This window comes from Streptomyces sp. NPDC048606 (assembly GCF_040650855.1).
Taxonomy (GTDB): Bacteria; Actinomycetota; Actinomycetes; order Streptomycetales; family Streptomycetaceae; genus Streptomyces.
Map to the genome: position 1 here is coordinate 1 of NZ_JBEZIB010000008.1, position 56,570 is coordinate 56,570.

Consider the following 56,570-nt stretch of genomic DNA (forward strand, 5'->3'; position numbering starts at 1 on the left):
GGGGTCGCGGAAGAACCACAGCATGCCCGCGGCGAGCGCGGTGGCGGGCACGGCCGCCGCGGCCCAGCGCCCGGACTTGCGCGCCCGGGTGAGGCTGAGCGCCGCGGTGGCGACGGTCGGCAGAAGCCACGGCGATGCTCCGCGCGCGAGGCGTACGCCAAGGAGGCTGTCGCGAGGTGCAGAGGTTTGGCTGTGGGGCATGGATGACCTTCGTAGCGGGTGATTGCCGCGCCGCAAACGGGGGGACGGGACGGCGGCTTTACTGGAATGCTATCGGTTGCGCGCAACAACTGGGCAAGCCAGAAGCCGAGTCGATGACCGCCGGCCAGTGACTGGCAGTGACTCTTCCGCGGTGGATCGCTGGGCGATCCACCGCAAAAGGGACTTTCAGCCCTGGAGTCGGTACTCCTCGAGCAGGCGTCGCCCGATGATCATTTTCTGGATCTCGGCGGTACCTTCACCGATCAGCAGCATGGGGGCCTCCCGGTAGAGACGCTCGATCTCGTACTCCTTCGAGAAGCCGTACCCGCCGTGGATGCGGAAGGCGTCCTCCACGACCTCCTTGCAGTATTCCGAGGCGAGGTACTTCGCCATCCCCGCTTCGAGGTCGTTTCGTTCCCCTGAGTCCTTTTTGCGTGCTGCATTGACCATCATCGCATGGGCGGCTTCGACCTTGGTAGCCATCTCGGCCAGCTTGAACTGGATGGCCTGGTGTTCCGCGATCGCCTTGCCGAAAGTGTGACGTTGTTGGGCATAGGAGACGCCCAGCTCGAACGCACGCTGAGCGACGCCGCAGCCACGGGCCGCCACGTTGACGCGGCCGACCTCGACCCCGTCCATCATTTGGTAAAACCCTCGGCCGGTCTGACCGCCGAGGACACGATTGGCCGGAATGCGCAGTCCGTCCATGATGAGCTCGGTCGTGTCGACGCCCTTGTAGCCCATTTTGTCGATCTTGCCCGGGATGGTCAGGCCCGGACGGACCTCTCCGAAGCCCGGCTCCTTCTCCACGAGGAAGGTCGTCATCGACTTGTGGGGGGCCGTGCCCTCGGGGTGTCCTTCGTCACTTCGGACGAGGACGGCCACCAGCGTCGAGCTGCCGCCGTTCGTCAGCCACATCTTCTGGCCGTTCAGGACGTACTCGTCGCCGTCCTTCACCGCCTTGGAGGTGATGGCCGACACATCGGAGCCCAGGCCCGGCTCCGACATGGAGAACGCGCCGCGGACCTCGCCCAGCGCCATCCGGGGCAGGAAGTGGTCCTTCTGCTCCTGCGTGCCGTGCTGCTTGAGCATGTACGCCACGATGAAGTGCGTGTTGATGATGCCCGAGACGGACATCCACCCCCGCGCTATCTCCTCGACGCACAGCGCGTACGTGAGGAGGGACTCGCCCAGACCGCCGTACTCCTCGGGGATCATCAGGCCGAAGAGGCCGAGTTCCTTGAGGCCGTCGACGATCTGCTGCGGGTACTCGTCACGGTGCTCCAGCTCGGTCGCGACCGGGATGATCTCCTTGTCCACGAACTCGCGGACGGTCTTCAGGATCTCCCGCTGGACGTCGGTCAGGCCGGCGGTCTGGGCGAGTCGGGCCATGGCTACTTCCCCTGTTCCTTCAGCTGGGGCCGGCCGGGCTGCTCGCCGCCGCGCTCCTTGATGTACGTCTCGGTCGGGACCATCACCTTGCGCCGGAAGACGCAGACGAGGGTGCCGTCCTGCTTGTAGCCCTTGGTCTCCACGTACACGATGCCCCGGTCGTTCTTCGACTTCGACGGGGTCTTGTCGAGGACCGTGGTCTCGCCGTAGATCGTGTCGCCGTGGAAGGTCGGCGCCACGTGCCGCAGGGACTCGATCTCCAGGTTGGCGATGGCCTTCCCGGAGACGTCCGGCACGGACATGCCGAGCAGCAGCGAGTAGATGTAGTTGCCCACGACGACGTTCTTGCCGAAGTCGGTCGTGTTCTCGGCGTAGTTGCTGTCCATGTGCAGCGGGTGGTGGTTCATGGTCAGCAGACAGAAGAGGTGGTCGTCGTACTCCGTGACCGTCTTCCCGGGCCAGTGCTTGTAGACCGCCCCGACCTCGAATTCCTCGTAGGTGCGTCCGAACTGCATCGCGTCCAGGGCCTTTCTAGTTTTCGGGGATCTCGAACTTGGTGGTGCGCTCCATGCCGGCGGCGCGTCCCTTGCCCGCGATGACCAGGGCCATCTTGCGGCTGGCCTCGTCGATCATCTCGTCGCCGAGCATCGCGGAGCCCTTCTTGCCGCCCGCCTCGGAGGTGCACCAGTCGTAGGCGTCGAGGATCAGCTCGGCGTGGTCGTAGTCCTCCTGGGAGGGGGAGAAGACCTCGTTGGCCGCGTCGACCTGGCCCGGGTGCAGGACCCACTTGCCGTCGAAGCCCAGGGCCGCCGCCCGGCCGGCCACCTCGCGGTACGCGTCCACGTCGCGGATCTGGAGGAAGGGGCCGTCGATGGCCTGGAGGTTGTGCGTACGGGCGGCCATCAGGATCCGCATGAGGATGTAGTGGTAGGCGTCCGCCGGGTAGCCGGGCGGCTGCATGCCCACGACCAGGGACTTCATGTTGATCGAGGCCATGAAGTCGGCGGGGCCGAAGATGATCGTCTCCAGCCGGGGCGAGGCGGCGGCGATCTCGTCGACGTTGACCAGGCCCTTGGCGTTCTCGATCTGCGCCTCGATGCCGATCTTGCCGACCTCGAAGCCCATGGTCTTCTCGATCTGGGTCAGCAGGAGGTCGAGGGCGATGACCTGCTGGGCGTCCTGGACCTTCGGCAGCATGATGCAGTCGAGGTTCTGACCGGCGCCCTCGACGACGGTGATCACGTCGCGGTACGTCCAGTGGGTGGTCCAGTCGTTCACGCGCACGACCCGGGTCTTGCCCGTCCAGTCGCCGTTGTTCAGCGCGTCCACGATGGTGTGGCGGGCGCCTTCCTTGGCGAGCGGCGCGCAGGCGTCCTCCAGGTCGAGGAAGACCTGGTCGGCCGGCAGGCCCTGGGCCTTCTCCAGGAAGCGCGGGTTCGAACCCGGTACCGCGAGGCAGGAGCGACGCGGGCGAAGGCGGTTCACCGGGTGGACTGGCGTGGTCATGCGGGGACCTCCGTGCTTGCAGCGATGTCGATCGGGTCGAGCTTGTTGGCCTTGCGGATCTCGTCGACGATACGGCCGATGATCTCCGTGATGCCGAAGTCCTTCGGGGTGAACACGGCGGCCACCCCCGCCGCCTTGAGGGTGACGGCGTCGGCGTTCGGAATGATGCCCCCGACGATGACCGGGATGTCACCCGCCCCCGCCGTGCGCAGGCGTTCCAGCACGTCGGGGACGAGGGCGCTGTGCGAGCCCGACAGGATGGACAGTCCCACGCAGTGGACGTCCTCGGCCAGCGCCGCCGAGGAGATCTCCTCGGGTGTCAGCCGGATGCCCTGGTAGACCACCTCGAAGCCGGCGTCGCGGGCCCGGACGGCGATCTGCTCGGCGCCGTTGGAGTGCCCGTCCAGGCCGGGCTTGCCGACCAGCAGGCGCAGGCGTCCGGAGCCCAGCTCGTCGGCGGTGCGGGCGACCTTCTCGCGGACCAGGGCGAGCGGGGTGCCCTCCTCGGCGGTGACGGCCACCGGGGCCGAGGAGACCCCGGTCGGCGCGCGGAACTCGCCGAAGACCTCGCGCAGCGCGCTCGCCCACTCGCCGGTGGTGACGCCGGCCCGGGCGCACTCCAGGGTGGCCTCCATCAGGTTCTCGGTCCCGGCGGCGGCCTCCTTCAGCCGGTCCAGGGCCTGCCCGACGGTCGGGAAGACGAACGGGTCGCCGTTGCCCTGCCGGTCCGAGGACTCCTGCCGCTCGGCGCGCCAGCGGCCGATGCGCTCGACGGTGAGGGCCTCCACGGCCGCGTCCACGGTCATGATCGCGCCGTCCAGGTCGGCGGTGAGCGGGTTCTCCTCGGTCTGCTGGAAGCAGTTCACTCCGACGATCTTGTCCTCGCCGGCCTCGATCCGGGCGCGGCGCTCGGCGTGCGAGGAGACCAGTCGGGACTTCAGGTAGCCGGACTCGACGGCGGCCATGGCGCCGCCCATCTCCTGGATCCGGTCGATCTCGGCCAGGCAGTCGGCGACGAGGGAGTCGACCTTGGCTTCGATGACGTGGGAGCCGGCGAAGATGTCCTCGTACTCCAGCAGGTCGCTCTCGTGGGCCAGGACCTGCTGGATGCGCAGCGACCACTGCTGGTCCCAGGGGCGGGGCAGGCCCAGTGCCTCGTTCCAGGCCGGCAGCTGCACGGCGCGGGCGCGGGCGTCCTTGGAGAGGGTGACGGCCAGCATCTCCAGGACGATGCGCTGCACGTTGTTCTCGGGCTGGGCCTCGGTCAGGCCGAGGGAGTTGACCTGGACGCCGTAGCGGAACCGGCGCTGCTTGGCGTTCTCGATGCCGTAGCGCTCCAGGGTGACCTTGTCCCAGATGCGGCCGAAGGCGCGCATCTTGCACATCTCCTCGATGAAGCGGACGCCCGCGTTCACGAAGAAGGAGATGCGGGCGACGACCTCGCCGAACCGCTCCTCGGGCACCTGGCCCGAGTCGCGGACGGAGTCGAGGACGGCGATCGCGGTGGACATCGCGTACGAGATCTCCTGGACGGGGGTGGCCCCCGCCTCCTGGAGGTGGTACGAGCAGATGTTGATCGGGTTCCACTTCGGGATGTGGTTGACCGTGTACGCGATCATGTCCGTCGTCAGGCGGAGCGAGGGTCCCGGCGGGAAGACGTGCGTCCCGCGCGAGAGGTACTCCTTGACGATGTCGTTCTGGGTGGTGCCCTGGAGCAGGGCGATGTCCGCGCCCTGCTCCTCGGCGGCCACCTGGTAGAGCGCCAGCAGCCACATGGCGGTGGCGTTGATCGTCATCGAGGTGTTCATCTGTTCCAGGGGGATGTCCTGGAACAGCCGGCGCATGTCGCCCAGGTGCGAGACCGGGACCCCGACCCGGCCGACCTCGCCGCGGGCGAGGATGTGGTCGGGGTCGTAGCCCGTCTGCGTCGGGAGGTCGAACGCGACGGACAGGCCGGTCTGGCCCTTGGCGAGGTTGCGGCGGTACAGCTCGTTGGACGCCTCGGCCGTGGAGTGGCCGGCGTACGTCCGCATGAGCCACGGACGGTCTTTCTGGCGCTCTGTCATCTCAGGCGATCCTTATGGCCTTTGAGCCGACTCAGATGTTCCGGAAGCGGTTGATCGCGTCGAGGTGCGTGGCGCGCAGCTCGTGGTCGCGCACGCCCAGGCCCTCTTCCGGGGCGAGCGCGAGGACGCCGACCTTGCCCTGGTGGAGGTTGCGGTGGACGTCGTAGGCGGCCTGGCCGGTCTCCTCCAGGGAGTAGACCTTGGAGAGGGTGGGGTGGATCTTGCCCTTGGCGATCAGGCGGTTGGCCTCCCAGGCCTCGCGGTAGTTCGCGAAGTGGGAGCCGATGATGCGCTTGAGGGACATCCACAGGTAGCGGTTGTCGTACTCGTGCATGTAGCCCGAGGTCGAGGCGCAGGTGGTGATGGTGCCGCCCTTGCGGGTGACGTAGACGCTGGCGCCGAAGGTCTCGCGGCCGGGGTGCTCGAAGACGATGTCGATGTCCTCGCCGCCGGTCAGCTCGCGGATGCGCTTGCCGAAGCGCTTCCACTCCTTCGGGTCCTGGGTGTGCTCGTCCTTCCAGAAGCGGTAGCCCTCGGCGTTGCGGTCGATGACCGACGTCGCGCCCATGGCCCGGCAGATGTCGGCCTTCTCGGGGGAGGAGACCACGCAGATCGGGTTGGCGCCGCCGGCCAGCGCGAACTGGGTGGCGTAGGAGCCGAGGCCGCCGCTGGCGCCCCAGATGAGGACGTTGTCGCCCTGCTTCATGCCGGCGCCGTTGCGGGAGACCAGCTGGCGGTAGGCGGTGGAGTTGACCAGGCCGGGGGAGGCGGCCTCCTCCCAGCTCAGGTGGGCGGGCTTGGGCATCAGCTGGTTGGACTTGACGAGGGCGATCTCGGCGAGGCCGCCGAAGTTGGTCTCGAAGCCCCAGATGCGCTGCTCGGGGTCGAGCATCGTGTCGTTGTGGCCGTCCGAGGACTCCAGCTCGACCGACAGGCAGTGCGCGACGACCTCGTCGCCGGGGTTCCAGGCGTTGACGCCGGGGCCGGTGCGCAGCACGACGCCCGCGAGGTCGGAGCCGATGACGTGGTAGGGGAGGTCGTGGCGCTTGGTGAGCTCCGAGAGGCGCCCGTAGCGCTCCAGGAAGCTGAAGGTGGACACCGGCTCGAAGATCGAGGTCCACACGGAGTTGTAGTTGACGGAGGAGGCCATGACGGCCACCAGTGCCTCGCCGGGGCCCAGTTCGGGGACGGGGACCTGGTCGAGGTGCAGGGACTTGCGGGGGTCCTTCTCGCGGGTGGTGAGCCCGGCGAACATCTCCACCTCGTCCTTGTGCACGGTGATCGCGCGGTAGGAGTCGGGGAGCGGCAGGGCCGCGAAGTCGGCGGCGGTGGCGGACTGCGACTGAATCGCGTCCAGGATGTCCTTCACGGTATTGCCTCCGGCTGAGCGCTGATGAGGGTGCGCCGAATGGATACGCGGTGCGTGCGTGGGAGCGTGTGGGTGGTGCTGCGAGGTGCTGCGAAGTGCCGTCGGTCCGGCGGTGCGGTGGTGCGGGCACACCCGTGGTGAGGTGTGCGGGAGCCTGGTGACGCAGGCATCCGGGGCGCGTTCCGTGCCGAGTGGGCGTGGGTCGCGGGGACGTCCGGACGAGATTCAACGTATGGCACCCCGTGTCACTCGACAAGGCACCGGGTGCCAAAACTTTCTCTCATTTGCCGATTGACCTGCGCAGATGAGCGATAATCGATCAGAGTTACCCGCGAGTAGGGGTAATTTGGACAAACAAGAGGGCCGCCCCCGATACGGGGGCGGCCCGGTGTGACGCGTGTGACGTCGAGCGTCTACCGCTTGTTCTTGAGCGCCTCTTCGATCGTGCGCATGACCTCGTCCAGCGGAGCGTCCGTACGCGCCACCGCGACGAGCACCTCGCCCTCGGTCCGCACCGCCGCCGGCTCCGGCGTCGGCGCCGGCGCGCCCTGCGTACGGCCCGCTCCGATGCCCGATCCGAAGGTCTTGCGGACGATGGAGAAGGCGTGGTCCAGCTGCGCCTCCACGTCCCCCTGGCCGCCCGCGCGCAGCCAGCGCCGCAGCACGTGGTTGTGGGCGGTCACCACCGCGGAGGCGGCCACCTCCGCCAGCAGCGGGTCGTCGTTGCCGTCGTGGTGCTCGGTCTCGTCGAAGTGGGCCAGCAGGTAGCGGGTGAACAGCCGCTCGTACCGGGCCACCGAGGCGATCTCCCGCTCGCGCAGCGCCGGCACCTCGCGGGTCAGCCGGTAGCGCTCCACGGACACCGCCGGGGAGGCGGCGTACATCTTCATGACCTCCTTGATCCCCCGGCACACCGTGTCGAGCGGGTGCTCGTGCGCCGGCGCCACGTCCAGGACGGCCTCGGCGCGGGTCAGGGTGTCGTCGTGGTCCGGGAAGATCGCCTCTTCCTTGGACCGGAAGTGCCGGAAGAAGGTCCTGCGCGCCACCCCGGCCGTCGCCGCGATCTCGTCGACCGTCGTGGCCTCGTACCCCTTGGTCGCGAACAGCTCCATGGCCGCGGCGGCGAGCTCACGGCGCATCTTGAGCCGCTGAGCGGCCGCCCGCGTGCCGGCGGCGCTCTCCGGGACGTCGGAGGGCGCGGAGGCGCGGGGCGAGGTCTTGGCGGGCTGGGACATAGAGCGAAAGTACTTCATTCGCGCAGGGGAGCGCGCCTGAGGGGGGTGGGACGGGGGTGGATGCGGGGGAGAGCCCGCACTGGGCTCGGAAGGGTTCGTCCGCCGTGAGGGTCCGGCGGACCCGAGCAGCCCTCCCCACGCATCCTGCTCGGGGCCCGCCTGGTTACCGGCGGGCGTACTCACGGAATCCGCGGCCGGTCTTCCGGCCCAGGCATCCCGCCGCCACCAGGTGCTCCAGCAGCGGGGAGGGCGCCAGGCCCGGGTCGCGGAACTCCTGGTGGAGGACCTTCTCGATGGCCAGCGACACGTCCAGGCCGACCACGTCGAGGAGCTCGAAGGGGCCCATCGGGTAGCCGCCGCCCAGCTTCATCGCGGCGTCGATGTCGTCGAGGGTCGCGTAGTGCTGCTCGACCATCTTGATCGCGTTGTTGAGGTACGGGAACAGCAGCGCGTTCACGATGAAGCCGGCCCGGTCCCCGCAGTCCACCGGGTGCTTGCGCACCTTCAGGCAGACCTCGCGGACGGTGGCGTGCACGTCGTCCGCCGTCAGGACCGTGCGGACCACCTCGACCAGCTTCATCGCCGGCGCCGGGTTGAAGAAGTGCATCCCGATCACGTCCTGCGGACGCGACGTCGCCCGCGCGACGGCGATCACCGGCAGCGAGGAGGTCGTGGTGGCCAGCACCGCGCCCGGCCGACAGACCTTGTCCAGGTTCGCGAACAGCTCCTGCTTGACCGCCAGGTCCTCGGCGACGGCCTCCACCGCGAGGTCCACCTCCGAGAAGGCCTCCAGCGAACCCGCCGGTGTGATCCGCCCCAGCGTCAGCTCCGCGGCCTCCGCGGTCAGCCGGCCCTTGGACACCGCACGGCCCAAGGACTTGCCGATCGCGGCCTTCGCGGCCTCCGCCTTCTCCTGGCCGCGCGCGGCCAGCACCACGTCGTAGCCGGCCTGCGCGAAGACCTGGGCGATCCCGCTCGCCATCGTCCCCGAGCCGGCCACGCCGACCGAGGAGACCGGCCGGCCGGTCCCCAGCAGGGACCCGTCGGGCGGCGTCTGGAGGTCGCGGACCGCCACGGAGCTGCCCGGAGCCTCGTACGTGTAGAAGCCCCGGCCGGACTTCTGCCCGGTCAGGCCCGCCTCGGCGAGGTGCCCCAGGATGGGGGCCGGGGCGTGCAGCCGGTCCCCGGAGGAGGCGTACATGGCCTCCAGCACCGTACGGGCGGTGTCCACGCCGATCAGGTCGAGCAGCGCCAACGGGCCCATCGGCAGCCCGCAGCCGAGCCGCATCGCGGCGTCGATGTCCTCGCGGGAGGCGTACTTGGCCTCGTACATCGCGGCGGCCTGGTTGAGGTAGCCGAACAGCAGGCCGTCCGCGACGAAACCGGGCCGGTCGCCCACCGCGACGGGCTGCTTGCCCAGCTCCGAGGCCAGGGCCGTGACCGCCTCGACGGCGGGCGGCGCGGTGAGCACGCAGGAGACGATCTCGACCAGCTTCATCGCCGGCGCCGGGTTGAAGAAGTGCAGGCCCAGCACCCGCTCGGGGCGCAGCGACTCGGCGGCCAGCCGGGTCACCGACAGGGCGTTGGTGCCCGTCGCCAGGATCGTGTCCGGCCGGACGATCGCGTCGAGCTCGCGGAAGACCCGCTGCTTGAGCTCGTACTCCTCCGGCACCACCTCGATGACCAGGTCCGCGTCGGCGGCGGCCGCGAGGTCGGTGAAGGTGCGGAAACGGGCGAGGACGGCCTCGCGCTCCTGCTCGGTGAGCCGCTCCTTGGCCACGGAGCGGGCGGTCGAGGCGGCGAGCGCGGCGCCGGCGCGCCGGGCGGCGGCCTCGCTCACGTCGATGCCGATGACCTCGCGGCCGGCGCGGGCGAGCACCTCGGCGATGCCGGAGCCCATCGTGCCGAGACCGACGACGGCGATGGTGGCGAGGGCGGGACGGGCGGAAGCGGACTGACCGGACGTGGACTGACCGGACGTGGACGGAAGGTCCATCGCGGACTCCAGTGGAAGAGGGTGACGACTTCTGTGGTCCGGCGCGCGGCGCACGTGCGCGGCCGGTGGGAGCGCGCGCGGCCGCGGGTACGCCGCCGGGGGCGCGCGGGCGCGGTCCCGTGTGCGGCGCGAACGCGGAAGAGGAACGCGGTGCGCGTGAACCCGAGGACGCGGCCCGAGGGAGACGGCCGCGCGAAGACCCCGAGGGGAAGGGGAACGGCGGACCCCGTCCCGGGGCCGCGCCGCGTGGAAACACGGTGCGAGGCGCCGCAGCGAGCTCCGCGAACGGAGACCCGTACGGGCCGCAGTACCTGCGGTACCGAACCGACTGGCACGGGGCGGCTGCGTCACCAGGCCTGCCCCGTACGTGTTGAAGGGAGAGTAACTCGTCGGTAACTGCTTGGCCAGAGCAGGGGAGATACCGCCGGATGTGACGTACGCCGCCCCCGCCCGCCCTAGGGCCTGACGTCAAACTCCTGCCTGCCCCGCGACGCCCGGCACGCGCTCTCGCCGCACCGGGCGAAAGACCGAGTACGACCGGTACACGTGCTTCCGCCCGGCACGCCGAGAGCACGCACCGGACGCCGCGGGGCCGCCCTCCGGGCGACGACAGGAGTTTGACGACAGGCCCTAGGGTGGGCGCGTGAACGACGTCTTGGAGCGCCTACGACTGGAAGCGGACGGGTCCCCGGAGTACGGGAGGCTGCTCGCGGCGGACCCCGACGCGCTCGCCGCGTCCCTCTCCTCGGCCGGGCGCCCCCTGTGGTCCCGCGAACTGGCCGCCTACCGGCTGGGGCTGGCGGGGGACCGCCGGGCCTTCGAACCCCTGGTGCTGCTCCTCAACCACCGGGACCCGGAGCGCTGCGAGGCCGCCGCCCAGGCCCTCGCCGTCCTCGGCGACCCGCGCACGGCCCGGGCCGCCGCCGCGCTGGCCACCAACACCCTGCGCACCGCCTACGCCCTGCACCCGGTGCGGTTGTTGGCCGCGCTGCGGGCGCCGGAGTCGGTCCCGGCCCTGGTCGCCACCCTGGACCGGCTGCTCGCGCCGCACGACCCGTACTGGCGGGTGGCGCTGGCCTGCGTGGAGGGGCTCGGCGCCCTCGGCGACGCACGGGCCCGCGGGGTCCTGGTGCGGGCGCAGTCGCACCCCCGGCTGGCGGTGGCGGCCACCGCCGGCCTCGGCCGACTGGCGGCCGGCCACCCCGACGCCTGATACCCGGCGACCGGGTTCGACGGTCGGGGTTCGACGGCCCGGGGGAGGGGCGGGCGGGCGGCGGCTCAGGCGCGGGTCGGCTCCGGGACGATCGCGAAGGCGTCGATCTCCACGAGGAGTTCCGGCCGGACCAGGGCGGCGACCTGCACCGCGGAGGAGGCCGGCACGCGGTCCGCCGCGATCACCTCGGCGCGGGCCGCCCGTACCGCCGGGAGGTGTGCGACGTCCGTGACGAAGTACGTCAGCTTCACCACGTCGTCGAACGTGGCACCCGCCGCCGCCAGGCACCGGCGCAGGTTCTCGAAGACCTGACGGGCCTGGGCGGCGGGATCGCCCTCGCCGACCAGCTCGCCCGCCTCGTCGAAGGAACACTGCCCCGAGATCGCCACGAAGCGGCCCGTGCCCCACACCACGTGGCTGTAGCCGGCGCCGCCGCTGACGCCCTCGGGGGCCGCGACCCGGGTGAGGTGACCGCCCTCGGCGGAGCCGGACGGGTTCGGGGTCGCGGCCGGGGAGCCGGACGCGGATATCGATGTCGTCATGCGGACGATCTTGTCAGAGGCGGGCCGGAAGCGATCAGCCGCGGAAGCCCAGCAGCCCGTGCAGGGCCGCCCCGCCCGCCGACGCGGGCACCGCGCGGGTCGCGGTGGTCGGCTTCGGCGCGCTCTGCGCGGGGCAGGTGGCATCGCTCGCGGCGCCCGTGCGCAGGTAGGCGGCGAGCTTGTCGTCGAGGCACTTGTTGCCGCTCAGCGCGATCCCGTGGTTGCCGCCGCCCTGCTCCACCACCAGGTGCGAGCCCGCCAGCTTCTCGCGCATGCTCACCGCGCCCTCGTACGGCGTCGCGGCGTCCTCGGTCGCCTGGAACAGCAGGGCCGGCGGAAGGGCGTCGTTGGTCACGTCCGGGGCCTGGAGCTGCTCACCGGGCCAGAACGCGCAGGGCGCGTTGTACCAGGCGTTGTTCCAGGTCATGAAGGGCGCCTTGGCGTGCGTGCTCCACATGTCGGCCCGCCACCGGTTCCAGTCCCGGGGCCAGGCCGAGTCACGGCACTGCACCGCCGTGTAGACGCTGTAGCTGTTGCCGGCCGAGGGCTCCACCGCGCCGAACCGCTCGTACGCGGCCACCAGGGGCTTGACGTCGCCCTCGCGCGCGTACGCGGCGAAGGCCTCGGCGAGCGCGGGCCAGTAGCCGTTGAAGTAGCCGCCCGGCATGTAGGTGTCCTCCAGCTCGGCCGGACCCACCTTGCCGCCCGCCGCCTGCTGCCGCAGGCTCTCGCGCATCCCGTACCAGCGGGCCTCGACGCGGGCCGGGTCGTCGCCGAGGCGGTAGGTGGCGTCGTGCTCGGCCACCCAGGCCAGGAACGCCTTGTGGCGGGCGTCGAAGGCCACGTCCTGGGCGAGGTTGTCCTGGTACCAGACGCCGGCCGGGTCCACCACGGAGTCCAGCACGAGGCGGTGCACCCGGTCCGGGTGCAGCTTCGCGTACACCGCGCCCAGGTAGGTCCCGTAGGAGTAGCCGAAGTAGCTCAGTCGGGGCGCCCCGAGCGCGACGCGCAGCACCTCCAGGTCACGGGCGGCGGAGACGGTGCCGATGTGCGGGAGCACGTCCGCGTGCCGGGCCTGGCAGGACTCGGCGAAGGCGCGGACCCGGTCGAGGTTGGCGCGCTCCACGGCCGGGTCCAGGGGGACGGAGTCCGGTCGTACGGGCTTGAAGTGGTTGCCGCCGCAGTCCAGGGCGGGCTCGCTGCGGCCCACGCCCCGGGGGTCGAAGCCGATGACGTCGTACTGGGCGGCCACGTCCTTGGGCAGGGCGGAGGCCACGAAGCCGGCCAGCGCCCGACCGCTGCCGCCCGGCCCGCCGGGGTTGACCAGCAGCGGCCCCTGGGACCGGGCGGCGGTGTGCGGGACGCGGGTCAGGGCCAGGGAGATCTGCCGTCCGGCGGGGGCGTCGTGGTCGAGGGGGACCTTGAGGGAGGCGCACTGGAGCGTCGGGTGCCGGGGGGTCGCGCAGCCGGTCCAGGTCAGCGCGGCGACGGCGGACCGGTCCACGGGCGCGGGCGCGGCCGGCGCGGCGGTGACGGGGCCCGCGAGGGCGGCGACGACGGTGGACACGGACAGCATGACGGCGGCGCGCTTCTTCAGGGGGTGGAGCATGGGGCCTCCCAGCCGAGGGTTCTGGCCGGAATCGTCCCGGAAACCGTGCCCCCGAAACGGGATCGGCCCGCGGATTGGCCCGATGTGATGACCCGTCGGCCGGCGACCGGAGGCACCTCGCCCCGCACGCCCCCGGCCGCCGGGGGCGTGCGGGGCGGGGTGAGGGTCGAGGGAGTGGCGCCGCCCGCCGGGGGGTTCCGCCCGGGAGGGGGCGCCGGAGTTCGAGGGGGCGGGTGGGCGGGAGGGGGTGGATTTGGGTCGTACGGCCGGAGGTGGTTGGCTTGCCGCGACGAGCGAACACGACTGCTGGAGGAACAGGTATGGCGCAGGTCGAGGCCACCACGGAGCGCATCATCGGGGCCGACGCGGAGACCGTCTTCGACGCGCTGGCCGACTACACCGGCACCCGCCACAAGCTGCTCCCCGAGCACTTCAGCGAGTACGAGGTGCGCGAGGGCGGCGACGGCGAGGGCACCCTCGTCCACTGGAAGCTCCAGGCCACCAGCAAGCGCGTCCGCGACTGCCTGCTGGAGGTCAGCGAGCCCACCGACGGGCAGCTCGTGGAGAAGGACCGCAACTCCTCCATGGTCACCACCTGGACCGTGACCCCCGCCGGCGAGGGCAAGTCGAAGGCCGTCGTCAGCACCGTCTGGAACGGCGCCGGCGGCATCGGCGGCTTCTTCGAGCGCACCTTCGCCCCCAAGGGCCTCGGCCGCATCTACGACTCGGTCCTCGCCAAGCTGGCGGAGGAAGTCGAGGCCTGATCAAGGCCCTTGTCCCGGGGCCGCCCCGCGGCGCGCCCCGGGCGGCTCACCGGTTCGGGTGGATTTCCCCGGCCCCGGCGCCCGGCCCGGGCCCGGCCCGACGCCCGGCCCGGGGCGCCCCGCCGCGCGCCCCGACGCGGCGCGCGGCCGGCCGGCGTGGCCCCCGGGCCGGCGCGGCCGCGGAGGGCTAGGGTGGGGGACTCCGCGACCCGACCCACCGGGGGGCCCGATGAAGATCCTCGTCTCGGCCGACATGGAAGGCGCCACCGGCGTCACCTGGCCCCAGGACGTGCTGCCCGGCACCCCCCAGTGGGAGCGCTGCCGGGGCATGTTCACCTCCGACGTGAACGCCGCCGTCCTCGGGTTCTACGACGGGGGCGCCGACCAGGTCGTCATCAACGAGGCCCACTGGACGATGCGCAACCTGCTGCTGGAGCGGCTCGACGCCCGCGCCGAGATGCTCACCGGCCGCCACAAGTCGCTCTCCATGGTCGAGGGCGTCCAGCACGGCGACGTCGACGGGGTCGCCTTCGTCGGCTACCACACCGGCGCCGGCACGGAGGGCGTCCTCGCCCACACCTACCTCGCCAACTCCATCACCGGCGTCTGGCTGAACGGCCGGCGCGCGAGCGAGGGACTGCTCAACGCCGCCGTGGCCGCCGAGTACGGGGTCCCCGTCATCCTCGTCACCGGCGACGACCTCACCTGCCACGACGCCGCCGACTACGCCCCCGACGCCCGTACCGTCGCCGTCAAGGACCACGTCTCGCGCTACGCGGCCGTCTGCCGCACCCCCGCCCGCACCGCCGCCGACATCCGGGCCGCCGCCACCGAGGCCACGAAGCTCGCCGTCCGCCACGAACCCGTCCGCGGCGGCCCCTTCACGGTGGAGGTCGAATTCGACGCCGAACACCTGGCGATGGCCGCCACCGTCGTTCCCGGCGTCGCACGGTGCGGCGAACGCAGGATCGCGTACACCAGCCCGACCATGTACGAGGGGATCCGGACCTTCAAGGCGGTCACGACGGTCGTCTCCTCGGCGGTGGAGGAGCAGTATGGATGACATGAACGTGCTGGACGCCACCGCGGAGCGCGACGTCGACGCGACGGCCCTCGACGAGGTCGTCGAGTTCACCTCCGGGCTGATCCGCATCGACACGAGCAACCGCGGCGGCGGCGACTGCCGCGAACGCCCCGCCGCCGAGTACGTCGCCGAACGGCTGGCCGCCGTCGGCCTGGAACCGACCCTGCTGGAACGCACCCCCGGCCGCACCAACGTCGTCGCCAGGATCGAGGGGACCGACCCCCGCGCCGACGCCCTCCTGGTCCACGGCCACCTCGACGTGGTTCCCGCCGAGGCCGCCGACTGGAGCGTCGACCCCTTCTCCGGCGAGGTCCGCGACGGGGTGGTCTGGGGCCGCGGGGCCGTCGACATGAAGAACATGGACGCCATGGTGCTGGCCGTCGTCCGCGCCTGGGCCCGCGCCGGGGTGCGCCCGCGCCGCGACATCGTCCTCGCCTTCACCGCCGACGAGGAGGACAGCGCGGTCGACGGATCCGGCTTCCTCGCCGACCACCACCCGCACCTGTTCGAAGGCTGTACGGAGGGCCTGTCCGAATCCGGGGCCTTCACCGTCCACCCCCGCCCCGGCCAGGCCCTCTACCCCATCGCCGCCGGCGAACGCGGCACGGGCTGGCTGAAGTTGACCGCCCACGGCACGACCGGACACGGATCCAAGCCCAACCGGGCCAACGCCGTCAGCCGGCTCGCCGCGGCCGTCGCCCGGATCGGCGCGCACGAGTGGCCGGTCCGGCTCACCGACACCGTCGTCGCCTGCATCACCGAACTCGCCGCCCTCCAGGGCCTGTCCGTCGACCCCCGGGCACCCGGCTTCGACCTCGACGCCGTCCTCGAAAAGCTCGGACCGGCCGCCGCCCTCGTGGAGGCCACCGTCCGCAACAGCGCCAACCCCACCATGTTCAGCGCCGGTTACAAGGTCAACGTCATCCCCGGACACGCCACCGCCTACGTGGACGGCCGCACCGTACCCGGCGGCGAGGAGGAGTTCCGCGCCACCCTCGACGAACTCACCGGCCCCGAAGTGCGGTGGGAGTTCCACCACCGGGAGGTCGCCCTCGAAGCCCCCGTCGACGGACGCACGTACGCGATCCTGCGCGACTGCGTGCGGCACTTCGACCCCGACGGGCACGTGGTGCCCTTCTGCATGGCCGGCGGCACCGACGCCAAGCAGTTCTCCCGGCTCGGCATCACCGGCTACGGCTACTCCCCGCTCAAGCTGCCGCCCGGCTTCGACTACTGGGCCCTCTTCCACGGCGTCGACGAGCGCGTCCCCGTCGACGCCCTCCACTTCGGCGTCCGCGTCCTCGACCGCGCGCTGCGGACCCTGTGAGCGGCCCCGCGCACCCGCCGCCCCCCGGCGAGGCCCCCTACGGCAGCTGGCCCTCGCCGATCGACGCCGCGCTCGCCGCCTCCCACGACGGCCGCCCCGAGTACGTGGGCACCATCGGCGCCGAGGTCTGGTGGACCGAGCCGCGCCCCACCGAGGCCGGCCGCCGCACCCTGGTGCGCCGTCCGGCCGACGGCCGCGCCGCCCGCGACGTCCTGCCGGCGCCCTGGAACGTGCGCAGCCGGCTCACCGAGTACGGGGGCCTGCCCTGGGCCGGCGTCGAACGCCCCGGCGCGGGCCCACTGGTGGTCTTCGTCCACCACGCCGACCAGCGGCTCTACGCCTGGGAGCCGGACGCGCCCGACGGCGGCGGGCCGCGCCCGCTGACCCCGCTGTCCCCGGTCGGCGGCGGTCTGCGGTGGGCGGACCCGGTCGTGCGCGCGGGCGCCGGTGACGACGCCGGCGACGGGGAGGTGTGGTGCGTGCTGGAGGAGTTCACCGGCCCGGCCCCCACCGACGTACGACGCGTGGCGGCGGCCGTCCCGCTGGACGGTTCGGCCGCCGAGGACCGCCGCGCCGTACGGGAGTTGACCGACGACCGGCACCGCTTCCGGACGGGACCGAAGCCCTCCCCCGACGGGCGGCGCGCCGCCTGGCTGGTGTGGGACCACCCCCGCATGCCGTGGGACGGCACCGAGCTCCAGGTGGCCGACGTGGCCGCCGACGGCACCCTCGCGGAGCCCCGCACGCTCCTCGGCGGGCCGACCGAGGCGGTGGCGCAGGCGGTGTGGGCGCCCGACGGGAGCCTGCTGGCGGTCAGCGACCGCGAGGGCTGGTGGAACCCGTACCGGGTGGACCCGGACGGCGGCGGCGCCGTCAACCTGTGTCCCCGGGAGGAGGAGTTCGGCGGCGCGCTGTGGAAGCCGGGGCTGAGCTGGCTCGCACCCCTGCCCGACCGGCTCCTCGCCGTCCTGCACGGGCAGGGCACGGCCCGGCTCGGCGTACTGGACGCGGACGGCGGCGAACTCGTCGACGCGGCCGGCCCCTGGACCGCCTGGCAACCGACCCTCGCCGTCAGCGGCACCCGCGTCTACGGGGTCGCGGCCAGCCCGCGCAGCGCGTACGAGGTCGTCGAACTCGACACCGCGACGGGACACACCCGGGTGGTCGGAGCCCACGCCACCGACCCCGTGGACCCGGCCCACTACCCGGAACCGCAGACCCGCACCTTCGCCGGACCCGGCGGCCGCGAGGTCCACGCCCACGTGTACCCGCCGCACCACCCCGCCCGGTGGGGCCCCGCCGCCGAGCTGCCCCCGTACGTGGTGTGGGCCCACGGCGGCCCCACCGACCACGTGCCGCCCGTGCTCGACCTGCACATCGCGTACTTCACCTCGCGCGGCATCGGCGTCGTCGAGGTGAACTACGGCGGCTCGACCGGCTACGGCCGCGCCTACCGCGAGCGGCTGCGCGAGCAGTGGGGCGTGGTCGACGTGGAGGACTGCGCGGCCGTGGCCCGCGCCCTGGCGGCCGAGGGCACCGCCGACCCCGACCGGCTTGCCATCCGGGGCGGCAGCGCGGGCGGCTGGACGGCGGCGGCCTCCCTGGCCGCCGGCGACCTGTACGCCTGCGCGGCGATCATCTACCCGGTCCTCGACCTGCGCGGCTTCGCCGCCGAGACCCACGACCTGGAGTCCCGCTACGTCGACGGCCTGGCCGGCCCGCCCGAGGCCCTGGCGGTGCGGTGCCGCGAACGCTCGCCGGTGGCCCGCGCCGACCGGATCACCGCGCCCTTCGTCCTCCTCCAGGGCCTCGACGACCCCGTCTGCCCGCCCGCCCAGGCCGAACGGCTGCTCGCCGCGCTGCGCGGTCGGCCGGTGCCGCACGCGTACGTCACCTTCGAGGGCGAGGGCCACGGCTTCCGGCGGGCGGAGACGATGGTGCGGGCCCTGGAGGCCGAGCTGTCGCTGTACGCCCAGGTCTTCGGGATCGACCGCGGGGACGTCCCCCGTTTGGCCCTGCACAGCTGACCACCGCCCCCGGCGCGGGCCGACGATGGGCCCATGACCCCCCACACCGCCAAGGGCGGCCCACAGCGCCGAGGGGCGATCACCCCGGGCCGCGTCGGCATCGCCGCCCTCGTGGTCGTCACCCTGGTCTTCATCTTCGAGAACCGCCGGCAGACCGAGATCCGCCTGCTGGTCCCGCTGGTGACGATGCCGCTCTGGGTGGCCCTGCTGATCTCCGCCGTCCTGGGCGGGATCTGCGGCGCCTACGTGATGGGCCGCAGGTCCCGCCGCAGGTAGCCGCAGGTGGCCGCGCGCGGGTGGACGGGCGGGACGTCGCCCGCCTACGCGGTGTGCAGCCAGACGCGCAGCCGACCGAGCGGGGCGAAGCCCGCGCGCAGGGCCGCGGCGAGGTCGTCCCCGGCCTCGTAGCCGACGACCGGGAGGGCCGGCCACCGGGCGTCGGCGGCGGCCAGGACGGCGGCCCACGTCTCGTCGGTGTCGGCGTCGTCCGCGGCGAACAGGTTGGACACCCCCACGACCCCGCCGCCCGCGCTCGCCACCGCGCCCGCGACGACGCGCCCCGCGGCCCGGCCCGCCAGGAAGACGAGGTCCTGATCGAGCAGGGCCGGACGGAACAGCCCGCCGGCCCCCTCGCCGGACCAGGCAGCCTCCCAGGCGTCGAGCTCCCCGGCCGTCGCGACCTCGGACCACTCCAGTCGCCGCCCGGGGGCCGGGAGCGCCGAGCCCCGGGCGCGGTGGATCCACGAGGCCTCGAAGAGCACCTCGAAGCCGGCCGGGGCCAGGTCCAGGGCCGCGAAGCTGTCCTTGACCGAACAGCCCGGAACGGCGGTGTCGATCCCGGCCCGCACCGCCTCGACCGTGCTCGTCGGCGCCAGGGTCACGGCGTCGGGGTACAGGGGAGGCGTGCGCGCCGAGCTGGTCCAGGCCTCGGCGGAGAACGAGGGGCGCAGCCCGTGCGTCCGGCAGACCGCGTCGCACCAGAGGGCGTTGTTGCGGGCCGCGGCGCGCAGGAGTTCCCCGGAGGGGTCGTCGTTGATCACGGCGGTGATGGTGGCACACCACCTAGCCTGGGCACATGTCATATTCCCGCTACCTGGTGCGGGGCGCCCGGGTCGGGCTGCGCCCGTTCCGCGTCGCCGACGGCCCCGAGTTCACCGCCCGCGTCCGCGAGAGCCGCGACCTGCACCGGCCCTGGCTCTTCCCGCCCGCCACCCTGGAGGATTTCGAGCCCTACGCGGCCCGCCTGGGCGAGGGCGAGGCGCGCGCCGGGTTCCTCGTCTGCGAACCCGTCACCGGGGCGATCGCCGGCTTCGTCAACGTCAACAACATCGTCCGGGGAGCCTTCCGGTGCGGGGCGCTGGGCTACGGGGCGTTCGCGCACTCCGTCGGCCGGGGCCTGCTCGGCGAGGGTCTCGACCTGCTGCTGGACCACGCCTTCGCCCCCGCCGCGGAGGGCGGCCTCGACCTGCACCGTCTGGAGGCGAACGTGCGGCCGGGCAACACCGCCTCGATCGCCCTGGTCCGCGGGCGGGGCTTTCGACTGGAGGGGCTCTCCCCGGACTTCCTCCACGTGGACGGGGCCTGGCGCGACCACGAACGCTGGGCGATCACCGCGGACATGCCCCGCCCGCACACCGCGCACGTGCCGGTGTGAGCCGTCGCAGCCCCGTCGCAGCCGTTCGGGCCGTCGGGGCCGTCGGGGCCGTCGGGGCCGTCGGAGTCAACCGGGCGGTCTTTGCCCAACCCTGACCGGTGGTCGTGCGCGGAACCCCTGTGCAGCCGCCGCGCCGCCGTGTTCCATTTCCCCATGGCCACCACCGTCAGACGCGATCGGCTGATTCTTCCCTCCGCCCCGCTGGGCCCCGACAACCCGCTGCCCGCGCTGTGCGCCCCCGACGGCGTCCACGACCTGGACGAGCGCGCCCGCCGGGAGCTGCCGCGCGACATGGCCCGCCAGATCGGCTACGAGCCGCTGCGGTCCGTGCTGCCGACGCGCCTGCGCGACGGGTACGGCAGGGAGCGCGTCGAGCGAGGGGTCGAGGCGATCGTCCTGGAGAACGAACGCCTGCGGGTCACCGTGCTGCCCGGCCTCGGCGGCCGGATCCACTCGCTCGTCCACCTGCCGTCCGGCCGCGAACTGCTCTACCGCAACCCGGTGTTCCAGCCCGCCAACTTCGCCCTCAACGGCGCCTGGTACTCCGGCGGCATCGAGTGGAACATCGGCGCCACCGGCCACACCACCCTCTCCTGCGCCCCCCTGCACGCCGCGCTCGTCCCCGCCCCGGACGGCGGCGAGATGGTCCGGCTGTGGGAGTGGGAGCGGCTGCGCGACCTGCCCTTCCAGGTGGACCTGTGGCTGCCCGGGGACTCGGAGTTCCTCTACGTCGGCGTCCGCGTGCGCAACCCGCACGAGCGGCCCGCGCCCGTCTACTGGTGGTCCAACACGGCCGTCCCCGAGGACGCCGGCACCCGCGTCCTGGCCCCCGCCGACGAGGCCTGGCACTACGGCTACGAGCGCGACCTGCGCCGCGTCCCCGTCCCGGACTGGCGGGACGCGGACCGCACGTACCCGTTGGGCAGCGACCACCCCGCCGACTACTTCTACGAGGTCCAGGAGCGGCGGCGGCCCTGGATCGCCGCCCTCGACGCCGAGGGGCGCGGCCTGGCCCAGGCCTCCACCGCGCGGCTGTGCGGCCGCAAGCTCTTCGTGTGGGGCGCGGGGCCCGGCGGGCGCCGCTGGCAGGAGTGGCTGGCCGCGCCCGGCGCGGGGGGCTACGCGGAGATCCAGGCCGGACTGGCCCGGACCCAGCTGGAGCACGTACGGCTGGAGGCCGGCGCGGAGTTCAGCTGGCTGGAGGCGTACGGGCCGCTCGCGGCGGACCCGGCGGCCGTGCACGGGGCCGACTGGGCGGCGGCCCGCGCGGCCGGCGCGGCGGCCCTGGACGAGGCCCTGCCCGCCGAGGTGCTGGACGCCGCCCACCGAAGCTGGCGGGCCGTCGCCGACACCGCACCGGGGGAGCGGCTGGCGACCGGCTCCGGCTGGGGCGCGCTGGAGGTGCTGTGCGGGGGCCACACCCTGCCGGGCACCCCCTTCGAGGAGTCGACCCTCGGGGAGGAACAGGAGCCCTGGCTGCGGCTGTGGCGCACCGGAGCGCTGCCCGCCCCGAGCGGGGCGGTTCCGCCGGGGCCCGCGCTGGTCGCCCCGCACTGGCGGGACATGCTGGAGACCGCCCCCGCCGACCCGCTCACCGAGTACCACCTGGGCGTGGCCCAGTGGCACGCCGGCGACGTGGCCCAGGCCGTCCGCAGCTGGGAGCGCGGGCTCGCGCTCGCCCCCGCTCGGTGGCCGCTGCTGCGCTGCCTGGCGGTGGCCGACACCCTGGCCGGGGCCCCCGAGCGGGCCGCCGACCGCTACGCCGAGGCCTTCGACGACCTGCTGCGGGAGGGCGGGAGCGAGGGCGGGGAGGCGTGGTGCGCCGCCGAGTCCGCGCTGGGCCGGGAGGCGTTGGCCGCGCTGCTCGCCGTCGGCCGGCTGGGCGCGGCCCGTGCCGTGTGGGACCGGCTGCGGCCCGCCCTGCGCGAGCGGGGGCGCTTCCGGCTGCTGGCCGCCCGCCTGCTGGCCGCCGAGGGGCACGTCGGCGCGGCCCGCCGGGTCTTCGAGGAGGGTTTCGAGATCCCCGACCTGCGGGAGGGGGAGGAGACCCTCTCGGAGGTGTGGGCCGGCCTCACCGACCGCCCGCTGCCGGCGGCCTACGACTTCCGGATGCGCCCGCCGGGGTGAGGCGGGGCGGACCGGGCCGCGGCCGGGGCGGGCGGCGGGCGCCGGTCGTCAGGCCCGGCACAGCAGTTCGCCGTTCAGCACCGAGAACCAGGCGTCGGGCGCGGTGGCCCACGCCCGCCAGGCCTCGGCCGCGGCGGTCAGGTCGGCCGGCGCGGCGTGTCCGCCGGCGACGGCGACGGAGGCGTACGAGGAGGCCGTCGTACGGTCGGCCCACAGCGAGGACCACCAGGCGACCTCCTCGGGCGTGGCGTAGCACCAGGCGGTCGCGGTGGCCCGGACGTCCGTGAAGCCCGCCGCGCGCGCCCACGACAGCAGTCGGCGTCCGGCGTCCGGCTCGCCGCCGTTCGCGCGGGCCACCCGCCGGTACAGGTCCAGCCAGTCGTCCAGGCCGGGGGAGGCCGGGTACCAGGTCATGGCCGCGTAGTCGGCGTCGCGGACCGCGACGATCCCGCCCGGGCGGCAGACCCGGCGCATCTCGCGCAGTGCCCGTACCGGGTCGCCGACGTGTTGCAGCACCTGGTGGGCGTGGACCACGTCGAAGGTGTCGTCCGCGAAGTCCAGGGCGTGGACGTCCGCCGTGGCGAAGTCGACGGCTTCGGACAGCCCGCTCTCGTGCGCGTGGGCGCGCGCCCGCTCCAGGACGTCCTCGGCGGCGTCGACGGCCGTGACGTGTCCGCCGGGGGAGACCAGCCGGGCCAGGTCGGCCGTGATGGTGCCCGGTCCGCAGCCCACGTCCAGCACCCGCAGGCCGGGGCGCAGCTCGCCGATCAGGTACGCGGCCGAGTTGGCGGCGGTGCGCCAGCGGTGCGAGCGCAGGACGGACTCGTGGTGGCCGTGGGTGTAGACGGCGGTCTCGTGGGCGGTCTCGTGGGCCGTCCCGTGCGTGGTGTCCTGCGCGGCGTCGCGCGGGGCGTCGTGCGTGTCTCCCATGGCGGGGCTCCTCGTCCTCGAAGGTGATGATCACGTTAAGGGATTCGCTCGCTTTGTGAGACCGGTGTTTTGACATGTGGACACACCCCCGTGTGGGCAAGGCTTGTCGGTCGGCCGGTGGCGGCGTGTGTCGCCGGCGAGGACAGTGGGCCACGAGGGCCCGGCGCCCCGTCGGCGCCCTCGGCGAAGGCGGTGGGCACCGTGTCCGAGACCCTGCTCGAACAACACGCCGCGGCGCTGCGGCTCTTCGGTGAGCGCGTACGGGCGGTCGCGGACGACGGCTGGGGCGCGCCGACCCCGTGCACCGAATGGACCGTCCGGGACCTGGTCAACCACGTCACCGGCGAGATGCTGTGGGTCCCGCCCCTGGTCTCCGGGGGCCGCACCGTCGAGGACGTGGGCGAGGAGCTCTCCGGCGACCTGCTCGGCGCGGACCCGGTCGCCGCCTGGGAGCGGGCCGCGGCGGGCGCCCGGGACGCCCTGGCCGAGCCGGGGGCGTTGGAGCGGACCGTGAACCTCTCCTACGGGCCGACGCGCGGGGCGGCGTACTGCTCCGAGCTGACCGCCGACTGCGTGGTGCACGCCTGGGACCTCTCGCGGGCCATCGGCGCGTCGGACCGGCTGCCGGTGGGGCTCGTGGAGTTCGCCCTCAAGGAGGTCATGCCCTACGCCGACGGCCTCGCCGCGAGCGGGATGTTCGCCGAGCCGCTGGACATCCCGGCCGGGGCGGACGCCCAGACCCGACTGCTCGCCCTGGTCGGCAGGCGAGGCTGACGGGCATCACGGGGCAAACAATCGTATAAAGGGCACGATGGTGGGCGGCAGCGGTAAGCGGCGGCGGGAAGGTGAGGCACCGTGACGGGCATGGCCGAGGGCATGGCCGAGGGGACGGCCGACGGCGGTGCGGACGGTCCGGCGGCGCCCGCGCCGACGGCCGGTGAGCGGCGCCGCCGGGCCCCCGAGGGGCGCGGCCCGGTCCGCTACGGTCCCCCCGCCCCGCAACCCGGACTGCCGGTCCTGCCCGAGCTGACCGCGGTGCTGGCCGAGGCCGCGGACCGGGCCGCGCCCGAACCCCCGGGCGGCGGGGAAGCCGTGCGGGAGGCCGCCTGCCGCTACTGGGCCCGCCGCGGGCTGCCCACCGACCCCGAGAACGTCGCCGCCGGACCGGGCGCCCCCGCCCTGCTCCTGGCGCTCCTCGGCGCCCACGGCGGCGACGTCCTGCTGCCCCGGCCGTGTCCCGCCTGGTGGACCCCCCAGGTCCGGCTGCTGGGACGCCGGGCCTACCACGTGCCCACCCCGGCGGAATGCGGCGGCGTACCCGACCCGTACGCCCTGCTGGAGACCGTCCGACGGGTCCGCGCCGAGGGCGGCGACCCGCGCGTCCTGCTGCTGTCCGTCGCCGACGACCCCACGGCGACCGTGCCGCCGCCCGAACTGCTGCTGGAGGCCTGCGAGGCGGCGCAGTCCGCCGGCCTCTTCGTGATCAGCGACGAGAGCTGGCGCGACACCGTGCACCGGCCCCACGACACCCTCGTCCTCAGCCCGGCCGAGATGCTCCCGGACCGGGCCGCCGTCCTCGTCGACCTCGCCGGGGCCCAACTGCCCGCAGGCTGGCCCGCCGCCGTCCTGCGCTTCCCCGACACCCCGCGCGGCACCTGGCTCAGGGCCCGGACCCTCGACGTCCTCACCGCGACCGGGGCCTTCGTCGCGGGCCCCGTCGCCGGGGCCGCCGCGTACGCGCTCGACGAGCCGGACGCCGTCGCCGGCCGGGCCTACGCCGCCGCCGCCCTGCACGGCGCGGTGGCCGCCGCCGCGCACCGGGAACTGCTCGCCGTCGGAGCCCTGGCCCGGCCTCCGCAGGCCGGCCGGCACCTGTACGTCGACCTGACCCCGCTGCGCGCGGAACTGGCCCGCCAGGGCGTCGGCGACGCGATGGAACTGGAGGACTGGCTCGGCGCCCGGCTGGGCGCGGCGACCCCCGGCGGACAGCGCTTCGCCGACGACCTGGGCGCCCTGCGCGTCCGGTTGTCCACCGGCCCGCTGCTCGGCGCCACCCCGCAACAGCGGCTCGCCGCGCTCACCGCCCGCGACCCGCTCGCCCTGCCGCACGTCCGGGGCGCCCTCGACCTGCTCGGGTCGGTCCTGGCCGGGCCCGCCGACCGACGGCGTACGGAGACCACCTGATGCGGGACCAGCCGGACGCCCCCACGACCGACCGCGCGGCCCCGGGCGCCGAGCCCCGCACCGCCCCCCACGCCCCACCCCCGACCACCGCCGCACCCGCCCCGGCCGTGGCGCCTGTCGCCGAACCGGTCCCCGCCGTCGCGCCCGTCCTCGGCGGCGGCCCCACCGCCCCGCCCGGGCGGCGCCGCCGGTGGCCGCGCTCGTTCGCCGACCGGCTGACCACTCCGCTCCCCGGCATCCGGGCCTTCGCCCGCCTGGCCCGGGAGGGCGCCTTCCGACCCGGGCCCGAGGGCCTGCGCGGCATCCCCGACCTGCCCTACGCGCCCGCCCCGCTGCCGGCCACCGCCCCCGGGGAGCTCTCCGTCACCTGGGCCGGACACGCCAGTTGGGTGCTGCGGACCGGCGGCCTGACGGTCCTCACCGACCCCGTCTGGTCCCGCCGGATCCTCGGCACCCCGGCCCGGATGACCCCCGTGGGCGTGCCCTGGGAGGACCTGCCCGCCGTGGACGCCGTGGTGATCAGCCACAACCACTACGACCACCTCGACGCCCCGACCCTCAGGCGGCTGCCCCGCCGCACCCCCCTCTTCGTCCCCGCCGGCCTCGCCCGCTGGTGCCGCCGTCGGGGCTTCACCCGGATCACCGAACTCGACTGGTGGGAGTCCGCCGAACTGGGCGGCGTACGCTTCGACTTCGTGCCCGCGCACCACTGGTCCCGACGCTTCCTCCTCGACACCTGCCGGACCCTGTGGGGCGGCTGGGTGCTCACGGACACGGCCACCGGCCGCAAGGTCCACTTCGCCGGGGACACCGGCTACGGGCACTGGTTCGGCGAGATCGGCCGCCGCCACCCCGGCCTCGACCTCGCCCTCCTGCCGATCGGCGCCTACGCCCCCCGCTGGTGGCTCCGCGACGTCCACACCGACCCCGAGGAGGCCGTACGGGCCTGCGTGGACCTCGGCGCGCGGAGGATGGCCCCGATGCACTGGGGCACCTTCGTCCTCTCGGCGGAGCCCGTCACGGAACCCCTGCACCGGGTCCGCGCGGCCTGGTCGCGGGCCGGTCTGGCGCGCGAGCACCTCTGGGACCTCCCCATCGGCGCCTCCCGCACCCTGCCGGCCCCCTGACGCGCGCACCCCCCGCTCAGTGGTGCCAGGCCCGCCCGCCGGTGTTGTGGATGAAGCGCTGGAGCACCTTCAGGGTGGCGACGTACTCCTCGTCCGGGATGCCGGCGTGCCGTTCGCTCCACAAGTCCTTCTGGAGGGCCGCCGCGCGGTCGAAGAACTCCCTTCCCTCGGCGGTGAGTCCGAGACCGCCCGCGGGCTCCTCGGTCACCCAGCCCCGGGCGATCGTCGTGTCGATCTCCTCGTGGATGCCCTCCGCGCCGACCGCGAGGTAGCCGCGCAGGGTGGCGGCGACCGCCTCCCGGGTCCTGTCCTCGGGCTCGGCCAGGGCCAACCGGGCCAGGATCCACCACTGCGGCTGGGTGGTGCCGATCTCGGCGAGCGCGCCGCGGGTGCGGCCGACCACCGCGTCGTAGGCGGCCCAACTCCAGTAGCCGATGGGCTGATGGGCCAGTTCCGCGTCGCTGTGCGAGTACTCCATGACGTCTGCGCTCCGTTCGGTCGTACGGGTTCTCCTCCGACGACCGCGAGCCTACGAACCCAACCGCACTTGAGGTCCAGCCCCTTCGGGAAGATCGCCGACATGGGAGGCCGGCGGCTACCGGGTCCTGCGCGGCGGAGGCCGGTTCGACGAACACCGGAGCTGCCGGGCCTCCGCCCGCCGCCGCAGCCACACCGCCTACCGCGTCGACGACGTCGGCTTCCGCCTCGCCCGGTCCGCGGCCGGCTGAACCACCCCTGTCGCACGGGAGCCGCAGCGCATAGCGTGCCGTGCGTCGAAGCACCGAGGGGAAGGCGCGTACGTGGACGACAGTGAGCTGCTGTTCCTGGGGGTGGCCCGGCAGGCGGAGGCGGTGCGGGCCGGGAAGGTGACCGCCCGGGCGCTGACCGAGGCCGCGCTGCGGCGGACGGAGCGACTCGACGGGGAACTCGGCGCCTACCGCGTGGTCCTCGCCCGGCAGGCGCTCGCGGAGGCCGACGCCCGTGACGCGGCCCGCGCCGCCGGGGACGACCGCCCGCTGCTCGGCGTACCGATCGCCGTCAAGGACGAGCTGGACGTGGCTGGCGAGAGCACCACCTTCGGCGGAGAGGCCCAACGCACCCCCGCCGCCGCCGACGCGGAGGTCGTCCGCAGGCTCCGGGAAGCCGGGGCGGTGATCGTCGGCAAGACCACGATGCCGGAGTTCGGGCAGTGGCCCTTCACCGAATCCGCCGCGCACGGCCACACCCGCAACCCCTGGGACACCACCCGCACCCCCGGCGGCTCCAGCGGCGGCAGCGCCGCCGCCGTCGCGGCCGGACTCGTCGGCGCGGCCCTCGGCGGAGACGGCGGCGGGTCGATCCGCATCCCGGCGGCCTGCTGCGGCCTCTTCGGCCTCAAACCGCAGCGCGGCCGGGTCCCCACCGCCCCGAACCCCCACCTGTGGTACGCCCTCGGCACCGTGGGCCCGCTCACCCGCACCGTGCTGGACAGCGCGCTGCTCTACGACGTCATCGCCGGCCCCGCGGAAGGCGACCGCTGGGCGGCCCGCCCCACCACGACCGACTTCGTCCGGGCGGCGGGCACCGAGCCCGGCCGGCTGCGGATCGGCTGGTCCGCCAAGCCCGCCACACCCGGCGTGCGCCCCCACCCGGAGCACGTGACGGCCGTGCGCGAGACGGCCCGCCTGCTGCGCGAACTCGGCCACGACGTACGCGAGATCGACCCCCGCTACCCGGACACCACGGCCGCGTTCCTGCCCCAGTTCTACGGCGGCGTACGCGCCGAGGCCCGTACCGTGGACCGTCCCGACCTGCTCGAACGGCGCACCCGGCAGGTCGTGCGGGTCGCCTCGCTGGCCCCGGAGGGGGCGGTGGAGTGGGCGATCCACGCCGGGGAGCGGCTGGCGGTACGGGCCAACCGGGTCTTCGACCGCTGCGACCTGCTCCTGACCCCGACCCTCGCCGAGCGGCCCCGCCGGATCGGCGTCCTCGACGGCCTCGGCATGGCGGGCGCGATGCTCCGCTCCCGCCCGATGGTCGCCTACACCGCGCTGTGGAACGTCACCGGGAACCCGGCGGCCTCCGTCCCGGCCGGGTTCGCCGCCGACGGACTGCCGCTGGCCGTACAGCTGGTGGGCCGGGAACACGACGAGACCACGATCGTGCGGGTGGCGGCGCAGCTGGAGGCCGCCCGCCCCTGGGCCGACCACGTCCCGCCCCTGGCCCGCGACACCACCCCACCCCGCCCCTGACCCCCCCCGGCCGCCCCTCCCGGGCTCCCCGCCCGACGGTTCGCGTCAGGCGGGACCCGGAAGGGCCGACCCGGGCTCCTGTCCCGCTTCCCGGCCAGGCAGGAACTTGGCCGCCTTGAGGGCCAACTGCTCGGCGAAGTAGTCCGCCGCGTCGGGACGCATCCGGGCCAGGGCCACCATCCCGGTGATGATCACGTCGCACACCTCGTCGTGCACGTCGTCCCAGTCGTGCGAACGGCCCTTGCGCGGATTGGTTCCCGTCGCGCCGATCACCGCCTGTGCGGCCTCGCCGAACTCCTCGCCGATCTTCAGGACCTGGAGAACGTGGCTCTCCTGGGGTCGCACCCCCAATGCGGCGTCGGCAGAGTCGAAACGGGCGGCGAGGGCACCGATCGTGTCCCAGGGGGCGGTCGCAGTCACCCGGGGATCCTAAGGGGTCTCGCGCGTGCCGCGCAGTCGGCGCCACAGGCCCGGGGCCACGCTGATCACCACGGTCAGGGCGACCGCCAGGGCCACGCCCTTCCAGGGGTCGGAGAACAGCGATCCGCCCAGGATCCCGATCAGCCCGTACGTCGCCGCCCACGCCAGGGCGGCCGGCGCGTCCCCGCGCGCGAACCGCCGCATCGGCACCCCGCCCCACAGGCACGCCAGCATCACCGGGATCCGGCCCGCCGGCACCAGGCGTGACAACACCAGCACCTGGACCCCGTGTTCGTCCAGCCTCGCCCTCGCCCACTCCAGCCGCTCCGGAGTGGCCCGCCCCCGCAGGGACTCCAGCCACCGCGAGCCTCCCCGCGACCGGACCCCGCGCAGCCCGAGCCCGTACAGGGCGACGTCGCCGACGAACGCCGCGAGCGCCGACACCCCGAAGACCAACAACACCCCGAGCGGCACCGGCTGGTGGTGGAAGGCCACCACCGCCGCCGAACTCACCAGCGCCCCCGTCGGGATCACCGGCACCAGCGCGCCGAGGGCCACCAGGAGGAACAGCGCCGGGTAGCCGACGGCCTGCCCGGTGGTCTCGGCCGGCGTCCCGCCGACCACCGCCGCCGCCTCCCGCAACAGGGTCACGGCAGCGACACCCGCTCCCCGTGGTCCGGGACGCGCACCGTCACCTTCGGCGCCAGCCGCAGCGCGTGCCGGGCGAAGTCCTCGCCCGGCGCGTGGAACTCGTGCGGCCGCACGGCGTCCATCCCGATCGGCCAGTACGTCCCGTAGTGCACCGGCACGGCCGCCGCCGGAGCCAGCGAGGCCAGGGCCCGCGCCGCCCGCTGCGCGTCCAGGTGGCCCGGACCCAGGTACGGGCCCCAGCCGCCCACCGGCAACAGCGCCACGTCCACCGGCCCGACCTCCTCGGCCATGGTCGCGAACAGGCCCGTGTCCCCGGCGAAGTAGGTCCGCCCGGCCCCCTCCACCACGTAGCCCAGCGCGGGCGCGCGCTGCGGTCCCACCGGCAGCCGGCGCCCGTCGTGGCGCGCGCTGACCGCCCGGATCCGTACCTCCCCCCGGACGTCCACCACCTCACCCGGGACCACTTCCGTCACCACCAGCCCCATGACCCCCGCCAGCCGCGCGAGCCCCGGCAGCGCCCGACGGGCGCCCCTCGGCACCACGAGCCGGGTACCGCGCGCCAGCCGCGCCAGCGACGGCAGGTGCAGATGATCGGCGTGCAGGTGCGAGACCAGCACCACGTCCGCCTCGGCCGCCTCGGGCGGGGGCACCGCCCCGCGCCGCCGGCGCAGGTGCGCCAGCCGCCGGGCGAACAGCGGATCGGTCAGCACCCGCACCCCGGAATCCGACACCGTGCACGTGGCGTGCCCCCACCAGGTGATCTCGACCGGCACCGCGCCTCCCTCCCTCGCCCCCGCACCTCCCGAGCCTAGGCCCTGCCCCCACGATCCGCCCGTAACCCTCCAACGCGCTCCCCGTCGCGCCCGTCAGCGCGAAGCGGAACCTGCCGGCCCCCTCCTCCCCGGGCTCGGATCGGAGTAGGGTCGGGCGCCATGGATGCGCTGCGCGTGGCCGCGATCGCCAGCCTGGTCCCCCTTGAGGAACTCGACGCCGACCCCTTCGCCGTCGACACCCGCAGCCAGCACGCCATGTGCGCGCGCTGGGCGGCGGACCAGGGCTACGTGGTGACCAGGCACCTGCTCTTCTACGGCCTGCGGGCCGACCACTGCGGACTCTGGTGCGACGTCGACGCGGGCCAGGTCGACCTGTTCGTCGCCCCGAACCGCCGGGTCCTCGCCCGCGCCCTGCGCTCCGTGGAGGAGTTCACCGCCGAGTGCGCGCGGCGCGGGGTGCGGCTGGAGACCGCCGGGCTCGACGAGCCGCGCTACACCTCCGCCATGAAGGCCGAGGTGCACCGGCGCCTGTCGATGCCCACGGCCGGCTACGACGGCACCTGAGCCCCGCCCGGCCGACCGGTCCGCCCGGCCCGCCCGGTCCGGCGCCGCCACCCCGCCCGCCACCCCCCGTACGTCCTTCCGCCACCCGTGTCGACCACCCCCGTCCGCCGCCCTGTGCGACGCTGGCCGGGGGCCCGCGCGGGCGCGGGCCGGGGAGCGAGGCGGGTGCGGCGTGCGACGAGGGCGGGTACGGGTGCGGTGGCGGAGCGCGGGCGGCGCCCTGGCGCGCGTGGTCCTGGTGTGGGCGGCCTCCACCCTCACGATGCTCGTGCTCGCCGGGATCCTGCCGGACTTCCGCCTCCAGTCCGCCGACGGCGACAGCGTCACCCGCATCGGGCTGACGGCCGCCTGGGGCGCCGGCGCCTTCGGCCTGCTGACGGCCCTGGTGTGGCCGGTGATCGTACGGGCCCTGCTGCTGGTGCCGGCGCTCGTGCTCGGCCTGCTCGTGTTCTTCCTCAACGGCTCGCTCCTCCTGATGGCGCTGAGCCTCGTCCCCGACGGGCGCGGCGCCCTCGCGCCCGAGACGGCGGTCGTCGTCGCCGCCGTGATGTCCGCCGTCGCCTCGGCCACCTCCACCGCCCTCGCCGTCCGCGACGACGAGGCCTACCGCCGCCGGCTGTACCGGCTCGCCGACCGCCGCAGGCGGCGCGGGCGCCGCGCCGGCGGGCCCGGGCGCGAGGAGGCGCCGCCTGCGCTGGTCGTGCTCCAGCTCGACGGGGTGGGGTACGCGGAGCTGCGTCGCGCGGCCGCCGGCGGGCTGATGCCGACGGTGGCCGGCTGGCTGGAGACAGGGCACCGCGTCACGTCCTGGCGTACGGACTGGTCCAGCCAGACCGGGGCCAGCCAGCTCGGCATCCTCCACGGATCCAACTTCGACGTCCCCGCCTTCCGCTGGTACGAGAAGGAGACCGGCGAGGTGATGGTCTGCAACCGGCCCACCTGCGCCGCCGAACTCCAACGCCGCGCCGTCGCCCGCACCGGCGACGGCGGCCTGCTCACCCTCGACGGGGCCAGCCGGGGCAACCTGTTCAGCGGGGGCGCCGACCAGCTGGCGCTGGTCCTGTCGGTCTCGGCCCGACGAGGGCGCGCCAACCGCTCCCGCGCGGGGTACTTCGCGTACTTCGCCGACCCGGCGAACGCCGTCCGCACGGCGCTGTCCTTCGTCTCCGAGGTGGTCCGCGAGATCGGCCAGTCGCTGCGCGCGCGGATGCGCGAGGTGCGCCCCCGGGTGGCGCGCGGCGGGCTGTACCCGCTGATCAGGGCCTTCGCGACGGTGATCGAGCGGGACGTGGTCGTCGCGGCGGTGATCGGGGACGTGCTCGCGGGCCGTACGGCCGTCTACGCCGACCTGGTGGCCTACGACGAGGTCGCGCACCACTCCGGTCCACGCGGCCGGGACACCGACCGGGTCCTGGCCCGGCTCGACCGGAGCCTCGCCCTGATCGCCCGGGTCGCCGAGCACGCGCCGCGCGCGTACCGCTTCGTGCTGCTCTCGGACCACGGGCAGAGCCCGGGGGAGACCTTCCTCGGCCGCTACGGGCTCACCCTGAAGGACCTGGTGCGGGCCGGCTGCGGGCTGCCGGTGTCCCGCCGCGTCGGCCGCACCCGCAGCGGGGCGGAGGCCCGCGCCGCGGTGTTGGCGGCGCTGCACCGGCCGGAGGAGACGGGGGCGGAGACGGGGGAGGACCGGCCCGTCCGGGGCTCCGACCCGGTGGTGCTGGCCTCCGGCAACCTGGGGCTGGTCTCGTTCCCCGACGTGCCGGGGCGGGCCTCGCGGGCCCGGATCGAGCGTTCGCACCCCGCGCTGCTGGCCACCCTGGCCAACCATCCCGGGGTGGGCTTCCTGCTGGTGGACGGGGAGGTGCTGGGGCCCGGCGGCGCGGTGGCGCGGCTGGACGTGCCGGGCGAGGCGGAGGAGCTGCTGGCGGCGTTCGGGCCGGGCGCGGCGGACGCGGTGCGGCGTACGGACGCCTTCCCGCACGTGGCCGACATCATGGTCAACTCCGCGTACGACCCCGCCACCGGGGAGGTGCACGCCTTCGAGGAGCAGATCGGCTCGCACGGCGGACTGGGCGGGGCCCAGGGGCTCCCGTTCCTGATGTGGCCGACGGAGCTGTCGGAGCCGGGCCCGGGGCTGGTGGGGGCGGAGTCCGTCCACGCGGTGCTGCGCCGCTGGCTGCGCGAGGCGGACGGCCCCCAGGTGCCGCTTTCGGCCCCGGGCGGGCTGGATTCGGCCACGCCCGGGGAGTCGCCGCTTCCGAAGGATCACCGGTGGGAGGCCACATCGGACGGAACCCTTCCGTCCGCAGGGGTGCGCGCGCCGGACGAAAATCGGTGATTTGGTGCGCACTTCGGCGTGGTCAACCATGTGTTGACCTGCCCACCATGTGAGACACCCAGAGGCGCACCACCGATGACCAGCACCGCAGCCCCGCCCGCAGAAACCACCGGCCCGCCGGCCGACGAGGCCGGGGGCCGGGGGCAGGGCACACCGGCCGCAGCCGGCCGGGACGGCGGCGGCCCGCATGCCCGCCGGTTCGGGCTCCCCATCGCCACCTGCCTGGTCATGGGCAACATCATCGGTGGCGGGATCTTCCTGCTGCCCGCCTCGGTCGCCCCCTTCGGCACGATCAGCCTGCTCGCCTTCGGGGTCCTCACCGTCGGCGCCATCGCCCTGGCCCTGGTCTTCGGCCGGCTCGCCGAACGCCACCCGCGCACCGGTGGCCCGTACGTCTACGTCCGCGCGGCCTTCGGCGACTTCGCGGGCTTCCTCGCCGCCTACAGCTACTGGATCACCGCCTGGGTCTCGAACGCGGCCCTCGCCGTGGCGGCCGTCGGCTACCTCGGCGTGCTGTTCCCGGCGATCGGCGACCACAAGTGGGCCATGTGCCTGGCGGCACTGGCCGTGCAGTGGCTGCCCGCCCTCGCCAACCTGGCCGGCACCCGTTACGTGGGCGCCGTGCAGCTCGTCGCGACCGTCCTGAAGCTGCTCCCGCTGCTGCTGGTGGCCTTCGGCGGCCTGTTCTTCTTCGACCCGGACAACCTCGGCCCCTTCCGGGCGGGTGACCAGAGCGCCGTCGGTGCCGTCTCCGCCTCCGCCGCGATCCTGCTGTTCAGCTACCTGGGCGTGGAGTCCGCCGCCGTCAGCGCCGGCGAGGTCCGCGACCCGGCGCGCAACGTCGGCCGCGCCACCATCCTGGGCACGGCGGGCGCCGCCTGCGTGTACCTCCTCGGCACCCTGTCGGTCTTCGGCCTGGTCGCCCACGACGACCTGGTCTCCTCCGAGGCGCCCTTCACCGACGCCGTCAACGCGATGTTCGGCGGCACCTGGGGCGGCACCCTCGTCGCCTGCGCCGCGGTGATCTCGATGCTCGGCGCCCTCAACGGCTGGACCCTGCTCAGCGCGCAGACGCCGTACGCCGCCGCCCGTGACGGGCTCTTCCCGAAGGTCTTCGCCACGAAGCGGCGCGGGGTGCCCGTCGTCGGCGTCGTCGTCACCGTCGTCCTGGCCTCCTGCCTGACCGTGTACAACTACACGGCCGGCTCCGAGGGGGTCTTCGAGGTCCTCGTCCTGGTCACCACCTTCACGGCGACCGTCCCCTACCTGCTCTCCACCGCCGCCCAGCTCTACTTCCTGGCGTCCGGCCAGGGCGAGCGGGTGCACCGCGGGCGGCTGGTCCGCGACGCCGCCCTGGCCTGCCTGGCCTTCGGCTTCTCGATGTGGCTGGTCGCCGGATCCGGCTACGCGGCCGTCTACCAGGGCGTCCTGTTCCTCTTCGCGGGCGTCCTCGTCTACGCCCTGATGTCGGCCCGCAGGCACCGCGCCGCCGCCTGACGGGCGCATCGCCCCCGTACACGCGGAAGCCCGCGCCGATCGGCGCGGGCTTCCTTGTGTCCGTGACGAGGGGACGATCAGTCGAGGTAGTCGCGCAGCACCTGCGAACGCGACGGGTGGCGCAGCTTCGACATGGTCTTGGACTCGATCTGGCGGATGCGCTCACGGGTGACCCCGTACACGCGACCGATCTCGTCCAGCGTCTTCGGCTGGCCGTCGTTGAGGCCGTAGCGCATGGAGACCACGCCCGCCTCGCGCTCGGAGAGCGTCCCCAGGATCGACTGGAGCTGCTCCTGGAGGAAGGTGAAGGACACCGCGTCCGCCGGGACGACGGCCTCGGAGTCCTCGATGAGGTCACCGAACTCGCTGTCGCCCTCCTCGCCCAGGGGGGTGTGCAGGGAGATCGGCTCGCGCCCGTACTTCTGGACCTCGATGACCTTCTCCGGGGTCATGTCGAGCTCCTTGCCCAGCTCCTCCGGAGTGGGCTCCCGGCCGAGGTCCTGGAGCATCTGGCGCTGGACACGGGCCAGCTTGTTGATGATCTCGACCATGTGGACGGGGATGCGGATGGTGCGGGACTGGTCGGCCATGGCACGCGTGATCGCCTGGCGGATCCACCAGGTCGCGTACGTGGAGAACTTGAAGCCCTTGGTGTAGTCGAACTTCTCCACGGCGCGGATCAGACCGACGTTGCCCTCCTGGATCAGGTCCAGGAAGAGCATGCCGCGGCCGGTGTAGCGCTTGGCCAGCGAGACCACGAGACGGAGGTTGGCCTCCAGCAGGTGGTTCTTGGCGCGGCGACCGTCCTCGACGAGGATCTCCAGCTCGCGCTTGAACGCGGGCTTGTGGTCCTCCTCCTCTTCGAGCTTGTACTCGGAGAAGAGACCCGCCTCGATGCGCTTGGCGAGCTCCACCTCCTGCTCGGCGTTGAGGAGCGGCACCTTGCCGATCAGCTTCAGGTAGTCCTTGACGGGGTCGGCGGTGGCGCCGGCGACCATGACCGTCTGCGCCGGAGCGTCGTCCTCGTCGTCGTCGGACAGGACGAAGCCCTGGCCACCGGCCTTGGGCGCCTCCTCCTCGGCCTCATCGGCGAGGTCCTCGACGGCCCATTCCTCGCCCTCGACGGCCGGGTTCTCGGCGTCGTCGGCGTCCTTGGCACCGGCCTTCTTCGTGGCGGCGGTCTTCTTGGTGGCCGTGGCCTTCTTGGCGGCGGTCTTCTTGACCACGCGCTTCTTGGGCTCGGCGGCGGCCTCGACCGTCGTCTCGTCCCCGGCGGTGGTCGACGTGGCGGATATCGCCGCGGCGGCGGCCGCGGGGGCCGTGCTCGCCGCGGAGGCCTTGCGCGCGCCGATGGGGCGCGGCGCGGCGGCCGCCTTCTTGGTCACGGTGCGGGCGGGGGCGGCGGCTGCCTTGCGGGGCTTCTTGGCAGGAGCCTTGGTGGCGGGAGCGGCGCTGACGTGGAGGGCGACACCCTCCTCGTCCAGGACCTGGTTCAGGCTGCGCAGGACCCGCTTCCACTGGTCCACCGGGATGCGGCCGGCCTCGAAGGCCTGGCGCACGTCGTCACCGTTGATGTGACCCTGCTCGCGGCCGCGCTCGACGAGCGCGACGAGGGCCTCCGATTCGGCGATCTCCGGAGGGAACGTACGGGACGGGCTGAGCGACACAAGGAGCCTCTCGTTGCGAACAGATAGGAAGTGGGCGGGACATCATCGCGCGAACTCGGGAAACAGACCCGAGGGGGGTCTGTATTCCGGGCCGCGCGAGGACACCTGTCGGTTCATCGCACGCCCGAGTCGATTCGTTACGCGCTGAATTGAGTGACCTGCGCCACGCTGTGGCCGCGCAACCGGATCCGGCGTGGATCCGTCGGCTCCGGAGCCGCACGTTCCGCCGTGGTCCCCGTCACTCGGCCTTGCGGGCCTCGATCAGGAAACGGGCGGTGTGCGCGACGAACGGGCCTTCGCGCTCGATCCGTTCGTGGAGCTCGCGCAGCCGGTCCCGGTACTGCCCGACCGTGAAGCCGGGCACCATCCAGATCACCTTCCGTAGAAAGTAGATCACGGCTCCGATGTCGTGGAACTCGGTCCGCAACCGCTCGGAGCGCAACTCGACCACCTCCAGTCCCGCCTTCGTGGCATCGGCGACGGCGTCGTCGGGGTGCCGGCCGCGGCGGACCTCCTCGGGCTGCGGCCCCAGGAAGTACTCCACCAGTTCGAAGACGCTCGCCGGGCCCACCTGCTGCGACAGGTAGGTGCCGCCCGGGGTCAGCACCCGGGCGATCTCGTCCCACCAGATGGTCACCGGGTGCCGGCTGGTGACGAGCTCGAAGGCCCCGTCGCCGAAGGGCAGCGGCGGCTCGTCCGCGTCGGCGACCACCACCGCACCCAGCGGGTGCAGCAGGCGGGTCGCCTTCTCGATGTTGGGCGGCCAGGACTCGGTGGCCGCCATCAGCGGCGGCAGGGGGCCCGCTCCCGCGAGCACCTCCCCGCCGCCGGTCTGGATGTCCAGGGCCGAGCGGACGCCGGCCAGGCGCTCGCCCAGCAGCCGCTGGTAGCCCCAGGAGGGCCTCTGTTCGGTGGCCCTGCCGTCGAGCCAGGAGAAGTCCCAGCCGTCGACGGAGACGGATTCGGCCTCGGCGACAAGATGGTCGAAAGTGCGCGTCATGTATCGATCGTCCCAGGTCGGGCGCCGGTCATCCACCGGATAAGTCGACTACAGTGGGCGGCGGGCCGTGACTGGCGTTCGGGTGGATCACCACCGGGGAGCGGCCCGGCGTGCCTGACGTACGCCGACTGCCGCGCGCCTGGGCGAACCGCGATCCGCAGCGACGTTCAGGAGACCCCGTGACGACTGCCCAGACTGCCCAGCCCGCCACCACGGCCACCGCCGCCGCCCCGACCTCCGGCGCCCGGCTCATGGACGGCACCGCCCTCGCCCGCCGCATCTCGGAGCGGACCGCCGCCGTCGCCGCGAAGATCACCGAGCGCACCGGCACCGCGCCCTGTCTCGCCACCGTCCTGGTCGGCGAGGACCCCGCCTCCGTCACGTACGTGCGCATGAAGCAGAACCGTTGCGCCAAGGCCGGGATCACGTCCCGCCACGTGGAGCTGCCCGCCTCGACCACGACCGAGGAGCTCGTCGCGACGATCACCGCCCTCTCCGAGGACCCGGAGATCAGCGGCATCCTGCTCCAGCACCCCGTCCCGCACCACATCGACGAGCGCGCCGCCTTCGAGGCCATCGCCCCGGGCAAGGACGTCGACGGCGTGACCATGCACTCCTTCGCCGCCATGGGCTTCGGGCTGCCGGGCTTCGTCTCCTGCACCCCCGGCGGCATCATGCGCCTGCTGGAGGCCTACGACGTGGACCTCACCGGCAAGCACGCCGTCGTGGTCGGCCGCAGCGCCATCCTCGGCAAGCCGGCCGGCATGCTCCTGCTGGAGCGCAACGCCACCGTCACCTACTGTCACTCCCGCACGCGGGACCTGTCCTCGATCGTGCGCCAGGCCGACGTGCTGGTCGCCGCCGTCGGCAAGGCGGAGTTCATCCGGGGCGAGGACATCAAGCCGGGCGCCGTCGTGCTGGACGCCGGTTACAACGAGGGCAACGTCGGCGACGTGCACTTCGAGTCCGCCGCCGCCCGCGCCTCGCTCATCACCCCGGTGCCCGGCGGCGTCGGTCCCATGACCATCGCGGTGCTGCTGGAGCAGACCGTCCGGGCGGCCGCCGAGCAGGCCGGTCTGGACGTCGCGGAGCTCTGAGCCCGCGCGAGTCGCCCCGTACGCCGTACGCCCCGCACGCCGAACGCCCCGGACCCCTTCGGTCCGGGGCGTTCCGGCTGTCCGGGACCGCACCGGGGCCCGGGGCGCCGCCCGGTCTCCGGATTCCGGACCCCGCGCACCGCTGTGCGAACCCCGCACAAAAGGGCGCCGGGGCCCGTCCGTTGGATCGCGCAGGTGCCTGACGGACCGTCGCGGATGGCGGGTATCTTGTGCCCCGGGCTGCCGCAGCGCCCATGCCGCACGCTTTTGGGGGGATTTGTGATGGACCTGTTCACGCCACTCGACCTACCCGGTGGTAGCACCCTCCCGAACCGCCTCGCCAAGGCGGCCATGGAAGAAAGCCTCGCCGCCCAGCCCGGCCAGCTCCCCGACGCCCGCGTCGAGCGGCTCTACGCGCGCTGGGCCCGCGGCGGCTGCGGCCTCATCGTCACCGGGAACGTGATGGTCGACCGGCGGGCCCTGACGGCGCCGGGCACCATCGTCCTGGACGCCGACTCCCCCCTGGAGCCCTTCCGCCGCTGGGCGCGGGCCGCGGCGAGCGGCGGCGGCCGGGTGTGGATGCAGATCAACCACCCGGGCCGCCAGGTCGGCTCCGACATGCCCGGCACCGCCTGGGCCCCGTCCGACGTCGCCATCAGCCTGGGCAGACACACCAAGCGGTTCGCCCGCCCCACCGCCATGACCGAGGACGACATCGCACAGACCGTCGCCCGTTTCGCCGTCACCGCCCGCCGCGCCGAGGAGGCCGGCTTCCACGGGGTCCAGGTCCACGCGGCCCACGGCTACCTGCTCAGCCAGTTCCTCTCCCCGCTCGTCAACCGGCGCACCGACCGCTGGGGCGGCACCCCGGAGAACCGCGTCCGGCTGCTCACCGAGATCGTCACCGCCGTCCGCGAGGCCGTCTCCCCGGGCTTCGCCCTCGGCGTCAAACTCAACGCCGCCGACTTCCAGCGGGGCGGCTTCGACATCGAGGACGCGCAGCAGGTCATCAAGGTCCTCGGCGACCTCGGCGTCGACCTGGTCGAGCTCTCCGGCGGCACCGTGGAGAGCCCCGCCTCCCTCGGCCGCACCACCGACCGTCGGACCCTGGAGCGGGAGGCGTACTTCCTCTCCCTCGCCGAGAGCCTGCCCGCCTCCGCCACCGTCCCGCTCATGCTGACCGGCGGCATAGCCCGCCGCGCCACCGCCGAGCGGGTCCTGGAGCGCGGCTTCGCGGTCGTCGGCATGGCCTCCGCCCTGGCCCTGCGCCCCGACCTGCCCGAGCGCTGGCGGGCCGGCGAGGACGTACGGGTCACCGTGCCCCGGCTGGCGTGGAAGGACAAGGACCTGGCCGGCGCCGGGGTACTGGCCCTGATGCGCTTCCAGCTGGCCCGCCTGGCCCACGGCCGCGAGCCCCGCCCCACCGCCTTCCCGCGCTGGGTGTTCACCACCGACAGCCTGCGCCACCGCCGCCGGGTGCGCGCCTACGGGGCCTGGCTCGCCCGCGAGCCGGCGCCGCGCGCGGCGGCCCGCTGACCGCTCGCCCACGGCGGCGGCCCTCCGTACGGTCACGCGCGGGCCGCCGCCCGTCCGCCGCAGCGGGCGGCGCCGCGTGGCCTCTGTACCGGCCCGGCACCTCGCCGCGTCGCCGGACCGCCCGGCCACGTCCGGCACACGAGGCGCCCCTCCGCCTCGGACACCGCGCCGGGCCTACCGCGCGACCGGTCCGCCCCGCCGGGCCGCCGCGACGATGGGGGAGCGGCGGAACTCCCGGGCGAGCGCCGCCAGGGGCTGCCCGCCCAACCCGTACGGGGCCTCCGCGCCCGCCCGCGGATCCGGTGGGGGGCCGTGTCCGCCCGCCCGTTCGCCGGCCGCCCGCAGCCGGCAGGCGGCGGCCAGCATCGCGGCGTCCGCGACCACCCGGGCGGTCGCCTCCGCGTGACCCTGGCGGCGCGCGGCCTCGTAGGCCGCCGACCGCACGGCGGGGTCGAACCAGCCGACCAGGGCCAGCACCCCGTCGTCGATCACCGACTCGCGGTGGATCAGCCGGATCCCCACCGGGGACCACCACGTCAGCGGCACCGTCGTCACGCTGAGGGAGGCGAAGTCCCGCAGCGCCTTCCACAGCGGGCGCAGCCGCCGGTACTGCGCGAAGTCCCGCCAGGCGGCCGATCCGCCGATCATCGGCACGACGAACCCGGCGGCCATCAGCAGCGCCGCCGCCGAGGCCAGCGGCGGGGCCAGGTCCGTGGACAGCGCGTCCCAGTCGCGACCCGCCCAACGGGCCCCCACCGCCGCCCACTTCGCCGCGGCGTAGCCGAGGTCCAGCACCCCGCCGAGCATCAGCAGCCCGAGCCCCCAGCGCAGCGGCCGCAGCCCGGCGTCCAGCCGCAGCAGCCACTTCAGGGACAGCAGGGTCAGCGCGGCACTGCCCGCGGTGTGCGCGAGGAGGTAGCAGACGATCATCTCGCGCAGCCAGGGCGTGTCGGCGTAGTACGTGTCCAGGTCCCGCAGCCGCTCCACGGGCGCGTCCCCCAGCGCGAACAGCACGAAGATCGCCACGCACACGGTGCCGAACACCGCGACCGTCCACCGCGTCGCCCGCCGCAGCGCCTCCGGCGGACCGCCGGACCAGTGCAGGATCAGTACGACGGAGGCCCCCGAGAAGGCCGTCAGGAAGCCGTACACCAGCGGGGCCGCGCCGTTGACGATCCCGGTGACCCGGTTGACGGCGGCCAGCGAGGGCGGGGCCGCGAGGAAGGCGAGCAGGCAGCCGACGCCCAGCAGCGCGCAGACGGCCCGCATGATCGGTTGGTCGCGGCCGCGCCGCAGGTCCGGGGCCTTCACCAGCAGGGCGAGGACCATCACGGCCCCCGCCAGGTAGAGCGGCAGTCCCTGGTTCACCGGGCGCGGTCGGCGGGGTCGAGGCCGGCCACCGTCCGTTCGGCGGCCGTGAGCGGGGGCGCCTTCAGGGCGCCCCGCCCGGAGGCGCGCACCACCCGCCACATCAGCTCGGGGCGGAACCAGTGCGTGGGCGGACTGGACATGGTGATGACCTCCAGGAAGGCCGCGGTCAGCGGCTCCTGGGTGGTGGCCCCGGTCATCAGCCGGTTGACGTAGGCGTCGAGGAGCCCGGCCCCGGGTCGGGGCCGCATGCCCTCGGCGCCCGGGTACTTGATGTCCTGCGAGGTGGCGAGCTCCCACGCGGTGGCCACCTGCGGGGCGAGGGCGCGCTGCGCCGCGTTGCCGAATCCGGGCCGCGCGAGCCCCTCGGCGCGCAGCAGGGCGCGGACCGCGAGGAGGCCCCGGGCGGCGACGGTCATGCCCTGCCCGTAGAGGGGGTTGAAGGTCGCGACGGAGTCCCCGACGGCGAAGAACCCGTCCGGCAGGTCGGCCTTCTCGAAGAGGATCCGCCGGTTCGCGGTGCCCTGGGTGACGGCGACGTCGCCGAGCGGCTTCCGCCCTTCGAGGAGTTCGCCGACGATGGGGTGGCGGGTGCTCCGGGCGAACGGGACGAAGTCCTCTGGGTCGTTGGTGGGTTGGCCGCCCCGGGTGCCGGACAGGGTGGCCTGCCACAGGCCGTCCTCGATCGGCACGATCGTCGCGGTCCGCCCGGGTACGGGCACGCGCGGGTCGGACTGGACGTTGACGATGGGGAAGCCCAGGGCGTGGGCCCCTTCGGGCGCCTCGAACAACCGGGTCGCGTAGACCAGGCCGGAGTCCACCCCGGCCTGCCGTACGCCGGTCACGCCCAGCCCCTCCAGCCAGGACAGGGCCCGGGAGCCGCGGCCGCTCGCGTCGACGACGAGGTCCGCCGCGATCGGCCGGTCCCGCTCCTCGGGGGTGTCGACGCGCACACCGGTGATCCGCGCGGCCGTCCCCTCCAGGGCCCGCACCCGGCTGCGCTGGAGGGTGGTGACCCCCGGCAGGGAGATGACGCGGCGACGGACCACCGAGTCGAGGAGGTCGCGGCTGCACGAGACGCTGAACTGCCGCTCGCCGCTGCGCGGGAGCCACCCCTGCGCGGTCATCGTCACCAGGTCGGTGGGCAGGCTGCGGCGGATCGCGCCGGCGGCGGTCCACTCCTCGCCGACGCCCGGCAGGAGCGCCTCGATGGCCCGCGCCCCGCCCGACCACATGACGTGGACGTGGCGGGCCTGCGGCAGCCCGCGTCGGGGCGTCGGGGCCTCGGGCAGCGTGTCGGCGTCGATGATCGTGACCGTCGCGTGCTCGGCGAGGACGGCCGCGGCGAGCAGGCCGGCCATGCTCGCGCCGATGACGACGGCGTGGCGGGGCGGGGTGGTCTGGGTCATCGTGTGGTGCTCTCTGTCGGGCCGCGCGGAGCCGGCTGCGAAGGGGACGGTGGGGTGGCGGGGCCGCCAGGGGCGCGACGCGCGGGCCGTCCCCGGTCCGTCGGCGCCCCGGGCCGCGCCCCGCGGATCAGTGCCGGGCCCGGGGCGCCTTGATCCGACCGGGGCCCGCGGGCACGGTCCGGGGGCGCCGGCCGAGCGCGCTCCTGATCCGCTCGACCTCCTCGGGGAGGCTCTCCTGCCGGGGTGGCGGGAGGAGGGACTTGAGGATCTTGCCGAGGTGCAGGCCGAAGGTCTCGGCCCGGATCTCCGCGGGGTCCCCCAGGTCGGCGCGGGCGGCGGCCCGTCGCACCACGCCGTCCAGGCCCTCCTCCGAGCGCAGCAGTTCGGCGAGGTTCCCGTCCGGGCCGGTCAGTCGGGCGGCCACCGCCATCCCGGGACCGTGGCCGTCGCAGGTGTCCTCGGCGACGTGCCACAGCTCGTGGCAGGCGATGACGAGCTGGTGCTCGGGCCGCGTACGGGCCTCGATGACGACGAGGTCGCGGTCGTCCAGCTTGAGCCACAGGCCGCTGGCGGTGTCCGGCGGGAACGGCGCGAAACGGAAGTCCAGCGGCCGGCCCGCCCGGTGGCGCGCGAAGGCCGCGCAGAGCCCCGCGATGACCTCGGCGGCGCCGCCCGGCGGCTCGACGCGCGTGTGCGCCAACAGGTCGGCGCCGAGCCTGCGCATGGCCCGGGTGGTCCTCATCGCGCTTCCCCTTCACAGCTTCGGTCCGTGGCGGTGGGAAGGGCGGGCGACGGCGAAGGAGGCCGCAGCTGCCCCTCCCGGGCCAGCAGTTCGTCCAGGTAGTCGGCCAGTGACTTCCAGCCCGCCGGGGACAGCCGCCCGGCCCGGGTCACGATGCTCCGTACGTCGTGGGCGCGCAGCACCGCCAGCATCGGGTTGCCGTCCGCGGGTTCGGGCGTGCGCAACTCCCGCTCGATGCGGTGCAGTACGCCGCTCAGCGCCTCGGTGTCGTCGGCGAGCAGGAAGCCGCCCTCGACCCCGTAGAACCGCTGGATCCCGGCGGCGGCCGCCAGGTTGGGCAGGCCGTCGCCCCGGGCGAGCCGGGTCAGGGACTGCCCGGAGGCGTCGAAGGAGGCGGCGATGGCCGTCAGGGAGTGGGGCCGGCCGTCGGGCCGGGGCCGGGTCCTGCGCAGGTGCTCGAACCGCTGGTGCACCTGTTCCTTGAGGGGGAGGCGCGGCGGGTGCCCGTCGAGGGTGAGCCGGATGGCCTGCGGCGTGAGGCCGCTGAGGTGGGAGAGCCGGTCGAGGTCGTCCGGGGGGCCGGTGTCCTCCGGGCCCTGCGGGGCGGTGGCCAGCGCCCGTTCGACCGCGCTCTTGCTGTCCGCGAGCAGGAAACCCGCGTAGACCCCGAAGAAGCGCTGGACTCCGGCCGCGTGCCGCAGCCGCGGCAGTCCGGTGCCGGCGTTCAGCGGGCCGAGGGAGGCCCCGGGCGCCCGGAACTCCTCCGCGATGGCGGCGAGCGGCCACTCCCGGCCGTGCTTGTCCCGACGGGTCGCGCGCAGCAGCAGGAACCGCCGGTGCACCCGCCGGTCCAGCGGGGCCTCCACCGAGGTGCCCGCCACCACCCGGTGGACCAGCTCCGGTTCCACCCCGGAGAGCCGGCTGAGCCGCTCCACCGCGAGGACCTCCCGAGGGTCCTGTCCGCGCCGCCGGGCCAGCTCCGCCACGCGGTCCCAGCACGCGGCGAGGTCGCTTCGGGCGGCGTGCGGCATCCGCTGTTTCTCCGTACGTCGACAGGGCGTTCGAGTGCTTCGGGCTCCGTGCAGCGTAGCCCGGGGCCCCGACCCCCACCAGCGCATCCCCAACATTTCCCACGACGCGACCTCAAGAAAGGTTGGCACCCCCGGGCGTGGCCGCGGGCGGCCGGACGCGCGCGGCGCGGGCACCGCCCGGAGCCCGCGCCGGGCATGACCCCGGAGGTAATCGACCCGCGCCGGTGCCCGGCCGCACAGTGGTGCCGGCGGATCCGGGGGCGCGCACTCGCCCCCGGGACCGCCTCACACCGCCACCCCGACCTCGACGGAGGCTGATCCACGATGTCCGCGACCCTGCTCGGTACCCTCGCCCGCACCACCGCCCCCCGCACGGCGCTGCGCCGCTTCCTCGCGCTCGACTCCGTGGTCACCACCGCCAACGGCCTCGCCTACGCCGTCCTGCCCGCCCCGCTCGGCCGGCTGCTCGGCGTCGACCCCGGCCTCCTCGCGACGCTCGGCGTCGTCCTCGTCGCCTACGGGGCCGGCGTCGGCTTCCTCGCCTCGCGCCGGCGCCCGCCGGCGCCGGCGGTCAGGCTCGTGATCGAGACCAACTACGTCTGGGCGGCCCTCAGCCTGGTCTCCCTCTTCGTGTGGTTCGACGCGACGACGGCCGGAGCCGTGTGGATCCCGGCGCAGGGCCTCACCGTCGCCGGGTTCGCCCTGCTCCAGCAGCTCGCCCTGCGCTCAGTCACCGAGTGAGCGCAGGTACTTCACCGTCGCCGGGTCGGCCGGGAGCATCGTCTCGATGGCCAACTCGGCGACCGTCACGTCCATCGGCGTGTTGAACGTGGCGATCGAGGACACGAAGGACAGCACGTGCCCGTCGTGCTCGATGACCAGCGGCAGGGCGATGTTCGCCACCGGCTCCGCGGGCTCCGCGTCACCGGGGCGCTCCGCGACCGGATAGGCCGCCACCTCCTCGTACAGGGCGCGCAGCGGTTCGGAGCGGGCCAGCGCGATCTGCCGCTCCATCTGCGCCAGCAGGTGTCCGCGCCACTCCCGCAGGTTGCGGATCCGCGGCGCCAGGCCCTGCGGGTGCAGGGTGATCCGCATGGCGTTCAGCGGCGGTTCCAGCAGGTGTTCCGGCAGGCCGTCCAGGAGCATCGCGATGCCCCGGTTCGCGGCGACGACGTCGTACGTCGCGTCCACCACCAGGGCGGGGTAGGGCTCGTAGCCCGTCAGCAGCCGCTGGATCCCCTCGCGCAGGGTCTCCATGGTCGGGGCGTCCAGAGGTGTCCGCGCGTAGCGCGGGGCGTAACCGGCCGCGAGCAGAAGCGCGTTGCGCTCCCGTACGGGTACGTCGAGCCGGTCGGCCAGGCGCAGCACCATCTCCTCGCTCGGTCGGGAGCGGCCGGTCTCGATGAAGCTGATGTGGCGCGAGGAGGAGTCGGCGCGGCCGGCCAGCTCCAGCTGGCTGATGCCGCGCCGCTCGCGCCAGGTGCGCAGCAGGGCGCCGACGGTGGGCGGGGCGGCCCTGTCGGGCGTGATCGTCGTGCCGCTCGGGGCCTTCTTGCCGGTCATGACCGAGACGGTAGTCGAGGGCGGGCCGGTCGGCACCGCCTCACCCGAGGTCGAAGACGTTGGGCAGGCCCAGTCGGTAGCGCCACAGGTCGTGGCGCTTGGCCGGTTCCACCTCCGGCGCCCGGTACAGCGGGGTGATCGTGCAGCGCGCCGCCTTCGAACCATCCCGGTCCAGCAGGGCGTTGACGGCGGCGCGGGCCGAGGCGTTGGCCCCCTCCATGGTGGCCAGGTCGATGTCGACGGCGACGTAGTCCCCGCTGAGGAAGAGGTTCGGGATCCGGGTCCGGGCGCTGGGCCGGTGGTGCAGGGTGCCGGTGGGGTGGATGAGGAGCTCGTCCTCGTTGGTGGGGTTCGGGGTGCCCAGGCCGTCCACCCCCGGGTCCAGGAACCAGGAGTGCAGGGTCGCGTCGGACAGCACCGTCCGGCCGGTGTCGTTGAGGGCGGCCTTCAACTGCGCCCACACCTCGCGCGCCACCTCCTCGCGGGTGCACCGCCTGGCCGTCTTCCCGTACAGGATCCCGGGCCGGTCCCACTCCGAGACGTCCACCGACAGGCAGTCCACCACCGCGCCGTCCCCGTAGTCCGCCGGGAAGTCGCGGGCCGGCCAGTGCGGCGCCTGCTGGATCGCCGTCAACGACCAGGGGGAGTCGATGCAGTTGAGGTGCCCGTGGACCAGCGGCGCCCGGGCGGTCAGGTAGAACTGGATGCCGGTCATCCAGTCCGTCCGCAGGGCGTCGCAGCGCCCCAGCATCGGATCGGCGGCCCGCAGGGCGGCGCCCCAGGTGCGGCGGGCGTGCTCGACCGGCAACGCGCTCACGTAGTGGTCGGCGACGACGGTACGGGCCGTCCCCGTCTCGTCGGTGACGGCGACGCCGCTCACCCGGCCGCCCTCGCAGCGCACCTCCCGCACCGTCCAGCCGATCCGGAACTCCACGCCCAGCGAACGCAGCAGGTCCTCCCAGGGATCGATCCAGGCCTCGTTGGTGGGGAGGTTCAGGATCCGGTCGGGCGGGCCGTCCGCGCCCCGCCCCAACAGGTTGAAGACGAAGGCCTCGCCCAGGGTGCCCACCGTCCGGGTGGAGGCCTCCTCGGCCTTGGTCGCCACGATGTTGCGGGTCACGCCGATCGCGAGGATGCGCTGGTACTCGGTCGACATCCGCGCGGCGCGGGTGAACTCCCACCACGGGGTGCGCTCCCACTGCCCGTCGCGCCGCTCGTCGCAGCTGGTGAGGAAGACCAGGGCGCGGTTGACGAAGTACGCCGTCTCGTGCGCGGGCAGCCGCACCAGGGTCTCCATGATCCCGGTCAGGGCCCGCCGCAGCTCCTCGGGGGTCAACGAGGCGGGGGAGTGCTCCGGCCAGGGGATCGGCGCGCGCAGGTCCTCGCGGCCGCCGGAGCGGGCGAACATCATCTCGCGCGGGGCGACGAGGTTGTCCCACACCCCGTTCGCGTTCCCGGGGAAGGGGATGCGCCGCATCGTGTCGGGCAGGTTGTGGTAGATGCCGGGGATGAAGCGGAAGCCGTGCTCCGCCGGCAGCGGACGGCGCCCGCCCCGGGCGCTGCCGGGCACGTCCATGCTGCGGGCCTTGCCGCCGAGCGCGCGCCGTTCGTAGACGGTGACGGCGTAGCCGCGTTCGGCCAGTTCGTGCGCGGCGGTCAGTCCGGCGACTCCCCCGCCGAGGACGGCCACGGTGCGGCCGTTCGGCGGGAGGGGCGCGGGACGGGCGGCGGCCGGTCGGGCGGCGGGCGGCTCGCCGGCGGGCGCGGCCGAGGCGACGGGAGCCCCGAGGGCCGCCGTGGCGCCTCCGACCGCCGCGCCCGCGAGGAACGTACGCCTGGAACTGTCTGTGCGCGTCACGAAGGGCCCCCTGCGCGTCGGATGGATTACCGGCGGTAACAGTCACGTCCGGCGCAGGAGCATAGGGGCGGCGCCCCGCTCTCGGAAGGCTCGGAAGAACCCGCACGCACTATGGCGCGAAAGGGTTCCCAGGACGGCGCTGTGGGAACCTTGACTCCACGTCAACGGGAAAAGGGAGCCGGCGATGTCGAGCGAACCGCTGTCACAGAAGGAGATCGAGGACCGGCTGCGGGAACTTCCCGGCTGGGCCGTCGAGGACGACCGCCTCGTGCGCACCTACCGCCTCGCCGGGCACCTCGCCGCCGGCGCCCTCGTCGCGCACATCGTCGTCGTCCAGGACGAGTTGGACCACCACTCCGACCTGACGCTCGGCTACAACACCGTGCGCGTGTCGGTGAACACCCACAGCGCCGGCGACCGCGTCACCGACACCGACTTCACCCTCGCCGAACGCGTCGAGGCCCTGTCGCCGGCCCACGGCGCGAGCTGACCCGCCCGTACGGACGGCCCCCGCGCCCCGCCCGTACGGCGGGGGTCCCCGCGCCGCGCGGGGACCCCCGCCGTACGGGGGCGTGACGGGGCCGCCGGCTCAGGCCGGTTCCAGCCGCCACCACTGCGCGGGGGAGTCCGTGTCCTCGCCCTGCCGCACCCGGCCCTGCGCGTCGACCTCCAACGACAGCCCGCTGATGCCCGCCACCAGCGAGACGACCCCCGGATCGTCGAGGTGCTCCTCGACGATCCACTCCTGCGCCCCGAAGGCGTTGGCCCGCCACACCTGTACGCGCGCCCCGCTCTCCGTCGAGGCGTTCGCGACGTCGAGCCGCCTCTCGTTGTCCTCGCTCACCACGTGGAAGATCCCGCCGCCGCTGTGCGCCGGCGAGATCCGCCACCGGCGCGCGGCGACCGGCGCCGGCGGCCCGTCGGGCCCCACGCGCACCCGCGAGGCCCCCTCCAGCTGGAGCACCAGGCCACTGTCCACGTTGCGGATCCGGTAGACCCCCTCCGAAAGATTCACCTGCCCGACCTCACACGTCGAAGACGGCCGGGTCGGGCCCGATCCGCCGGCCGTCGGCGCCGAGCGCGTCCAGGGCCGCGAGGTCCTCGGCGTCCAGCTCGAAGTCGAACACGTCCAGGTTTTCCCGGATCCGCGACGGCGTCACCGACTTAGGGATCACGACGTTCCCCAGCCGCAGGTGCCAGCGCAGCACCACCTGCGCCGCGCTGCGGCCGTGCTTCGCCGCCACCGCCTCGACCGCCGGCAGTGTGAGCAGCTCCTTGCCCTGGCCCAGGGGGGACCAGGCCTCGGTGACGATGCCCAGCGAGGCGTGCAGGGCGCGCAGCTCCTCCTGCGGGAAGAGCGGGTGCAGCTCGATCTGGTTCACGGCCGGGACCAGCGGGCTCTCGGCGCCCAGCCGTTCCAGGTCCGCCGGGCGGAAGTTCGACACGCCGACGGCCCGGGCACGGCCGCTCTCGGCGATCTCCTCGAAGGTCTTCCAGATGCGCAGGAAGTCGTCGCGCATCGGGCGCGGCCAGTGGATGAGGTACAGGTCGACCCCGTCCAGGCCCAGCTTGTCGAGCGAGTCGTCGAAGGCGCGCAGCACCTCGTCACGGCCCCACCGCTGCTTCGGCCCGTTCCACAGCTTGGTGGTGACGAAGAGTTCCTCGCGCGGCAGGCCGGAGGCGGCCACCGCCTTGCCGGTGCCCCGCTCGTTGGCGTACACCGCCGCCGTGTCGATGCTGCGGTAGCCCGCCTCCAGGGCGGTCGCGACCGCCCGCTCCGCCTCGTTGTCCGGGACCTGCCAGACGCCGTAGCCGAGTTGGGGCATCGTGATGCCGTTGTTGAGCTCGATGGTGGGGACCTGGATCACGTCGGGTCGTTCCCTCGGGGTCGATGCGGTCGTGGCCCGGCCGCGGGCCACGGTGTACGAGGGGCGACAACCGGCCCCTCGTACACCGTATTCCCGCCACCCGCGACCGCGCCCGCACGCCCCCGCGCGCGCCCGGGCGACGTGCCGTACGGGCGGGGCTCACGCCGTGCCGAGGTAGGCCTCCCGCACCCGCGGATCCGCCCGCACCTCGGCCGGCGTCCCCTCCGCGAGGACCGTCCCGAGGTCCAGGACGACGACCCGCGCGCAGAGCTCCATCACGAAGCCCACGTCGTGCTCGACCAACAGCACCGCGCAGCGCTCCTCGTCGGCGAGCCGCCGCACCATGCGGGCCAGCCGGGCGCGCTCCGGCCCCGACAGGCCCGAGGCGGGTTCGTCGAGCAGCAACACCCCCGGCGGATCGGCCACCGCCCGCGCCAGCTCCACCATCCGGGCCTGCCCCACCGGCAGCCCGCCCGCGTACGCCGCCGCGAGTTCCCCCGCCCCGCACTCCGCCAGCAGCCGCCCGCCCCGCTCCCGGCGGGCCCGCTCCCGCGCCCGCCGCGCCGGCAGGGCCAACAGGTCGGCGGCGAGTCCGCCCCCACCGCCCCGCCACTCCTGGGCGACCAGGACGTTGTCGGCCACGCTCAGCTGCCCGAACAGCTGCCCGCGCTGGAAGGTCCGGCGCATCCCGTGCCGGGACCGCCACACGGGGGAGCGGCGCGTGACGTCGACGCCGTGGAGCAGCAGCCGGCCCCGGTCGGGGCGCCGGATGCCCGACAGGACGTCGAACAGGGTGGTCTTCCCGGCCCCGTTCGGGCCGATCAGCCCGCACACCTCGCCGGCCCGGACCCCGAGGTCCACCCCGGTCAGGGCCCTGACCCCGCCGAAGCGGACGTCGACCCCGCGCGCCTCCACCACCCAGCCGCTCATGTCCCGCTCCCCGTCGCCGTGCCCTGGCCCGTGTCCGTGCCCTGGCCCGTGTCCGTGCCCGTGCCCGCTCCGGACCCCGCCGCCAGTCCGAGGTAGGCCTCGGTCAGCCGGTCCGCCTCCACCTCGGCCCGGGGACCGCACCACGCGACCCGGCCCCGCGCGAGGTAGGCCACGGTGTCCGCGACCCCGAGGATCCCGGCGGCCTTCTCCTCCACCAGCAGCAGCGCGCAGCCGGCGTCGCGCAACTCGACCAGCAGCGCGTACACCTCGTCCACGACGCGCGGCGCGAGCCCGAGCGAGGGCTCGTCGGCGATCAGCACCCGGGGCGGGCGCTGCAACAGCGGGGCCAGCGCCAGCATCTGCTGCTCCCCGCCCGACAGCGCGCCCGCGACCACGGCGCGGCGCTCCCCGAGACGGGGGAAGCGGTCGTAGACGGCGGCCCGCCCGTCGGCCTCCGGCAGGCGCAGGGCGAGGTTCTCCTCGATGGTGAGGGAGGGGAAGATCCCCCGCCCCTCGGGGGCGAGGAGCACCCCGGCCCGGGACCGCCGTACGGCCCCGTCGCGGGTGGCGTCCCGTCCCGCGACCCGGACCGCCCCGCCCGTGACGGGCAACAGGCCGGCGGCCACCCGGCAGGCGGTGGACTTCCCCGCCCCGTTGGGGCCGAGCACCGCGAGGATCTCCCCGTGACGCACGGCCAGGTCGACCCCGTGCAGCACGGTGCCCCCGTCGTAGCCGGCGCTCACCCCGCACAACTCCAACGCCGCCCGTACGCCGCCCCCTCCGGCACCCCCGTCGCCGCCGTCCCGCTCCCGGGCCCGGGGCACGTCCGGGGCGCCACCGCCCCGCCACCCCCCGGCCGGGACGGTCTCCACCGCGCGCCCGCCCCCGCCGTCTCCTCCGGAGGCCTTCCCGCCACCCGCACCGCCTCCGGTGCCGTGCCCGGCCCCCGTCGGCTGCCCGGGTACGGAGCCGGCCCCCCGTCCCGTCCCGGCCCCGACGGCCTCCTCGGCTCCGGCCGGCCGGCCCGCCCCGGCGAGGGCTGCCGCGCGGCGTTTGGCGCGGCGGAGGGCCGGGGCCGCGCAGTAGCCGTCGGGGTCGTTGGCCAGGGCCAGGCCCGCCAGGACGAAGAGGATCACCGGGAGGTGCGCCGACTCGGTCACCCAGTCCGCCATCAGTCGCGGCGCGACGGCGAACACCAGGCCCGCCACCACCGCGTACTGCGGTCTGCGGACCCCGGCCGCCACCACGACCGCCAGCCACACCAACCCCGTCATCGCGGTGAAGTCGGTGGCGGTGATGCGGGTGTTGTACGAGGCGTACAGCACGCCCCCGAAGCCCGCGAGCCCCGCCGACAGCGTGAACAGCAGCAGCTTCGTCCGCAGGACGGAGACCCCCGAGGCCATCGCGGCGGCCGGCGCCGACCGCACCGCCAGCATCGCCCGCCCCGACGGGGAGTTCCGCAGCGCGCTCAGCCCCGCCGCCACCACCGCGACCAGCACCACCAGCGCCACGCCCAGGGCCCGGTCGTCGGAGAGGTCCACCGGCCCGAACACCGGCCGGGGGATCGGCCAGCCCGCGTCCCCGCCCCGCAGCCACCGCATCTGGAACAGCACCTGGTCCGCGAGGAACGCCAGCGCCAACGTGGCCAGCGCCAACGACCGCCCCCCGAGCCGCAGCGCCGGCAGCGCGACCACCGCGCCCAGCGCCGCCGCCACCAGGGTTCCCGCCACCAGCGCCGCCCCGAACGGCCAGCCCCGGCTCATCAGCACCCCCGCGACCAGCGCGGCCCCGGTGACGAAGGTGGCCTGCGCCAGCGAGACCATCGCCCCGAGCCCGGTCACCACCGTGAAGGACAGGAACACCAGGGAGACGGCCAGGCCCTGGGCGAGCAACCCGCTCCAGAACGGGGTGGTCACCGTGTAGAAGGCCACGCACAGCAGCCCCGCCGCCACCGCCCACACCCCCCAGCGGCGGCGCCACGAGGCCCCGTCCAGGGGGTCGACCGGCGGGGTCTCCACCGCCGAGACCCCGGCCGCGCGCGCCCGCCGGGTCAAGGCCAGCAGCCCCCCGAAGAGGATCAGGAACGGCACCGCCGTCCGGAAGCCGGTGATCCCCTCGGCGAACGACGCGTACCCGGCGACGAGGTTCTGGACCACGCCGAGCCCCAGCCCGCCGGCGAATGCGAGCGGTACGGAGGCGAACCGGCCGATGACCGCCGCCGTCGCGGACACGAACAGGAACAGGGTGAAGTCGTGCGCGGACAGCCCCAGCAGCGGCGTCGCCAGCACCCCCGCCAGGCCCGCCAGCCCGGACGCGATCATCCACGCCAGCGACGACAGCCGGTCGGCGCTGATCCCGCGCAGCTCGGTCAGCGAGCGGTTGTCGACGGCCGCTCGCAGCAGCAGCCCCGTGCGGGTGTGCCGCAGCAGCACCCACAGGGCCACCGCCACCACCGCCGTGACCACCCAGGTGATCAGCTGGTCGGAGTCGACGCCGACCCCCTCGGCGAGCTGCCAGGACCGCGCCGGGCTCGGTCCCACGCCCGGCAGCCCGAACTGGTTCTCCGCCGGTTTCACCGGGGCGCCGGCCGCGTCCAGCAGTTCCACGATCCACAGCCCGGCCGCCGGCAGCGCCACCAGCAGGCCGATGGTCGCCACGATCTGGGCGCTCTCCCCGACCCGTGCCAGCCGGCGGAACATCAGCCGGTCGAGCCCCCAACCGAGCCCCGGGGCCAGGACGCACACCACCACCAGCGCGGCCGGGACGGCGGGCCAGCCGAGCCCGGAGTGCAGCTCGTGGAAGGTGAGCGCGCACAGGTAGGCGGTGGCCCCGTGCGCGAAGTTGAACAGCCCGGAGGCCGAGTACGACAGCACGAGGCCGGTGGCCAGCAGCGCGTACAGGGCGCCGGAGACCAGACCGCTCAGCACGAAGACGAGCAGATCACCCATGCCGGGTCCCTACTTGAAGGGGATGGGATCGTGGCAGGTGAACGGGACGGAGACCTCGTACGCCCCGTTCCTCAGCTGGACGAGCGCCCCGCAGCCGAAGCTGTCCTTCTGCCCCTTGGGCAGCGTCCGGGCGCCGACCAGGGTGTCGGTGTCGGAGAAGCTCTGCGCGGCGTTCTGGAAGTGGGTGGGGGTGAGGTCCCGGCCGGCCTTCTGCGCGATCGACAGGAAGAGGTCGGCCGACATGTAGCCGGTCAGCATGTGCATGTTCAGCGGCACTTCCTGTCCGCCGGAGGCCGCCCTGATGTCCGCCTTGAACCGGTCCATCTTCGGGTTCGTGGACTCGAAGGGCTCGAACTGGAGCAGGACGTGCACCCCGTCGAGGGCCTGGCGGGTGGCGTCCTTGGCGAGCAGCCCGGGGTCGTAGTCGGTGGGGTCGGACAGGACGCCCTTGTAGCCGCCGCGCTTGAGGGCGGTGAACAGGCCGATGTTGTTGGGCGTCTGCATGACCGAGACGACGGCGTCGGGGGCCCGGCCCCCGGCGCTGCCGAGGATCTCCTTGACGTACGCCGACCAGTCGCTCGGCACGGCCGTCGCGGGCACGGAGGCCTTGGCGTAGGCCACCTCGAAACCGGCAGAGGCGAAGCCCTGCTGGAAGGTGCGCACGCCGAACTTCCCGGCGTCGCTGTCGTTGGCGACGATCGCCACGGACTTGCCCCGCGCTCCGCCGAGGATCTTGGCGATGCCTTCGGGCCAGGTCTGGTTGATGGTGCCGCCGGGGGAGGGGACGAGGCAGCCGTTGAACCCGTAGATGTACTTGGGGCCGCAGAAGGACGGCAGGGTGCCCCAGCCGAAGGTGGGGACCTTCTCCTGTTCCAGGAAGTCGGCGCCGGAGAAGGTGACCGAGCTCATCGGGGCGACGGCGAAGACCTTGTCCTGCTGGACCAGCTTGCGGGCGGCCGCCATGTTCTTGCCGGGGTCCTGGCCGTCGTCCTCGGCCCCGATGTAGTCGATGCTGCGCCCGTGGACCCCGCCCTCCGCGTTGGCCCGCAGGTAGCGTGCCCGCGCGCCGAGGTCGGTGTCCTTCTTGCTGTAGCCGCTCGAACTGGTCATCGACACGATGCCGCCCACCTTGATCGAGGTGTCGGTCACCCCCCGCGCGGGCGCCGTGGCGTCCCCGGGCTTGCCGGGATCGGTCCCCCGGGAGGGGGAGTTGCAGGCGGAGACGAGCGCGAGCGCGGCTGCGGCCACGGCCAGAGCGCGGATAGGTCGCGACATGTGGGATCCCCTCCGGTTGGAATCCCCGCATTCTGTGCGCGACCTGACGCACCGTCAATATTCGCGACAAGGTGAAGTGACGCATCGTCAGAAACGGTGCGGGGTCACGGTGGCCCCCCGGCCGAGGGCCGGGTCAGGAGGGGTACAGGTCGGTGATCTCCCGCGCGTAGGCCTTCTCGATCGCCCGCCGCTTCAGCTTCAACGAGGGCGTCAACAGGCCGCGTTCCTCCGTGAACTGCTCCGCCAGCACCCGGAAGGCGCGGATCCCCTCGGCCTGCGAGACGAGCGTGTTGGCCGCCACCACCGCCCGCCGCACCTCCGCGGTGAGCGCCGGATCGCCCACCACCTCCGAGGCGGTGCGCTGCGCGAGGCCGCGCATCGACAACCAGTGCGCTATCCCCTCCATGTCCAGGGTCACCAACGCCGCCACGAACGGCCGGTCGTTGCCCACCAGCACGCACTGCGCCACCAACGGGTGGGAGCGGACCCGCTCCTCCAGGGCGGCCGGCGCCACGCTCTTGCCGTTGGAGGTCACCAGGATCTCCTTCTTGCGGCCCGTGATGGTCAGGTAGCCGTCCGCGTCCAGCCGCCCCAGGTCCCCGGTCGCCAGCCACGCGCCGCGCAGCACCTCCTCCGTCGCCCGCGCGTCGCCCAGGTACCCGGAGAACACGTGCGGGCCGTGCAACCACACCTCCCCGTCCCCGGCGATGTGGACCGTGCAGCCCGGGATCGGCAGCCCCACCGTCCCGTACTTCGTCGCCCCCGGCGGGTTCGCGGTCGCGGCCGCGCTGGACTCCGTCAGCCCGTACCCCTCGTACACGGTGATCCCGGCGCCGTCGAAGAACAGCCCCAGCCTGCGCGACATCGCGGACCCGCCCGACATCGCGTGCCGCACGCGCCCGCCCAGGGCCTCGCGCACCTTCCCGTACACCAGCCGCTCGAACAACTGGTGCTCCATCCGCAACGCCGCCGTGGGGCCCGGCCCCGTCCCGAACGCCTTCTGCTCGCGGGCCTCCGCGTACCGCACGGCCGTCTCCACCGCCCGGTCGAAGGCGCCGACGCGCCCCTCCGTCTCCGCCTTGCGGCGGGCCGCCGCGAACACCTTCTCGAAGACGTGCGGAACCCCCAGCACGAAGGTCGGCCGGAAGGCGGCCAGGTCCGGCATCAACTCCGCCGCCGCCAGCACCGGCTGGTGCCCGAGCTTGACCCGGGCCCGCACCGCCGCGACCTCGACCATCCGCCCGAAGACGTGCGCGAGCGGCAGGAACAGCAGCGTCGAGGGCTGCTCACCGGGCCCCGCCCGGAACACCGACTCCCACCGCGCCACCATCGTGTCGGCCTCGAACATGAAGTTCGCGTGGGTGAGCACGCAGCCCTTGGGCCGGCCCGTCGTCCCCGAGGTGTAGATGACTGTCGCCACCGCGTCGGGCGTCACCGCCCGCCGGTGCCGG

48 protein-coding genes, 2 pseudogenes and 1 riboswitch (1 of these 51 running past the window's edge) are annotated in these 56,570 nt (G+C 74.2%); of the genes and pseudogenes, 20 read left to right on the top strand and 30 right to left on the bottom strand.

Translation table 11 applies throughout. The features are described from left to right. The 8 genes and pseudogenes from AB0D01_RS10700 to AB0D01_RS10735 form a co-directional block, all read right to left on the bottom strand. Nucleotides 1-201: pseudogene (locus AB0D01_RS10700) on the bottom strand (phosphatidylserine decarboxylase family protein); the annotation flags it as partial. A gap of 186 nt (nt 202-387) precedes the next feature. Further along, nucleotides 388-1,593, bottom strand: a complete 1,206-nt coding sequence (locus AB0D01_RS10705; protein ID WP_030868030.1) for an acyl-CoA dehydrogenase family protein — start codon at nt 1,591-1,593, stop codon at nt 388-390. A 2-nt stretch (nt 1,594-1,595) separates the two neighbouring features. After that, on the bottom strand, nt 1,596-2,108 hold the full coding sequence (locus tag AB0D01_RS10710; RefSeq protein ID WP_030155134.1) for a MaoC family dehydratase: 513 nt from the start codon (nt 2,106-2,108) through the stop codon (nt 1,596-1,598). A gap of 16 nt (nt 2,109-2,124) precedes the next feature. Continuing rightward, entirely contained in the window at nt 2,125-3,099 is a 975-nt protein-coding gene (locus tag AB0D01_RS10715; RefSeq protein WP_363054755.1) for a CoA ester lyase, read from the bottom strand. Beyond that, nucleotides 3,096-5,165: a protein meaA gene (locus AB0D01_RS10720; protein ID WP_363054756.1), complete on the bottom strand. Its 2,070-nt coding sequence runs from the start codon at nt 5,163-5,165 to the stop codon at nt 3,096-3,098. The genes AB0D01_RS10715 and AB0D01_RS10720 overlap by 4 nt, the downstream gene beginning before the upstream one ends. A 31-nt stretch (nt 5,166-5,196) precedes the next feature. Beyond that, nucleotides 5,197-6,534, bottom strand: coding sequence for a crotonyl-CoA carboxylase/reductase (ccrA, locus tag AB0D01_RS10725; protein ID WP_363054757.1), 1,338 nt, complete (start codon nt 6,532-6,534; stop codon nt 5,197-5,199). A gap of 413 nt (nt 6,535-6,947) precedes the next feature. Next, nucleotides 6,948-7,769 (bottom strand): TetR family transcriptional regulator, encoded by an 822-nt coding sequence (locus AB0D01_RS10730; RefSeq protein WP_363054758.1) that lies wholly within the window; start codon nt 7,767-7,769, stop codon nt 6,948-6,950. 163 nt (nt 7,770-7,932) lie between these two features. After that, nucleotides 7,933-9,765 carry a 3-hydroxybutyryl-CoA dehydrogenase gene (locus tag AB0D01_RS10735; RefSeq protein ID WP_363054759.1) on the bottom strand — a complete coding sequence of 611 codons (1,833 nt, stop codon included), beginning with the start codon at nt 9,763-9,765 and terminating at the stop codon, nt 7,933-7,935. A gap of 643 nt (nt 9,766-10,408) precedes the next feature. On the opposite strand from AB0D01_RS10735, the gene AB0D01_RS10740 reads away from it, so the two are divergent. Next, nucleotides 10,409-10,978: an adenylosuccinate lyase gene (locus AB0D01_RS10740; protein WP_363054760.1), complete on the top strand. Its 570-nt coding sequence runs from the start codon at nt 10,409-10,411 to the stop codon at nt 10,976-10,978. Nucleotides 10,979-11,043: 65 nt separating this feature from the next. On the opposite strand, the gene AB0D01_RS10745 is transcribed toward AB0D01_RS10740, so the two are convergent. Continuing rightward, nucleotides 11,044-11,520: a RidA family protein gene (locus AB0D01_RS10745; RefSeq protein ID WP_363054761.1), complete on the bottom strand. Its 477-nt coding sequence runs from the start codon at nt 11,518-11,520 to the stop codon at nt 11,044-11,046. Nucleotides 11,521-11,554: 34 nt separating this feature from the next. Next, a complete protein-coding gene (locus AB0D01_RS10750; RefSeq protein ID WP_363054762.1) occupies nt 11,555-13,129 on the bottom strand; it encodes an alpha/beta hydrolase in 1,575 nt (524 codons plus the stop codon). A 320-nt stretch (nt 13,130-13,449) separates the two neighbouring features. Between AB0D01_RS10750 and AB0D01_RS10755 the strand changes: the two genes are divergently transcribed. The 5 genes from AB0D01_RS10755 to AB0D01_RS10775 all read left to right on the top strand — a co-directional run bounded on the left by AB0D01_RS10755 (nt 13,450) and on the right by AB0D01_RS10775 (nt 18,607). Beyond that, complete coding sequence (locus AB0D01_RS10755) at nt 13,450-13,893, top strand: SRPBCC family protein (RefSeq protein WP_363054763.1); 444 nt, start codon at nt 13,450-13,452, stop codon at nt 13,891-13,893. 229 nt (nt 13,894-14,122) lie between these two features. Next, nucleotides 14,123-14,956, top strand: coding sequence for a M55 family metallopeptidase (locus AB0D01_RS10760; RefSeq protein ID WP_363054764.1), 834 nt, complete (start codon nt 14,123-14,125; stop codon nt 14,954-14,956). A gap of 1 nt (nt 14,957) precedes the next feature. Then, nucleotides 14,958-16,304: a M20/M25/M40 family metallo-hydrolase gene (locus tag AB0D01_RS10765; protein ID WP_363054958.1), complete on the top strand. Its 1,347-nt coding sequence runs from the start codon at nt 14,958-14,960 to the stop codon at nt 16,302-16,304. After that, the gene (locus tag AB0D01_RS10770; RefSeq protein WP_363054765.1) at nt 16,301-18,331 is read left to right on the top strand and encodes a prolyl oligopeptidase family serine peptidase; all 2,031 of its coding nucleotides are present in this window, start codon (nt 16,301-16,303) and stop codon (nt 18,329-18,331) included. Before AB0D01_RS10765 ends, AB0D01_RS10770 begins: the two co-directional genes overlap by 4 nt. 33 nt (nt 18,332-18,364) lie before the next feature. Then, nucleotides 18,365-18,607 (top strand): DUF1049 domain-containing protein, encoded by a 243-nt coding sequence (locus AB0D01_RS10775; protein WP_363054766.1) that lies wholly within the window; start codon nt 18,365-18,367, stop codon nt 18,605-18,607. A gap of 44 nt (nt 18,608-18,651) precedes the next feature. On the opposite strand, the gene AB0D01_RS10780 is transcribed toward AB0D01_RS10775, so the two are convergent. Beyond that, nucleotides 18,652-19,371, bottom strand: a complete 720-nt coding sequence (locus AB0D01_RS10780) for a hypothetical protein (RefSeq protein ID WP_363054767.1) — start codon at nt 19,369-19,371, stop codon at nt 18,652-18,654. A 35-nt stretch (nt 19,372-19,406) separates the two neighbouring features. Between AB0D01_RS10780 and AB0D01_RS10785 the strand changes: the two genes are divergently transcribed. After that, entirely contained in the window at nt 19,407-19,985 is a 579-nt protein-coding gene (locus AB0D01_RS10785; protein ID WP_363054768.1) for a GNAT family protein, read from the top strand. A 153-nt stretch (nt 19,986-20,138) separates the two neighbouring features. Continuing rightward, nucleotides 20,139-22,112, top strand: coding sequence for a DUF5107 domain-containing protein (locus AB0D01_RS10790; protein ID WP_363054769.1), 1,974 nt, complete (start codon nt 20,139-20,141; stop codon nt 22,110-22,112). A 48-nt stretch (nt 22,113-22,160) separates the two neighbouring features. Here the strand turns inward: AB0D01_RS10790 and AB0D01_RS10795 are convergent, their stop codons facing one another. After that, the gene (locus tag AB0D01_RS10795) at nt 22,161-23,042 is read right to left on the bottom strand and encodes a methyltransferase domain-containing protein (RefSeq protein WP_363054770.1); all 882 of its coding nucleotides are present in this window, start codon (nt 23,040-23,042) and stop codon (nt 22,161-22,163) included. A gap of 201 nt (nt 23,043-23,243) precedes the next feature. On the opposite strand from AB0D01_RS10795, the gene AB0D01_RS10800 reads away from it, so the two are divergent. The 3 genes from AB0D01_RS10800 to AB0D01_RS10810 all read left to right on the top strand — a co-directional run bounded on the left by AB0D01_RS10800 (nt 23,244) and on the right by AB0D01_RS10810 (nt 26,353). Further along, nucleotides 23,244-23,816, top strand: coding sequence for a TIGR03086 family metal-binding protein (locus AB0D01_RS10800; RefSeq protein WP_363054771.1), 573 nt, complete (start codon nt 23,244-23,246; stop codon nt 23,814-23,816). 81 nt (nt 23,817-23,897) lie between these two features. After that, entirely contained in the window at nt 23,898-25,226 is a 1,329-nt protein-coding gene (locus tag AB0D01_RS10805; RefSeq protein ID WP_363054772.1) for an aminotransferase class I/II-fold pyridoxal phosphate-dependent enzyme, read from the top strand. Next, a complete protein-coding gene (locus AB0D01_RS10810) occupies nt 25,226-26,353 on the top strand; it encodes an MBL fold metallo-hydrolase (protein WP_363054773.1) in 1,128 nt (375 codons plus the stop codon). The genes AB0D01_RS10805 and AB0D01_RS10810 overlap by 1 nt, the downstream gene beginning before the upstream one ends. Nucleotides 26,354-26,369: 16 nt before the next feature. Here the strand turns inward: AB0D01_RS10810 and AB0D01_RS10815 are convergent, their stop codons facing one another. Further along, complete coding sequence (locus AB0D01_RS10815) at nt 26,370-26,831, bottom strand: MarR family winged helix-turn-helix transcriptional regulator (RefSeq protein ID WP_363054774.1); 462 nt, start codon at nt 26,829-26,831, stop codon at nt 26,370-26,372. A gap of 103 nt (nt 26,832-26,934) precedes the next feature. On the opposite strand from AB0D01_RS10815, the pseudogene AB0D01_RS10820 reads away from it, so the two are divergent. Together AB0D01_RS10820 and AB0D01_RS10825 are read left to right on the top strand one after the other, a co-directional pair. After that, nucleotides 26,935-27,081, top strand: a pseudogene (locus AB0D01_RS10820) (SUMF1/EgtB/PvdO family nonheme iron enzyme); the annotation flags it as partial. A 72-nt stretch (nt 27,082-27,153) separates the two neighbouring features. Then, nucleotides 27,154-28,584, top strand: a complete 1,431-nt coding sequence (locus AB0D01_RS10825; RefSeq protein WP_363054775.1) for an amidase — start codon at nt 27,154-27,156, stop codon at nt 28,582-28,584. A 45-nt stretch (nt 28,585-28,629) separates the two neighbouring features. Here AB0D01_RS10825 and AB0D01_RS10830 read toward each other — a convergent pair whose 3' ends face one another. Genes AB0D01_RS10830 through AB0D01_RS10840 form a run of 3 tightly spaced genes read right to left on the bottom strand, consistent with a single transcriptional unit; the run spans nt 28,630 to nt 30,428 of the window. After that, complete coding sequence (locus tag AB0D01_RS10830) at nt 28,630-29,004, bottom strand: MazG-like family protein (RefSeq protein WP_363054776.1); 375 nt, start codon at nt 29,002-29,004, stop codon at nt 28,630-28,632. A gap of 9 nt (nt 29,005-29,013) precedes the next feature. Beyond that, nucleotides 29,014-29,655, bottom strand: coding sequence for a VTT domain-containing protein (locus AB0D01_RS10835; RefSeq protein WP_363054777.1), 642 nt, complete (start codon nt 29,653-29,655; stop codon nt 29,014-29,016). After that, the gene (locus tag AB0D01_RS10840) at nt 29,652-30,428 is read right to left on the bottom strand and encodes an MBL fold metallo-hydrolase (RefSeq protein WP_363054778.1); all 777 of its coding nucleotides are present in this window, start codon (nt 30,426-30,428) and stop codon (nt 29,652-29,654) included. The genes AB0D01_RS10835 and AB0D01_RS10840 overlap by 4 nt, the downstream gene beginning before the upstream one ends. 159 nt (nt 30,429-30,587) lie before the next feature. Between AB0D01_RS10840 and AB0D01_RS10845 the strand changes: the two genes are divergently transcribed. From AB0D01_RS10845 to AB0D01_RS10855, 3 genes are all read left to right on the top strand, one after another. Beyond that, entirely contained in the window at nt 30,588-30,992 is a 405-nt protein-coding gene (locus AB0D01_RS10845; RefSeq protein WP_363054779.1) for a hypothetical protein, read from the top strand. A gap of 172 nt (nt 30,993-31,164) precedes the next feature. After that, a complete protein-coding gene (locus AB0D01_RS10850; RefSeq protein WP_363054780.1) occupies nt 31,165-33,330 on the top strand; it encodes a phage holin family protein in 2,166 nt (721 codons plus the stop codon). Nucleotides 33,331-33,405: 75 nt separating this feature from the next. After that, nucleotides 33,406-34,827 carry an amino acid permease gene (locus AB0D01_RS10855; protein ID WP_363054781.1) on the top strand — a complete coding sequence of 474 codons (1,422 nt, stop codon included), beginning with the start codon at nt 33,406-33,408 and terminating at the stop codon, nt 34,825-34,827. Nucleotides 34,828-34,904: 77 nt separating this feature from the next. On the opposite strand, the gene AB0D01_RS10860 is transcribed toward AB0D01_RS10855, so the two are convergent. Together AB0D01_RS10860 and AB0D01_RS10865 are read right to left on the bottom strand one after the other, a co-directional pair. Beyond that, nucleotides 34,905-36,494, bottom strand: coding sequence for an RNA polymerase sigma factor (locus AB0D01_RS10860; RefSeq protein WP_363054782.1), 1,590 nt, complete (start codon nt 36,492-36,494; stop codon nt 34,905-34,907). Nucleotides 36,495-36,732: 238 nt separating this feature from the next. After that, nucleotides 36,733-37,494: a methyltransferase domain-containing protein gene (locus tag AB0D01_RS10865; RefSeq protein WP_363054783.1), complete on the bottom strand. Its 762-nt coding sequence runs from the start codon at nt 37,492-37,494 to the stop codon at nt 36,733-36,735. A 57-nt stretch (nt 37,495-37,551) separates the two neighbouring features. After that, a riboswitch (ZMP/ZTP riboswitch) is annotated at nt 37,552-37,646 on the top strand. A 99-nt stretch (nt 37,647-37,745) separates the two neighbouring features. Between AB0D01_RS10865 and AB0D01_RS10870 the strand changes: the two genes are divergently transcribed. Together AB0D01_RS10870 and AB0D01_RS10875 are read left to right on the top strand one after the other, a co-directional pair. Next, complete coding sequence (locus tag AB0D01_RS10870; RefSeq protein ID WP_363054959.1) at nt 37,746-38,591, top strand: bifunctional 5,10-methylenetetrahydrofolate dehydrogenase/5,10-methenyltetrahydrofolate cyclohydrolase; 846 nt, start codon at nt 37,746-37,748, stop codon at nt 38,589-38,591. 282 nt (nt 38,592-38,873) lie between these two features. Then, on the top strand, nt 38,874-40,127 hold the full coding sequence (locus AB0D01_RS10875) for an NADH:flavin oxidoreductase/NADH oxidase family protein (protein ID WP_363054784.1): 1,254 nt from the start codon (nt 38,874-38,876) through the stop codon (nt 40,125-40,127). Between the two features lie 174 nt (nt 40,128-40,301). On the opposite strand, the gene AB0D01_RS10880 is transcribed toward AB0D01_RS10875, so the two are convergent. The 4 genes from AB0D01_RS10880 to AB0D01_RS10895 form a co-directional block, all read right to left on the bottom strand. Then, complete coding sequence (locus AB0D01_RS10880; protein WP_363054785.1) at nt 40,302-41,495, bottom strand: MAB_1171c family putative transporter; 1,194 nt, start codon at nt 41,493-41,495, stop codon at nt 40,302-40,304. After that, nucleotides 41,492-42,904 (bottom strand): pyridine nucleotide-disulfide oxidoreductase, encoded by a 1,413-nt coding sequence (locus tag AB0D01_RS10885; protein ID WP_363054786.1) that lies wholly within the window; start codon nt 42,902-42,904, stop codon nt 41,492-41,494. The genes AB0D01_RS10880 and AB0D01_RS10885 overlap by 4 nt, the downstream gene beginning before the upstream one ends. 127 nt (nt 42,905-43,031) lie before the next feature. Next, nucleotides 43,032-43,646, bottom strand: coding sequence for a toxin-antitoxin system, toxin component (locus tag AB0D01_RS10890; RefSeq protein WP_363054787.1), 615 nt, complete (start codon nt 43,644-43,646; stop codon nt 43,032-43,034). Next, on the bottom strand, nt 43,643-44,677 hold the full coding sequence (locus AB0D01_RS10895) for a hypothetical protein (RefSeq protein ID WP_363054788.1): 1,035 nt from the start codon (nt 44,675-44,677) through the stop codon (nt 43,643-43,645). The genes AB0D01_RS10890 and AB0D01_RS10895 overlap by 4 nt, the downstream gene beginning before the upstream one ends. A 324-nt stretch (nt 44,678-45,001) precedes the next feature. Between AB0D01_RS10895 and AB0D01_RS10900 the strand changes: the two genes are divergently transcribed. Next, on the top strand, nt 45,002-45,418 hold the full coding sequence (locus AB0D01_RS10900) for a hypothetical protein (protein WP_363054789.1): 417 nt from the start codon (nt 45,002-45,004) through the stop codon (nt 45,416-45,418). Here AB0D01_RS10900 and AB0D01_RS10905 read toward each other — a convergent pair. Together AB0D01_RS10905 and AB0D01_RS10910 are read right to left on the bottom strand one after the other, a co-directional pair. Further along, the gene (locus tag AB0D01_RS10905) at nt 45,404-46,240 is read right to left on the bottom strand and encodes a helix-turn-helix transcriptional regulator (protein ID WP_363054790.1); all 837 of its coding nucleotides are present in this window, start codon (nt 46,238-46,240) and stop codon (nt 45,404-45,406) included. The genes AB0D01_RS10900 and AB0D01_RS10905 overlap by 15 nt on opposite strands. 40 nt (nt 46,241-46,280) lie before the next feature. Next, entirely contained in the window at nt 46,281-48,098 is a 1,818-nt protein-coding gene (locus AB0D01_RS10910) for an FAD-dependent oxidoreductase (protein WP_363054791.1), read from the bottom strand. A gap of 184 nt (nt 48,099-48,282) precedes the next feature. Between AB0D01_RS10910 and AB0D01_RS10915 the strand changes: the two genes are divergently transcribed. After that, nucleotides 48,283-48,588, top strand: coding sequence for a 4a-hydroxytetrahydrobiopterin dehydratase (locus AB0D01_RS10915; protein WP_363054792.1), 306 nt, complete (start codon nt 48,283-48,285; stop codon nt 48,586-48,588). A 99-nt stretch (nt 48,589-48,687) separates the two neighbouring features. Here AB0D01_RS10915 and AB0D01_RS10920 read toward each other — a convergent pair whose 3' ends face one another. The 6 genes from AB0D01_RS10920 to AB0D01_RS10945 form a co-directional block, all read right to left on the bottom strand. Beyond that, complete coding sequence (locus AB0D01_RS10920) at nt 48,688-49,113, bottom strand: RICIN domain-containing protein (RefSeq protein ID WP_363054793.1); 426 nt, start codon at nt 49,111-49,113, stop codon at nt 48,688-48,690. A gap of 10 nt (nt 49,114-49,123) precedes the next feature. Next, the gene (locus tag AB0D01_RS10925; protein ID WP_363054794.1) at nt 49,124-49,966 is read right to left on the bottom strand and encodes an aldo/keto reductase; all 843 of its coding nucleotides are present in this window, start codon (nt 49,964-49,966) and stop codon (nt 49,124-49,126) included. Between the two features lie 159 nt (nt 49,967-50,125). Next, entirely contained in the window at nt 50,126-50,896 is a 771-nt protein-coding gene (locus tag AB0D01_RS10930; protein ID WP_363054795.1) for an ABC transporter ATP-binding protein, read from the bottom strand. Beyond that, complete coding sequence (locus AB0D01_RS10935) at nt 50,893-53,844, bottom strand: ATP-binding cassette domain-containing protein (RefSeq protein ID WP_363054796.1); 2,952 nt, start codon at nt 53,842-53,844, stop codon at nt 50,893-50,895. The genes AB0D01_RS10930 and AB0D01_RS10935 overlap by 4 nt, the downstream gene beginning before the upstream one ends. 9 nt (nt 53,845-53,853) lie before the next feature. Beyond that, on the bottom strand, nt 53,854-55,119 hold the full coding sequence (locus AB0D01_RS10940) for an ABC transporter substrate-binding protein (protein WP_363054797.1): 1,266 nt from the start codon (nt 55,117-55,119) through the stop codon (nt 53,854-53,856). 133 nt (nt 55,120-55,252) lie between these two features. Further along, nucleotides 55,253-56,570, bottom strand: partial view of an AMP-binding protein gene (locus AB0D01_RS10945; protein ID WP_363054798.1) — the 3' portion only. 509 nt of this gene lie beyond the right edge of the window; the window shows 1,318 of its 1,827 coding nt (coding positions 510-1,827); its start codon lies off the right edge, out of view — the gene reads right to left on this strand; it ends in the stop codon at nt 55,253-55,255.

Excerpts from the sequence above, each read along its gene's own strand:
- AB0D01_RS10705 (WP_030868030.1), bottom strand. The coding sequence starts at position 1,593 with ATGGCCCGACTCGCCCAGACCGCCGGCCTGACCGACGTCCAGCGGGAG.
- AB0D01_RS10710 (WP_030155134.1), bottom strand. The coding sequence starts at position 2,108 with ATGCAGTTCGGACGCACCTACGAGGAATTCGAGGTCGGGGCGGTCTAC.
- AB0D01_RS10715 (WP_363054755.1), bottom strand. The coding sequence starts at position 3,099 with ATGACCACGCCAGTCCACCCGGTGAACCGCCTTCGCCCGCGTCGCTCC.
- AB0D01_RS10720 (WP_363054756.1), bottom strand. The coding sequence starts at position 5,165 with ATGACAGAGCGCCAGAAAGACCGTCCGTGGCTCATGCGGACGTACGCC.
- AB0D01_RS10730 (WP_363054758.1), bottom strand. The coding sequence starts at position 7,769 with ATGTCCCAGCCCGCCAAGACCTCGCCCCGCGCCTCCGCGCCCTCCGAC.
- AB0D01_RS10735 (WP_363054759.1), bottom strand. The coding sequence starts at position 9,765 with ATGGACCTTCCGTCCACGTCCGGTCAGTCCACGTCCGGTCAGTCCGCT.
- AB0D01_RS10745 (WP_363054761.1), bottom strand. The coding sequence starts at position 11,520 with ATGACGACATCGATATCCGCGTCCGGCTCCCCGGCCGCGACCCCGAAC.
- AB0D01_RS10750 (WP_363054762.1), bottom strand. The coding sequence starts at position 13,129 with ATGCTCCACCCCCTGAAGAAGCGCGCCGCCGTCATGCTGTCCGTGTCC.
- AB0D01_RS10755 (WP_363054763.1), top strand. The coding sequence starts at position 13,450 with ATGGCGCAGGTCGAGGCCACCACGGAGCGCATCATCGGGGCCGACGCG.
- AB0D01_RS10760 (WP_363054764.1), top strand. The coding sequence starts at position 14,123 with ATGAAGATCCTCGTCTCGGCCGACATGGAAGGCGCCACCGGCGTCACC.
- AB0D01_RS10765 (WP_363054958.1), top strand. The coding sequence starts at position 14,958 with ATGAACGTGCTGGACGCCACCGCGGAGCGCGACGTCGACGCGACGGCC.
- AB0D01_RS10775 (WP_363054766.1), top strand. The coding sequence starts at position 18,365 with ATGACCCCCCACACCGCCAAGGGCGGCCCACAGCGCCGAGGGGCGATC.
- AB0D01_RS10785 (WP_363054768.1), top strand. The coding sequence starts at position 19,407 with ATGTCATATTCCCGCTACCTGGTGCGGGGCGCCCGGGTCGGGCTGCGC.
- AB0D01_RS10790 (WP_363054769.1), top strand. The coding sequence starts at position 20,139 with ATGGCCACCACCGTCAGACGCGATCGGCTGATTCTTCCCTCCGCCCCG.
- AB0D01_RS10795 (WP_363054770.1), bottom strand. The coding sequence starts at position 23,042 with ATGGGAGACACGCACGACGCCCCGCGCGACGCCGCGCAGGACACCACG.
- AB0D01_RS10810 (WP_363054773.1), top strand. The coding sequence starts at position 25,226 with ATGCGGGACCAGCCGGACGCCCCCACGACCGACCGCGCGGCCCCGGGC.
- AB0D01_RS10815 (WP_363054774.1), bottom strand. The coding sequence starts at position 26,831 with ATGGAGTACTCGCACAGCGACGCGGAACTGGCCCATCAGCCCATCGGC.
- AB0D01_RS10845 (WP_363054779.1), top strand. The coding sequence starts at position 30,588 with ATGGATGCGCTGCGCGTGGCCGCGATCGCCAGCCTGGTCCCCCTTGAG.
- AB0D01_RS10855 (WP_363054781.1), top strand. The coding sequence starts at position 33,406 with ATGACCAGCACCGCAGCCCCGCCCGCAGAAACCACCGGCCCGCCGGCC.
- AB0D01_RS10865 (WP_363054783.1), bottom strand. The coding sequence starts at position 37,494 with ATGACGCGCACTTTCGACCATCTTGTCGCCGAGGCCGAATCCGTCTCC.
- AB0D01_RS10870 (WP_363054959.1), top strand. The coding sequence starts at position 37,746 with ATGGACGGCACCGCCCTCGCCCGCCGCATCTCGGAGCGGACCGCCGCC.
- AB0D01_RS10875 (WP_363054784.1), top strand. The coding sequence starts at position 38,874 with ATGGACCTGTTCACGCCACTCGACCTACCCGGTGGTAGCACCCTCCCG.
- AB0D01_RS10885 (WP_363054786.1), bottom strand. The coding sequence starts at position 42,904 with ATGACCCAGACCACCCCGCCCCGCCACGCCGTCGTCATCGGCGCGAGC.
- AB0D01_RS10890 (WP_363054787.1), bottom strand. The coding sequence starts at position 43,646 with ATGAGGACCACCCGGGCCATGCGCAGGCTCGGCGCCGACCTGTTGGCG.
- AB0D01_RS10895 (WP_363054788.1), bottom strand. The coding sequence starts at position 44,677 with ATGCCGCACGCCGCCCGAAGCGACCTCGCCGCGTGCTGGGACCGCGTG.
- AB0D01_RS10900 (WP_363054789.1), top strand. The coding sequence starts at position 45,002 with ATGTCCGCGACCCTGCTCGGTACCCTCGCCCGCACCACCGCCCCCCGC.
- AB0D01_RS10905 (WP_363054790.1), bottom strand. The coding sequence starts at position 46,240 with ATGACCGGCAAGAAGGCCCCGAGCGGCACGACGATCACGCCCGACAGG.
- AB0D01_RS10915 (WP_363054792.1), top strand. The coding sequence starts at position 48,283 with ATGTCGAGCGAACCGCTGTCACAGAAGGAGATCGAGGACCGGCTGCGG.
- AB0D01_RS10930 (WP_363054795.1), bottom strand. The coding sequence starts at position 50,896 with ATGAGCGGCTGGGTGGTGGAGGCGCGCGGGGTCGACGTCCGCTTCGGC.
- AB0D01_RS10935 (WP_363054796.1), bottom strand. The coding sequence starts at position 53,844 with ATGGGTGATCTGCTCGTCTTCGTGCTGAGCGGTCTGGTCTCCGGCGCC.
- AB0D01_RS10940 (WP_363054797.1), bottom strand. The coding sequence starts at position 55,119 with ATGTCGCGACCTATCCGCGCTCTGGCCGTGGCCGCAGCCGCGCTCGCG.